Genomic DNA, 57,671 nt, shown 5'->3' with positions numbered 1-57,671 from the left:
CTGGGCAACCTGCCCTGGGGAGCTCTGACTGTTCAACTGCTGCCATATACTAGGCCCAGCCAGACCGATTCCTGCGGCGAGCACGACACTTGCCGCAATATAAACCGTCTTGCGCGGACGCTTCCGCTCCTGCCGCTGCTCTATTTTATTGAACAATTCTTTTTTCATCTCTTCACCTGGTTTCATCGAATCCACCGCTTTCTTATATGTTGTTCGAAACTGATCTTCCTTCACTGTGGTTCCGCTCCTTCCAGCTCCAGTTTTAACAGTTGCCGTCCCCGCTGAAGTCTCATCTTCACGGCAGACTGACTAATCTGCAGAATCTTGCTGATCTCCTGGATGGGATAGTCCTCGTAATAATAAAGATGGATTACGGTTTTATACTTCATGGGCATCGCCATAACTAACTGCAGCAGAGCCCAGTCCTCGGGGTTGTCTACCGCAATTGGCTCAGCGCTCTCCAGCTTAACCTCGCGCTTGCGCCAGCCTCTGCCCAGTAGTGTTTTACAATGGTTGGTGATTACCCGGATCAGCCATGCCTTCTGATGTTCGGCATCTTTGAACTCCGGCGCTTTTTCTATTAGCTTGATGAAGGTATCCTGAGTGGCTTCTTCGGCATCTTGCCGGCTGCCTAGATGGACCAAAGCGATCCGGAACAGCATATCTGCGTAGATTTCGTAACTCTTCATCACATGATTTCCCGGCCGGGTCATGGATCGCTGCATGATACTGTGCCCCCCTTTACCTATAACACCATTTAGGACGGCATTAGGTCACATTTTGTTCCTGAGAAAATTCCTTTGTGTTTGAGCGTAAAGAACGCCTATTCATAAATTATCTCCACAGGCTTACGGACTCAGAAGTCGTTATTTGCATATTTATAGGCTTTTGAGCAGGTTCGCGGACTCCAGTGACGCTATTCCTTAAAAAGGAGGTCTTATATGGTGTTTTTCATGCCAATAAAGGCTATGGGGTCCGCCACACTTTGAAATGGAGGGTTATACCGCGCATAAGATCAACTGTGTCCGATAGCTGCTAAGAACCACGCCAATGTTATCTGTAGTCAGTGGATCTAATGTATAAAAAGGGGCTTCGTTACAAGTTTCAAGTTGCTTATCCATACTCTCTTTAATCAAGTGCATCGGCACATGTCCTGAACCCTCTACCATCACCTGTCTACGCAAACGATGTTTACCTATTTAGAGCAGGGAAGATCAAAAAAACACGGTTGCCCAAGCAGCCAAGTGCTGACTGCTGGACAAACGCGTCTTTTTTATAGGGCAACTCCTTCACGGGAGATTCTCCTCGATATGTTTATATGTATAGCTAGGATCATTACCTTTAACAGGAGCCCTGCTGTATTGAAAGATCCTTCCATTTTCTTTTCGATAAAAGTATCTTGCGTAGGGTTCGTCTGCAAAAATCACCGTGGTACTTACGAGGGGAGCTTTGGCAATCTGGGTGTATACTTTATCAAAATCTTCTTTCTTATAATTTCTCGTCTCTACTAGATAATGAATGACTTCTCTGTTCATATGATTTTGGAAGTAGTGGAAGGCTAAGGATGTTATTCCATAGATTAAAAGGATTAGAACGATGAAGATTAGTTTTGTTTTTTTCTTCATTAATTCCCTCCATATAAATAATTTGTATATAGTATAAGATAATATACTGAGACTGGTATGTCATTCATAGATATATGACGCAGGAGGAAGAGAAAATACTGGAGCAGCGAATTAAGATGTTGGAGAACAAGGTAAGTCCAAGGCTGCCGGGGGTGGAAATCTTATGGTTTTTAATATGGGGTTTTGTCGGTGTATTCATTATTCTAGTTCTTATTGGTGATACAGTTTGTATCTGCATAACAGATTATACAAAAAGGCAGCAAATAACAATAGTAATCCAGGCGTAAGCGAACGAAGAATTGCCGGGACATACTAGATTTGCTGCCTTTTAACTTATGAAGAATAATGATTCTCTTTTAGTCCTCTTTGGGTTCTTGCAATAAAATGGAGAAGGTCCCCGTTTCGTGATCCACCTCAATCGTCTCAATGCCCACGAAATCCGGGATTTCGGGGTGTACTGCATCTACATTATAATCCGGATGAGTCAGTAATAATTCGATTACTTTAATGGCTTCCATGTCGTTCCCCCTCACGAGAAATTCCACCATAAATGAATATGCAGAGAACTATTGCAACTAAGCTTATTATCTCCGTGATCCGTTGCGAATATGTGTCAGTCGTTCTTCGTTTCTTCCCATCACGGCCAATAATTGCCCTTGGAACACACGTCGTTGGATCTGATCAATCCGCTGTAAGGCCAGCTCGGCAGGAACTTGAAATTCTGCTGCGAGATAGGAGATGGCATCCTCCCGTTGCTCAGGCAATGTCATGCGGGAGATCATGGAGTAAGGCATCGCCGCATACAAGATAAAACGCTCGGATTCATCCTCCTGTGCCCGCGTGAAATGCTCTGGCATCAAGGTCTGATTATCACTGCCATGGCGAAGGAGGTGACACAGTTCATGAAGAAACTCTAGCCGTTGAAGATTGGCTGGAAGGCGGTTGTCGATAAACAGGCTGTACATCCCTGCAGACGCTTCAATGCTCTTGCTTCTCACATCCAAATAATGAACCCAGATATTAAGCCGCTCTGCAATATACGATATTGAAATTTGTGAGGGCTGATGAAGATTTAATCGCTTGTATAAATCCTCCGTCCATTTCTCAAGCACAGTCATTTGATAATATGATTTCATGTTCTCCAACTTATTCACCTCGTTTAAAATCACTAATAAATCACTAATGGGATCGTATGTTCGCATAAATGCGCAAAAGAAAAGCCCGAAGGGCTATGTAGAGTAAAAAAATGCTAAGGATACACAGGAACATTCGTTCTCATGTATCCTTAGCATAAAGCAATTACACACTAATATCAAGTGTTTTTCCCAAATTAGGAGCAACGCTTTTGCCCAGCATTTCCACCATGGTTTGGCTCTGGGTTTCAGCCTGATTCTTGGCAATATTCATGATCTGTATCCCAACATTTTGAGCTAAGGATGCTTGGCTCATTGCCATTGATAATGCAGCTATATCCATATTGCACCTCCTTTGTGTATATCCTGTTTATCGACTGTCCACCTTCAATTCATTAGGTGATTGGCATTTGTTTGCCAATTCGCCCAAACGGCTTATCTCCTTTTTACATATCTTGTGCTGTAGTCATTAATCATTAGGAGGAATTGAAAATGGGAATGGAACATGGTTGTGGTTGTAACGTAGGTCCGGTAGTAAGTCCAGCATCAGTAGGTCCGGTGTGTAGTCCTTGGACTTCAACAGGAGCAATTCTGGTACTTTTCATCTTGCTGGTTATCATCACTAAAGCTTGCTTATTCTAAGTTAGCTGATGTGCAGTGTAGCCCCATCTGGCGAATGCCAGGTGGGGCTATTCTGTTGCCTGGGGCTGGTCAGACAGACCGTTATTTAAACATAAATTCTACCCGCGTTCCGTCTGCATAATCCTCCAGCTGATTGCCAACCCAGCTTCCTGCCCCGCGGTTATCGCTTGGCGTTATGTATTCAATGTCGGCACCAATGCCGCCTTCCTTACACATAGCCATTGGCCATTCATCCCGGTCATACCCCTTTTTAGTGGGGATCCCTTTTAAGGACTCTTTACGGTTCTCTTCAGCCTGCTCTCGGTTAATCGTACATGTGGCGGATTCACCTTTCGCAATGGCATCCTGAATATGTTTGGCGGTCTCAGGATAGCGGTCTGATGGGAAGGTTAGCTGAACAACACTCGAATCGGATGGAGACGAGGGGTCTGTAGGCTCTCCGTTTTGTTCAAACCAGTAACTAGCCAAAGCAAGTAATGCAACAATGATGAGACTGGAGATCCATTTTTTTACTTTCAATTCTGCTCCTCCTTTTTTGGCACTTAAAATAGTATATCTTATATCATAATTCAGTGCGATTTAATATAATTAGGTAAAATAAAGGAGGACGGAACTGGATATGGAGTACATAATTACCATTGAGGATCAGACGCTTATTACGGCTGCCGAAGATATAATTACCAGGCGTTATGAATGGGGACGGCACCATGTGGGTGCAGCGCTTCGTACTAAAACAGGAGAGATTTTTACAGCGGTACATGTGGAAGCCAGCATGGGGAGGATTACAGTCTGTGCAGAGGCGATGGTGATTGGCAAAGCGATATCCGAAGGTTATAAGGAATTTGATACGATTGTTGCGGTAAGGCATTCTGACCCAGACAGCGAGGAAAAAGAGATTAAAGTAGTCTCTCCCTGCGGCATGTGCCGAGAGTTAATTGCGGATTATGGAATAGATTGCAAGATAATTGTATCGGAGGATGACCGATTAGCTAAATATGAAATCACTGAACTATTGCCTTTAAGGTACACGAGATAAGAAAAAAAGTAATGAGGAGCCGCGGAGCTCCTTTTTTTGTTGAGCCGTGAATTTATTCAGCAGTTCCTTATATCGTCCCAACTTATTTTACAACTTCATGTCCATTCGCTGAGTTCATGTCATTATTGTCCCCATACTATAACTTAAAAAGATTTAAAAGGATGGTGAGAATAGATGGAGCAGCGGATTATTCGTCAGATGGTTGATTCAGCATCAAGGTTCGTGGGCGATGTGCAGTGGCAGATGGCTTTTCGCAGATTACAAATGGCTCCGGCGGATTCGGGGCTGTCGTCCTCGGCTCAGCTATTGCTGAATACCCTCTATTACTTGCAGGGAAAGGGTGTGATAAGCGGCCAACATGATTATTTGGAAAGTGCAGACGAGCTCATGGAGAAGCTTAAAAATACCAGCGGGCAATATGCTGCGCTGCATGGCTACGAGCTGGGCGCAATCAATAATCAGTCACAGGCTCTAATTGACAATCAACGGAATTGGGTCGTCAGCAGTGCGATACGCTGGTCTAGGGCCGGCGGGATCGTAACGATGTGTTATCACGCTGCATTACCGGGGACAGCGCCAACTTGGGGGAATGTAAATACGAGCCTAAGCAATGCTGATTTTGATAAATATATAACCCCAGGTACCACCCAGTATAATGCTCTGTTAGCTGATCTGGATAAGATAGCCTTGTCGCTGAAAAAGCTTAATGACGCAGGGGTTCCTGTACTTTGGCGGCCGTATCATGAAATGAATGGTGGATGGTTTTGGTGGGGGCAAAAGAGCAATTACGCTGCATTGTGGAGCCTTATGTTCGATCGTTTTACCAATTATCATAAGCTGCATAATTTATTGTGGGTTTGGAGTCCAAATGCAAAAAATCAGTGGTGTGATGAGCCGGCAGAATACTATCCGGGCAGTGATAAGGTAGATGTGCTGGCGCTCGACATTTATGACGCGGATTTCAAGATTAGTCATTATGATAATTTATGGGATCTGGGTCGTGGCAAGCTGATTGCGATTGGTGAGAATGGAGAGCTTCCGTCTGCTGAACTGTTGTCCAAAACACAGCCCAAATGGTCTTATCAGCTGACCTGGGGGAAACTCCTCTATGAGAAGAATACCGACGCTGTGATAAAAGCTTTTATGAACGACAAAATGGTATTCACACGAGAGGAGTATGCTGCTGAGGCCGCCGCTTTCGCTGCTATCGGGGATAGTGTGCTGGAGAGTGGACTATGTGGGCAATATTACAATAACATGACGCTCAGCGGCACGCCTGCACTGTTGCGTACGGATGCCAATATTAACTTTTCATGGAGACAAGGTTCGCCTGATCCTGCCATTCGTGTAGATGCATTCTCTGTGCGGTGGAGTGGGAAGCTGACGGCTGCTTTTAGCGAGGTGTATACCATTTATTCCTACTCTGATGATGGGATACGGGTATGGATTGATGGCGGGCTAGTCATTGATAGTTGGGTGAATCAGAGCGGCCAGGAACGAAAAGGGAGCATAAACCTGATTGCAGGAAAGCCGTATGAAATAAAGGTGGAGTATTATGAGAATGCGGGCGACGCCCGGGTTGTTTTGCAGTGGGAGAGTCCTAGCCAGACCAAGGGGGTTATCCCAGCGGGGGCATTTTATCTTCCTTAAAAAAGAGTACTTCAAGTGTGCAAGCGCAAGCAAAAAGCCCCGGTTTTCCGGGGCCTTTTTACGTATGAACGTCTTAAATTTGCTCGCGGTAGCTAATGTTGTTGGCGATCTTCTCGTCACGAACGGCTTTGCGCAGAACATCTTTGACGGTTTGGGCATCATGGATTTTTCGAAAAAGAAGCTGAGGCGCTGAGGCATCATCAGAAAATACAGTTAATGATCCAATGCCAAGCATCCGGTCCATTATAGACTGTTTTACGGATAAATCGCGTACGCGCAGCAATTCGATTTCTTCAACATTTTTACCGATAAGTCCGGTCTTTACCATAATACGCTGACTTGTAATGGTATATGAAGTTGTGTTAAGTCCTACGATTCCTTTGAGTCGATCCGAGATGCCGGCAGGTTTGCCTTTCCAGAGCACGACTTCTTGAATGACATGATTATCTACTGCGGGTCGATGAGCGGTTACTGGAGCGGTACCGTCAAGGCTGGTTCCACATTCTCCACAAAATTTAGCGCCCTGCTTGTATTCCGCTCCACAGGTGGTGCAATAAGGCATAAATACTCTCCTTTCCTGATCACAATTAAAATAATTATAACATAACAGTCATTTTACATATATTTCATTTGCGCTTTACACAAACCGACATTATCCTGTTAAGTGGAGGGATAAATAATGAAAAAAGCTTTACTAATAGGAATGCTGATGATGACTGTCATCCTTAGCGCCTGCAGCAATAATTCAACTTCATCGGCACCTGCCACGGAGGAAGAAGTGCAGGAGACCGTGCAAAACTTCTACAATGAAATGTCTAAACTTGAAGAGTCAGGAAAAACTTCTTTAGCGGAGTTCAACGAAGCCATTGCTGGTTATTCAGCAGGAGAACTCACGGACAAGCAGTTGGAGAAGAAAATTAAGCAATTCCAGAGTACCGCAACTGATTTATCGAATCAAGCCGAGAAAGTAAAAATTTCCTCCAGCTTGCCTGAAGACATTCGTAAGTTGCTTGAAGAGTCTAAAGTTTCCTTTGAAAGTGCTTATTCTTTAAAAAAAGAGGCTTCTCAGGGCGCAGATTCCGCAAATGTTACGGCTGAGCAATTTAATGAATTGAATCAAAAGGCTGATATAGCGATGTTATTCGGTATTTCCAAGCTTAACGAGGCAAGAGAAGCAACAGGACTTATAGATTCCGAAGGTCAGGCTACCTCAGAGTCTGGGGACGTTGTTCAAGAATAAATCAAATCAGGCGCTGCGCAGTTTATCTGTCAGCGTCTTTTTGCTGCGAATTTTATCTTGAATAGATATACATCTTTTGAATAAAGAGTGACCCTTAAAAAGGTATCTTTTTCCTGATTATTGATTAATATGCGAAGATGCGGATATAATACAAACATACGTTCGTGTTCAGAGGAATAGATATATAATTAAGGAGGGGTTACCATGGGCAAAAAGCTGGAGAAAAACGGGCTGTGGGAAAGCAGCCGCATGATGCTGCCGGAGCATAAGATACGAATTATAAGAGATGAACGGGAAACGCTGCGCCGCATCAAGCCTATTCTGGATGAGCAGAAGCTGGAGGAGATTGAATGTACACTGGCTTTGTCGTTGCGGAGTCATGTACGAGTGACAGTTGTTCTTTTTGACCCTTTTGAAAATACAATGTTAAGTGGTTTTGTGACTTCCATTCACACCCACTCGCGTGAGTTTAAGCTGCAGTGGGCGGAGGAATGGAAGTGGATCGATGTGGATGATATTGTCGAGGTCTACATCGTTTAATGCTGAGAACCGTTGCCTTCGCTTTTCTCATAAGCGATTAAGGTAACGGTAGGATTACCGGTCAGATGTGCAATGGAAGCTTCAGCATTCCGAATAATTTCCAGTGCTTCTTCCTGTTCACTAAGGGCTGCAACTTTATAGCTATCGCTATGAATATCCATATGTCTCCCACCTTTCGTTAAATATTTTGTCCTTTTTTGTGGAAATCATCCTAAAGGGGACAGGGGTACAGGCAAATAGGGCAGCGGCATCATTGAATATACCAAAGGGGTGATTCTATGCTGACTTTGGAGCAATTGAGGGAAAAATCCGCGGCGCGTCTGGTCGGGCTTCATCCTGTCTTGGCGGCAGGTGCGAATGTTTTGATTCAGCAAAGCCATGCGAGAGGAGTCCCTATCGTTATTACTCAGGGTCTACGGACCATTGCTGAGCAAAATGCTTTGTATGCGCAGGGTAGAAGCAAACCAGGACCGATAGTTACCAACGCTAAAGGCGGTACCAGCTATCATAATTATGGTCTTGCGTTTGATTTTGCGCTTTTGCTGCCGAATGGCACTAGCCTTTCTTGGGATATCAATCGTGATGGTGATAAGGATAAGACAGCAGATTGGCAAGAGGTTGTACAGGAGGCTAAGCGGCTTGGTTTAGAATGGGGCGGGGACTGGACCTCTTTTAAAGATTATTCACATCTGCAAATGACTTTCGGATTAACTATAGATCAACTTCGGGCAGGTAAACGTCCAACGACGGACCAAGCCAAAGAGGCTTTAAAAAAGATTACCGGAGGGGATGATCAGGTGAACAAAGACGTTACAGTGACCATTAACCTAAACGGCCGCAAGCTTACCGATGGGGTTCTTGATACAGGAATAACCTATGTACCCATACGTGCGCTGGCTGAGGCGCTTGGAGCAAAGGTTACTTATGATGCTGTGACTAAGACAGTTAATGTAGTAAAAGAGTAAAACCACCATGCATAGACAGTGCCGTCCAAGGGGAAATTATCAGTGATAACTAACCTTAAAGGGAGGCATAACACTGTGAACAAGCTGATAACAAGCCTTGCATGCGGTACTGTATTATCAATGAGTCTAATGGGAGCTAGCTATGCATCAAATGCCGTGGGATCAGCAGCATTGGGCGGTATCCCAGCCGCGAATACCGGGATGGATGGGACTGCGGAACACACTCGGATGATGAACACGGAAGGCAATCTAATGAACGGCACCACGGGAACGCTGAATCAGCATGAGAGCATTATGAAAGATAAGATCCGCATCGATGATAATTACAGACCTAACAACTACAACACCAATAACTACAATGACACCCGAAATAACTACAGAACCAACAGCACTGTCAACCCGGCAACCAACACCACACAGACCGGCAAATACCGTGCAACTAGTACAACAACGAATGCTGCAACTAACAAAGGATCTAACTGGGGCTGGCTCGGTCTGCTTGGACTTTTGGGTCTTGCCGGAATGAGAAGCAGAAGTGACGAGCGTAGATAATCCGCGTTTATAATAACCCGTATCGGTTCTGGCTGAACGGGTTATTTTTATTGTGAATAATTTTTTTTCGAAAAAGGATTGCGCGTTATCGATATTCATGATATTATATTTCTTGTCGCGTTATATGTGAACAACGTATGAAGCTTCAACACATAATATGCCGGGGTGGCGGAACAGGCAGACGCACAGGACTTAAAATCCTGCGGTACGTGAGTACCGTACGGGTTCGACCCCCGTCCTCGGCATCACAGTGAAAACCTTGAGAAATCAAGGTTTTTTTTGTTTTTCTTGAGTAAAACTTCCGTTAAAAGCTAAAGGTTCTGTGTGTCTAGGAATTGTTTTGTAACACACAGAACCCTGACGATAACACTCCTTTTCAGTGCTTGTCTAATCACAAGCTCTGGAGAGGAGTTTTTTTAATATGGAAGATTTCATGAACCGCCGTATATCAAACGGTAAGCAGAGTGGTATGAGAGATCCGAGCCTTTTGATTACTGTCGAATAACATCTTAATTTGTTGTATTATTAATTAATCTAGTTTTCAAGAACCAAGGAGGGTTAAAGTTTGCTTACACTGAGAAGAGCCGACCCGCGTCAAAGTAAAAAGCTCAGTCTTACATCGCTGCTTACGGGCTTGGTTACGCTGGTGGTTCTACTAACCTCAAGCATCCTTCTGATTGGCTCTTACGAGTCTAAAAAACAATCATTGATGGAGACTACACTCCATCTGAATTACTACAACGCTGACCGAATGACCAAAACAATGGATTCCTTATTTCAGTCCATGCGCAGCAGTTTGGAATACAGTGCTGACACACTCTCCGATGACGAAACCTCAACGCCGAAGCAAGTGGATGATAATTTGGAACTGATGCGTAATAGTAGCAATTACTTCAATTCTATCGCCGTGCTCGATGCCGACGGGCTGATCCGCAATGTAGTACCGACTAGTTTGGGGTCAGCAGGAAACCATATTACTTCTAAGGTCGGTTTGGAAGCTCTGGCGTTAAAAAAACCTTACATATCCTCCCCCTACATGACCCAAACCACAAAGAGACTAATCGTTTTTATGAGTCAGCCGATTTTTAGCAAGAATGGTACATATCGCGGTATTTTGAGCGGCACATTTTATCTGCAGGAGAACAATATTTTGTCTATGATTTTTGGCGACAATAACGTGGACGATTCTGGCTCCTATTATTATATTGTGGATTCAAGTGGGCATCTGTTGTACCACCCGGATAAGCAGCTCATTGGGGAGGATGTCAGCAATAACAAGGTTGTGCAGAAACTCATGAATGGGGAGAGTGGGGAACAGCAAGTGCGTAACACCCGTGACGTTGAAATGCTTGCCGGATACTCCAGCGTTCCAGCCAACGGATGGGGAATTGTGGTCGTTTCGCCGATTAGTGTCATCCATCATCAACTGATGGGGCACCTTCGGACCATTCTCTGCTATTCGTTGTTTCCGTTCATTATCCTCCTGATGGGCGTCATTCTCGTAGCACGCAAGCTGGCCCGGCCTTTTGTGTACCTGGCAAATCTGGTGAGCAGGATGGGCAAGGAAAAGATTGAATTGCCAGAAGCGAAGCCGCAATGGAGCCGAGAGGCAGATCTGCTGACCAAGGCTGTGTTGCTTGCCATGACGGATATTCAGAAGCAGACGGATCAACTGACCCAAGAGGCTACGACGGATGCTCTGACCGGTTTAATGAACCGGAGATCGTTAGAGTATACGATGAGTCAGTGGATTGACTCAGGACAACCGTTTTCGCTCATTGTACTGGATGTAGACAAATTCAAACTCGTGAACGACACTTACGGTCATCTCATCGGCGACGAAGTGCTGAAACATGTAGCCAAAGTTATAGTTACCTCGGTTCGTCCAGACGATGTTTGCTACCGCTACGGCGGTGAAGAGTTCATCATCTTGCTAGCCCACACAAGACCTGAGGAAGCTTTCATCATAGCTGAAAGAGTCCGGCGGGCAATGGAACAAAGCAGGGGGCCAATCGAGACACAGGTTACAATCTCTCTAGGAATCGCCCATTATCCTTTTCATACATTGGAGCGGGAGGGGCTGCTGGAGAAGGCGGATCAGGCGTTATACTTGGCCAAGAGCAGGGGAAGAAACCAGACGATGGTCGCTGATGTTTGAAACAATGGCTACGCAGACCTGCCATATGTGGGCTGACCGAATGCTGCATATCAGCACGGGTGGCACGAAGTCAGCGGGCAGCAAAGGACGAAAGTGTAACCATCCAAGCTGAACAAGGAAAATGTTATTCGCTATTATGAATGTTCGGAGCGGAAACAGTATTTCATCTTTGATGAAATACTGTTTTTTGTGCGGATGTTAATTATGTTCAACACGTTGCAATAATTCCTTTAAAGCCTTCATCTGCCGGCCTTGAAGTTCTCCCTCTACAATCGAATTCCGTATAGATTCTACATCCTGAGCCTTCACTTTACCCCCATGATGGAAACGATTGAATGCTTGATAATCTAGCGGCAGCATATCTTGTTCCATTTTGAGATGTATTTTTGCTGTCATGCGTGGCCCCATCACAAAACTCATAATCTTACCGATTAGACCATGCTTGGGCAGGGATGCTATTTCACCCTGAGCACGGCAAGCGAGCTGCCAAAGATCTTTATTTGCAATAACGGCTGAGAATTTAGGCCAACCTACGATATCACAAGCAGCGTATACAGGAAAACCTATACTTGAGTAAATATTGAACATCGCCGGACTTACTTGACCACAGCGTGAGACCCCAGAGTCATTGTACAGTGCGATAAATTGTTTGGCAGCTGATTTATTATTGTTCTCGACCTGGAAACCGACCTTGTTCGCCGGATGTTTGTAACAGACAATGGCTTGGTTAATGAGTTTGGGGTCTGTTGGTGCATGCACAGGCAAATCAGCCTTGGATTGATGACTTAACGTACCCAGTATTCCTCTTAACAGCTGGTCTTCCGGAATTCTCATATACTGAATGTAATGTTCACGAATACCGCTTCCAAAAGCACTCATAATCACCGTAGTTTTAGAATTACGAACGACATCTCCCAATTTGGATAACGTAGCTACGCCTTCTGGTGAACGGCTCACATTTCCGTCCAATGTAATAATAATAAATTGATACTGCTGAGGTTTTATTTCTTCTATATCTTCTATGACATTAAAGTTGCTAAAATCTTTCAATGTAGCATCGTCATAGCAATATAGTTTCTGAGGAGGAGCGAAGTCTGCTTTTCGTCCTTTTCGTACAAGAAAGGTAACATCGGTGCCTGATAAGTGTAGATGGTAACCTACAGAGAAACCTACTGCGCCTGCACCTACTATAAGAATGTTTGTTTTATCTGAAGTGATTGTCATTGTTAGTTCATCTCCTTGTATTATATAAAAATAGATTTTGGCTTATTAATTCCTCATTAAGTGGACATGTGTTGATTTAATGTCGTGTTGTCAGTATAATCTATACGTCTGAACAATCACAATAATCAATACCTTTGTAAATGTTATGAAGTAAACAGATTACATCTATTATGTTGAAAGGATAGAACAGGAGGAGCATATGGTTGGAACCAAGAATAACAGAAGAACTAAATATACGATTAATCTCATTAAAGAGAGCTTCCTGGTTTTATTAGAAACTAAAAAGTTACCTCAAATAACGGTCACTGAAATATGTAACTACGTTGATATCAACCGTGGCACCTTTTATTTGCACTACAAAGATCCTTTTGAATTATTTGAAGTGATGCAGAATGAATTTAATAAAGAATTGGTGGAAGCATTACAAGAAGGAGGCAGTCCTTGCACATCTGAAGAATCCATGGTCAAACTGTTAAACATCATTCAAGATAAGAAAACCATGTATCAGCTTCTAATTTCAGAGAGTGGAAAAAGTGAATTTTTAACACGAGTCTTACTTGAACAAAATTGGAACGAACCCTTTCTAAGGGACTATTCTTTCACTTACAAGGTTTATGGATCTATTGGAGTCATTAATCAGTGGCTCGAGTCCAATGGTGGAGAAAGTCCGCAAACCATTGCCAATATAATTTATTCTTTGGGTCATCAGAACAAATAGTTTGAAAAATACACACTAAGAGTGGCATTTTAGGAAGCTATATAATAATTACTGCAATAATGTACTATTTATCAACAACTTTAAGATGTAATATTATCGTTACATTATCGGACCAGCATAAATCCTGTACAAAAAATGAGTATACGTAGAGGGGAATTATGTGATCTATAGGAGTGTGTTACTATTTCAAAATTCGTCGAAATTGGTTACCCAATTTATGAAGGAATGCCTATTTTTCCAGGATTACCAGAAGTGAAATTAGATCCTAGAGAGCGCTTGATTAAAGGAGATGAATGGAACGGAAGTGTGTTAAGCATTTATCTTCATGCTGGTACCCATGTCGATGCACCATGGCATCATTTGAATAACGGTAAGGGGATAGATGCTGTTCCTATAGAAGACTTCATCTACAGAAACCCACTATTAATTGACTGCCCGCTTGGCCCAAACGGCTTTATCACAATCGACATGCTTGAGGAATATGAAGAACTTAATGAAGCGGATATTCTAATCTTCAACACGAGCTATTGGAAACACAGAGATACGGATTTCGAAAAATACGCCAATAATTTTCCTGCTGTCTCTTCGGTAGCTGCCGAATACATCCGGACGAAGCTCCCAAGCTGCAAAGCAGTAGCTATAGATACCTTGAGCATTGAAAATTTGGCAGAAGCAAAAAGAAACGGCTATTTTGTCCATCATGCCTTTTTAGATCATGAGAAATATAAAGAGCCGACAATGCTCATTTATGAAGATATTAACCCAGCTCCATTAGTTGGCAAAAAACTCATTTCTGCCTTCGCAGCACCACTTCGTATTAAAGACCATGATGCTTCTATCATTAATGTAATCGTTGAAATAGAAGATTAAAGGCTATTCAGTAATAATTGTTTCGCCTGTGATTATATCTGCAACATCATCTCGGACTGTTCCTGTACCGTAGGGGTTCTATCCCCGTCTTATCATCCTTGACCAGAAGATCGCATGACTCTCATGAAATATTGAGGTCATGCGATTTTTTTATTTTAAAAATCAGAGCATTACAGATCGTCGCTGCCGAAGATATTTTGGAGTTGAATTCTGAATAAATTAATAGTTGACAGCATTTTTGAAAGCGGTTATATTTATCTCGTAAACAATACGTTATATAACGTTATATCAAAGGAGAGAATCAAATGACTACAAATCAGGTTGTTCAAAGTATCCGTGAAAAAGTGGCAGAGGAGATTTCAGAGGTATATTTTGTAGCTTGTGGGGGTTCACTGGTTGATATGTATCCCGCGAAATATTTTCTGGATAGTGAAGCGAAGAAACTGGTAACGGGGCTCTATACGGCGAATGAGTTTGTTCATGCATTGCCTAAACGTCTGGGCACACAATCGGTAGTAATCGTTTGTTCCCATGGCGGAAATACACCGGAATCGGTAGCTGCGGCGCAAGTAGCCAAACAGCATGGAGCGCACACCATTGGCCTAACCCATAACAAGGAAGCTGCGCTGCTGAATTACTCTGATTATTCTTTCTTGTATGCATGGGGAGATGACAGCAATGTCAAAAATAACCCGATGGCTATCATTCTGGATCTCGCTACTCAATTGTTAGATGTGGCTGAAGGGTATGCGCATATTGAAGCTTTTCAAAAAGGATTGGAAGCCATCGACGGCATTATTAACCAGGGTAAAAAGCAGGTCGCTCCACGTGCCCGAGTGTTTGCCGACAAATACCGTAATGAGGAGCTTTATTATATCTTGACGAGTGGAGCTTCGTACGGACATGCTTATGGATTTGCAATCTGTTCTTTGATGGAAATGCAATGGCTGCATGCTGCGGCGATTCATTCCGGTGAATTCTTCCATGGTCCTTTTGAAGTGACGGATAAAGAAACCCCATTCATCCTAATGATTAATGAAGGGCGCACCCGTGAGCTGGATGAACGGGCACGGACTTTCCTGAATCAGTATGCAGAGAAAGTCGAAGTGATTGATGCTAAAGAGCTGGGAATTGGTACAATTGCTGATGAAGTTGTGGAATTCTTTAATCCGGTATTATTCTACAGTATCATTTGTGTCTATCGCGAGGCTCTTGCCGAGGTGAGAAATCATCCGCTAGAAACCCGCCGTTATATGGGGATAGTAGCCTACTAATCGGGAGGATAAAACCATGAAAGTGCTAGGTATTGGCGATAATGTGGTAGACAAGTATGTTCATCAGCGTACGATGTATCCCGGCGGCAATGCGCTCAACTTTAGTGTTTTCGCCAAAGGTGAAGGAGCTGACGCGGCTTTCCTCGGTGTTTTCGGCGATGATGACGAGGCACGTCTTGTGGAAAATATGCTGCAGCAGCTGGAAATCGATATCTCACATTGCAGACATCATAGCGGAGAGAACGGATGTGCACGGGTAACCTTAGAGAATGGGGAACGGGTATTTCTGGGCAGCAACGAAGGCGGGGTTACCAGACTGAATCCAATAGCGTTGAGTGAAGCTGACAGAGAATATATCCGCGGGTTTGATATCATCCATACAGGGCTTTATAGTCACACCGGACATTTGCTGGCGGAGCTGAATGAACTGGGGATTCCCCTCTCTTTTGATTTCTCCGATGACTTCGAGGATGTGCAGGTAGAACGGTATATTGGCAATGCGGATTTTGCTTTCTTTTCCTGCAGCCATATGACGGATGAAGAGACGCAGAATTTTATTGAGACTAAACGCAGAAGAGAAGGCCAAGTATTGGTGGCAACACGCGGGGGAGACAGATCCATTGCCTATGATGGAACAAGCTTTTATTATCAGACCCCGGAGCTTATTGAGGCTGTTGATACGATGGGAGCAGGCGACTCTTATATTACTGCCTTTTTAATGAGTATGATTAAGGATGGTGATATTCAAGCTGCTATGCGGGAAGGCTCCAGATTAGCGGCCAAGAGCTGTATGGTGGAAGGTTCCTTTGGATTCGGGGCTTCTTATTAACAACGGATGCGTACTTATCTTTGCTTGTGAAAAAGAGGATCGTTTGTTACTCTAACAATAGAGTAATATAACGTTATATAACAAGTGAGGGTAAATCATGTTAAATTCAGAGCAGGCAGAGCCATTATATATTCAATTGAAAAAAGCGGTCCAATCCGCCATTGCGAACGGTACCTTTAATTCAGGAGATAAAATTCCTACTGAAATTGAGCTTAGTGAAACCTATAATGTTAGCCGAATTACTGTTAGAAAAGCTATAGAGGAATTGGTGAATGAGGGATATCTGACGAAACGCCAGGGCAAGGGCACTTTTGTCAATGCACAAAAGATCGGCCGCAAAATTGAGCATATCATCAGTTTTACGGCGGCCTGCAAAGCCAATGGAGTTTCATCGCACAGCGTCGTTACAGAGAGAATTAAGCTTAAAGCCGATCAGGAAACCGCGGAGCGGCTGCAAATACAGCAGGGGGAACCGGTGTTATATATTCAACGTAAAAGATATGCCGGGGAGAGACCCCTAATGCTGGAAAATAACTATTATCCGTATGACCGGTTTTCTTTCTTAATGGATGAACAGCTTGAAGGATCGGTATATGAGCTGCTGCGGAGCCGCTATCATATTGATCCCAATCAGCCAGGCGAATCAATATTGCAAATCACCTTGGCTGATGAACAGCAAGCGAAGTTACTGGAGATTCCCATTGGTGACCCTTTATTCTATATGAACACTATTATTTATGATCAGGACAGTCAGCCGGTTCATGTAGGCAAGCAGTACATTATCGGTGACCGTTATCAATTTACTTTATAATTCATTCTGCTTCTTGCGGTAAGCGGGAAGCAGAAGCTTTGATATAACGTTATAAGTCGTATTATTAATCGGCAGAAAGGCGTTGAAATCATGGAAGCAGTTAAACATGGTTTTGCAGATCGGGTACTATTGTCTAATGCAGTATTTACAGGAATAGAAGATGGCGTTTCACCAGCATTTATTGCCCTGCAAGGGGAGCGCATCGTCGCGGTTGGTCACCCGGCAGAAGCAGAAGAATGGATAGGGCCGGCAACATTTGTTCATCATCTGAAGGATGCGTTCATTATGCCTGGTGTACATGATAACCATGTCTTTTTTACCGGTTACATGTCCATGCACCGTGGAGTGGATCTGACGAATGTCGCTACAATCCAAGAGGCTTTAGAGTTGCTAAAACAAGAGGCAGAAAAAACACCCTTAAAGCAAAATGTATACGCTTACGGGTGGAGTGAAGAGTGTTGGGGCGAGCTTCCGGGGCAAAGCTTATTAGACGAAGCTTTTACTGAAAGGGCTGTAATCGCCATTAATTTGACGAAAAGCTATTGTTGGATGAACAAGCTTGCCCAGGATAAGTATCAGTTTCTCCCTAACCAATGCAGCGCGGAATCACGCGCCCGTCTCCTTCATGACATGATGCAGGATCAGGAATTAGTCAGACAAGAGTTTTTGGACTTTGCCCGAATGCTTGCTAAGCGGGGTGTCACTTCGATAAAAGATATAGGCTTTGACAGGCATAGCGGTTTGCTGCCGGTCCTTGATGAGCTGGAAGCAGCGGGAGAGCTGCCGTTGCGGGTCCATTTTGCGCTTGAACCTGTATTGCAGCCGCTTGATATTTCCACGGGTTTGCAGTACAAAGAGCGTTATCAAGGAGAATTTCTTCGGTTTCAGGGATATAAGCTGATGTTGGATGGTGTGGTAGCTGATCATACGGGAGATATGCTGGAGCCTTATGCGGATATGCCAGGTGTTACAAACTTGCAGTCAGTTGACTACGAAGGGTTAGAAGAGGCATTTCGGGCAGCAGATAGCCATGGAATTAAATGTTGTCTAACAGCTGAGGGGGATGCAGCAATTCGTAAGGCAGTAGACATGATCGAAGATTGCAATCGTAACCGGGGAGCACAGCGGATTAGGCATTCAATCAGCGATTTGGAATATCCACATCCCGATGACATTCAGAGGATGGGGGAGAACGGGATTTTTGCCGAGGTATATGCCCAGATCTTGCTCTTAAATCCTTCTTATGAGGATGCTTATATGGCTGCTGTGGCCGGAAAAGAAAATGAAAGCCGGTTTTATAATTACAAGTCCATGCTTGAGGCCAATGTTCCGATTACGATAGGTACAGATTTGCCGCTTTTCCTCACCAGTGTTCCTGATTCGCTCTATGCGGCTTCTTTTCGGCTGTTCCCTGATGGATCCCCTCCGGGAGGCTGGAATTTCGAGCAGGGGATGCCGGCATCAGAAGTCTTAAAGGCCTGGACGATTAACGGGGCCAGACATTGCGGTATGGAAAGTACAGGAACCTTGGAAGTTGGAAAAGCTGCTGATATCGCTGTATTTGACCGTAATCTTCTGGATACAGCTGCAACCGAGATTAGAGATGCACGTGTGATTTTGACAATTACTGCCGGTCAAATCACCTATGATGCTGCCAGGAACGAGGGGTAGAAATGGAAACGGTTAAACGTAAAATTAAATGGTCCCTTCCTCATAGTTATACATTGATTTTTCTGATTATCGTGGCTATTGCCGGATTAACCTGGATTGTCCCGAGCGGCCAATTTGACCGTCAGGAAGTGCTGGTGGATGGTTCCTCCAGAACAGCCATCATCCCGGGAACCTATCATACCGTTCCCAAAATCAGTGAGCAAGGGGATTTGAGACAAGGATTTGCCCAAATTGCCAGTGCGCCGTTGGAGGGAATCATCAATGCTGCTGATGTCGTCGCCTTCGTCCTGATTGTAGGGGGAGCTTTTGGAATTATTCTACAGACTGGGGCGATTGACCGGGCACTGATGGCTTTAGCCGGAAGACTCAAAAGTAAAGGGATATTACTGATTCCGATAGCCATGGTGATTTTCAGCCTGGGGGGTTCCACCTTTGGGATGAGTGAAGAAATCATTCCGCTTTACGCTATTTTTATACCGTTAATGTTTGCCTTGGGCTTTGACTCCATGACGGCGATTCTAATTTTATTTCTCGGAACACAGATCGGCTATGTCGGATCAACCGTTAATCCTTTCTCTGTATTGATTGCGCAAGGCGTAGCAGGGGTGCAGGGAAATCCACAGCTATGGCTGAGATTTATTGAATGGGTTGTTTTTACTGCGATATCGATCGGTTTTACGATGTGGTATGCGCAACGGGTGAAGAAGAATCCGGAGAAATCAGCGGTATTCCAAAATGATATTCTAAACCGCCAACACTTCATCAAGGAGAACGATGGGATAGAAGTAAGTTTCTCGAATCGGGATAAATTAATTATTGGCGGCTTCATCTTTACCTTGGGGCTTATTGTCTGGGGAATACTGAGCAAAGGCTGGTATATGACCGAGATCGGAGCGCTTTTCTTTGCACTTGGTATTTTTTCGGGGATTGTAACCCGGATGAGTCAAAAGGAAATTGCCGAGAATTTTGTTAAAGGTTGCGGAGAATTTATCTACGCTGCTGTGATCATCGGTTTGGCCCGGGGGATCCTCGTCGTTGCAGAGAACGGGATGATTATCGATACCATTTTGAATGGCCTGGCTACTATGCTTAAGGGTTTGCCGAATTACTTGTTCACCACCATCATGCTGGTCGTGCATAATATTATTACGTTCTTGGTTCCTTCTTCATCAGGAGAGGCGGCCTTGACGATGCCTGTGCTTGCACCATTAGGCGATCTTGTGGGTGTTAACCGCGAAGCGGTAGTAACCGCATACCAATTTGGAAATGGATTAACGAATCTCATTTCGCCAACAGGCGGTGTGCTGCTGGCAGGTTTGGCCATCGCCCGGATCAATTTTGGACAATGGTTAAAGGTAATACTCAAGCTGTTTCCGATTCTTTGGCTGGTGGCGGCAATCTTTGCCGCAGTTTCCTCTGCTGTGGGCATGTAGTGGATAACATATTGCAAAGCCATGCGGGATTTCCCGCAGAAGATAATCAAAATCCCAAGGTCATACTGACCTTGGGATTTTTGACTCTACATATTTATCCTATTCCCCTCACATCACATCTGTAGAAGATGAATCAATCATTCTCCTAATCTATTATTGTTTATTTTAATAATTAATCGCAGTCTCCTCTTTGTTGTATATTTCCTCCTGATTTGTGGCCACAAATAATGTATGCTAAGAATTTAATCCGTTATTTACCTATCCGTCAGTTTCTGCCGTTCCAAACAGCAGAATACAAACTGTTCAGAAGATAACGCTTCCACGTATGATGTATTCATAACCAGCTGAGTGCTTCATCCGATACTAGTATCACAAATGAGGGAATTTAAGGTGAGAGAATATACGATTGTTAATATTTTATATACCCGCAAGAGTCCTGTGCGCATGAGTGAGCTGATTGCCGAAGTGGGGTTGTCCGAACGGACTCTCCGTGACGTGATCCGTGCACTCGACAAAACAGGAGAGGCGAATGGTTTCGGTATCCGTATGATCCGCGGCCAGGGTTATCTACTGGAGATTGGCGATGAAGCCAAATTCAGTAGCTACCAGGAAAAAGGAATGCTGCAGCTGGATCAGGTGGATCTCGATAATAAGCAATCACGCCAGCAGTATTTACTATTCTATCTCTTGCAGAACGATAACTATCAGTCTATGGATAACATGGCGGAAGAAATCGGCGTTAGCCGTTCTACTATTATTTCCGATCTGAAGGAAGTAGAGCAGCGACTTGCCGCTTTCCGGCTTAGCTTGAAACGCCGGGCTCATTATGGCATGAAAATCGAGGGGGAAGAGCAAGACTTCCGTAAAGCCTTTTCTTACTTTATCTTGCAATCGGGTCATACGCTGCAGCATACGGAGGATTTTCATGCTTTTAGTCAGGACTTCGATGCTGAGCAGCTTAAGGGATTTCTACTGCAAATCCTCAAGGAAAAAGAACTGAAGATCTCGGATGTGTTTCTGGATAATATCTTGACCCATCTGTTCATTCTTCTTTACAGAGTTTCCAAGCACAATTTCATTGTGGCTGGACAAGCCTTGCAGGGAACACCTGAGCCGCTGTATCAGGATATTGCCGGGAGTATTGCAGATTTCATCTCCTCTCAATACCAGATTAAGCTTCCGGCGGATGAGATTGATTATTTGGCGCTGCACATTTCTGGCAAGACCATTATGGAGCGGATGTCGGAAGAGACCAAATCGCATCTGCGGGAGGGAATCACGGCTATTCTGGAGCGCTTGGACCGCGAGTTCCTTACTGGATTCACTCAAGATCAAGAGCTGCGCGAAGCACTGCTATTGCATATGTTCCCGCTGCTGAACCGGTTGTATTACAATCTTCAGCTCGGCAACCCATTGGTGGAGGATGTTTACAGCCAGTATGCCAATGTGTTCGTCATTTCCTTCCGCTTCGCTGAGATTGTAGAGGAGCAGTACGGGTTTCGGATGTCGCGGGATGAGGCAGGGTATGTCGCGTTGCATTTTGCCACCCATCTGGAACGGATGCAGCAGCGCAATCTGGAGAAGTTCAAGCGGATTGCCGTGATCTGCTCGACAGGAGGGGGCAGTGCCCAGTTAATCCGGCTGAAGCTGGAAGCGGTATTCCCCAAAGCGTCGGTGATCACAGCCTCCATCACGGAGGTGGAGGAGATCAGCAGCAAGCCTGTGGATCTGATCCTCTCTACTGTGCCGCTGGCAACAGAGATTAAGGAAAAACCGGTGATCCATATCAAACAGCTGCTGGATGATCAAGAGATTCAGCGGATCAAAGAAATATTGTCTTTGCAGATTAATCGCACAGAACCGTCCTACAAGCTGATGGATTTCAAGGATTTGTTCCGCAGGGAGCTGTTTCATCTGTCTGGTTCGGACGAAGATTACATGGAGCTGTTAAAGCAGCGCTGCCGGGAGATCGTGGGCAATCATTATGCAGCTGACGATTTTCCCGAACAAGTGCTGCTCAGAGAGCAGAAATTCACCACCATTTACAAAAATGGGGTGGCCGGCCCGCATCCGATGCGGATGAGCGCGATCCGCGACTGTATCAGTGTAACCGTGTTGAAGAAACCGCTGATCTATGAGGGGAAGCCGGTCCAATTGATTTTTCTGATCAATCTGGGTCCGGGGCAGTTGTTCCTGCACAAAGAGATCAGCAAGCTGCTACTGGTTCTAATGGAGAAGGAAGACAGCCGTAACCGGCTACTAAACACGAATAGTTATGAGCAATTTATGAATGAGATAGAGAACCTACTATAAAAAATGACGATACGGAGTGGAGAACCCATGGATTATGAACAAACGATTATGCAGATTATTGCCAGCAGCGGAGAGGCAAGAAGCCTTAGCCTAAAAGCGGTAAGAACCGCGCGCGCCGGAAACCTGGAAGAAGCGGGCGAGATGATTAAGAACGCCAAGACCAGCTTGACCAAAGCACATAAAGTACAAACGGGGCTGATCCAGGCTGAAGGCCGGGGCGAAAAGACAGAAATTACGCTGCTGATGATTCACGCGCAGGATCATTTGATGAATGCCCTGACGGTTAGAGAACTGGCTGTGGAACTGATCGAAGAAATCAAAGAACGCAAGGCGCTCGAACTAGAATTGAAAGGATCGGTGAACTAAGATGAAAAAAATATTGCTCGCCTGTGCAGGCGGATTCTCGACAAGTATGCTGGTGGAACGGATGAAAGAATCGGCACGGACACAAGGGGTTGAAGTGGTTATTGATGCGGTGGCGGAGAGTGACATCGCCGATCAAAAGCCTTTTGACATCATTATGCTTGGACCACAAATGGGACACGCCGAAGGCGATCTGGCCGCAGAATATCCGAACATTCCAGTAACTACGATCGATATGATGGACTATGGCATGATGGATGGGGACAAGGTGCTGGCTACAGCACTTGAACTGATGGAGAAGGGGGCTTAAGTCATGGCAGGCGGCGCAGAATGGAGAGCCAAGATCCAGAAAGTCAGCACGAAAATCCAAAAAAACACCTATATCAGCGCTATTTCCAACGGTCTGATGGCCTTGATGCCAATTTTGATTCTGGGCGCTATTTTTTCCCTGATTAATGCACTCAAGCTTGATCCTTATCAGAATTTCCTGGAAAGCACTGGACTCAAAACTTATACTTCGATTCCGGCAACTGTAACCACCGATTTGATCGCACTCTACGCGGTGTTCTCCATCGCTTACAATTTCGCTACCCAACATAAGCAGCAAGGCTTTTCGGCAGGGATTTTGGCGCTGATGAGTTTCTTGCTAGTTACACCAAAAGGACTGCTGGATGATGGCGTGACCAAAGCATTTGGTTACTCCTGGTTAGGCGCCAAGGGATTGTTCGTGGCAATCATCCTGGCATTGCTGGTAGGTAAGATATATACCTTTGTATTGGAAAAGAAATTCTATATCAAAATGCCGAAGGGTGTTCCGCCCACGGTTGAGAAATCTTTTGCCGCGCTTACGCCTGGTTTTATCGTAGCGGTTCTGATGCTAGTGCTGACGGCGATTTTCGCCGCAACGAAATATGGCAATATGCACGAGTTTGTCTTCTCGATCATCCAACTGCCACTGACTAGTCTGGGGGGTACCTGGTGGGCGATGCTGATCTGCATCTTCGTAATTCACCTGCTGTGGTTCTTTGGAGTTCACGGCACCTTGGTAGTCTATTCCGTTGTCGGCCCGATTTGGGTGGCTTTGGGACTTGAGAATCTGGACGCTTACCAAAGAGGTGTGGAAGGTACGCATATCATTGGTTCACCGTTCTTCCCGGTTTATGTACTGATCGGTGGTGCGGGCGCAACGTTAGGTCTCATTATTGCGATGTTGTTCGCCAAATCTACACGTTATAAGACACTTGGTAAACTGGCAATTATCCCAAGTCTGATCGGTGTCAATGAGCCGGTGATTTTCGGGATGCCATTGGTGCTGAATGTTCGGTTTATGATTCCGTTTATCCTGACTCCGCTGGTGAGTAGTGGTCTGGCGATTCTTCTGACGACGCTGGGTATCCTTCCTGTGCTGCACGGGATTCAGGTACCGCTGGGCATTCCGGTGCTGGTTAATGGCTGGATGAACGGGGGCTGGCGCGTAAGTGCGTTCCAGCTGGTTATGATTGGCGCAAGCTTCATGATCTACTATCCATTCTTCAAAAAAGCCGATGCCGAAGCGCTGGAGCAAGAGCAGCAGGCTGAAGCTAAAGCGGCAGCAACCGCTGCCACCCATTAATAAAAGGAGGCTCAACCGATGACTTATCCATTTCCGGAAAACTTCCTGTGGGGCGGTGCGGTAGCCGCCAATCAGGTCGAAGGCGCGTATAATGAGGGCGGCAAGGGTTTGTCCACTGCTGATGTAGTCAAATATTGTCCTCCTAAGGAACGGCAGAGCCTGGAACAGCTATTGTCCATGTCCGGTCCACAGCTAGAAGAGGCCATACAGGATGATAATCAGGGGAATTACCCCAAACGCAGAGGGATTGATTTCTACCACCGCTACAAAGAAGATATCGCCTTGTTCGCTGAGATGGGTTTTAAGGTGTTCCGTATGTCCATCTCCTGGCCTCGTATTTATCCGAATGGCGATGAGCAGGTACCTAACGAGGCAGGACTGCGATTCTACGACGATGTTTTTGATGAGTTGCGTAAATATAATATCGAGCCGCTGGTCACCATTTCCCATTATGAAATGCCGGTGCACCTAGTCACCAAATACAACGGCTGGGAATCCAGAGAACTGGTTGAACTGTTTGTCCGTTATGCGGAGACTGTGTTCACCCGTTACCGGGATAAGGTGAAGTATTGGCTGACTTTCAACGAAATCAACTGTACACTCAAAGCGCCGTTTCTGGGCGCAGGGATTATTCTGGATGGCAAGTCAAATGAGAAGCAGGTTGCTTTTCAGGCTTTGCATCACCAGTTCGTAGCCAGTGCGCTTGCGATTAAGCGGGGCCGGGAGATCAATCCGCAGTTCCAGATCGGCTGCATGCTGGCCCGCAAGCTGCTCTACCCATATTCCTGTCATCCCGGTGATGTACTGAAAGCACAAGCTGAGAACCAAATGGCAATGTTCTGCTCCGATGTTCAGGTTAGAGGCTATTATCCTTCTTATATCCGCCGGCATTTGGAGCAGCATGGAGTGACAATAACCATGTTGCCGGGGGACGAAGCTTTGCTGCGGGACAATCTTGTAGATTTTCTTTCCTTTAGTTACTACATGTCCTCAGTAGTCAGTGTGGATGAGAGTATCACGGCTACGACGGAAGGTAACCTGTCCTCAGGGCTGAAGAATCCCTTCCTGAAAACTTCCGACTGGGGCTGGCAGATCGATCCAAAGGGGCTGCGGTTTGTGCTCAAGGAGATGCATGACCGCTACCAGCTTCCTTTGTTCGTAGTAGAGAATGGTCTGGGTGCTGCAGATGTGCTCGAACTGGATGGCACGATCCGTGATCCATACCGGATAGAGTATCTGGCACAGCATATTAAGCAGATGGCGGAAGCCATTGCCGATGGCGTGGAGCTGATGGGCTACACCAGCTGGGGCTGTATTGATCTGATCTCGGCTTCCACCTCAGAGATGCGCAAGCGGTACGGCTTCATTTATGTTGATCAGGATGATGCAGGCAATGGAACGCTGCTGCGTCTGCGTAAGGACAGCTTTTACTGGTACAAAAAGGTCATAACCTCTAACGGTGCAGATTTAAGCTATTAGTGCGGGGTTATAGTTCTTGTTCATTTTTTACGAAAACCTTGAGAAATCAAGGTTTTTTTGTTTTTTTAATAGGGAATAGAGATCGTGTGTGCTTCTTCTTATAACGAAGTTTTATCCGGGAAGGCACTTAACTTATGGGCAAGCTGCCTTTTAGCTGACTATTTCTTTAAATATTCCGAGAAATTCTCCTGAAAATCCAGTGAATGAATATCTTCCCGGAGATGGTGGTGGATTAGCGGGCCGATTTTGGCGGTTTCTTTTTGCACCATAAGCTCAAGAATGGATTGGTGTTCGTTCCAGATTTCTTCCAGCTTGTCGGTCTTAAGCATGTGCAGTCTGCGGTACCTGAGATAATGTACATTCGACTGCTGGATCAGAGTCCACAGATACTCACGTCCAGCAAGCCTGTACAAGGCCCGGTGAAACTCGTCGTCTAAATTAAGGAAAGAATCTACAGCATTCTCCTGCCCGATGACCTCTTTCTGTTTCTTAAGAATTTCTTTAAGCTCGTGCACTCCTGGTAGTAAAAGCTGTGCAGAAAGATCCTTGAGGATCTCCTTTTCCAGTGTGCAACGCAAGTATGTGATTTGTTCAACAGATTCAAGATCAATAAAGGAGACAATATTACCTTTTTTCGGATAGATATCGGTATAAGATTCCAGTGCAAGCTGTTTGAGAACATCACGCAACGGCGTACGTGAAATCTGAAACCGCTCAGACAAGGCTGTTTCACTCAGAATGGTGCCTGGCTTTAACGCCAGCGTGAGGATTTCTTGCTTCAGTGTGTTTAGAATTTCAGCTTTAATTGACATTTCTGTTCCTGCTTTCAATTGTTGATGACAGATACAGTACTAGTATACATGATAAGTTCGTTCATTAAAATCATTGGGATGAAAATAGGGTGGATATTCCTTGATTTCAGGATAAAATTCCTGATCAAATTGTGATTGACAAAGAATTGTTCTTATTCTATGATCAAGTAAATCTTGTATACAAGATAGTTGAAAACGAATTCACAGGAGGGTTTATCAATGAACATGACGTGGAGATGGTATGGCGAGGGCAATGACAATATCACGCTGGATCATATTCGGCAGATTCCGGGTGTTATGGGGATTGTCTGGTCTTTGCATGAGAAAGTAGCCGGAGAAGTGTGGGAAATGGAACGGATCCAAGAAGTGGCGGATCAAATCACCAGCAAGGGTTTCAGCACGGCTGTAGTAGAAAGCGTCAACGTTCATGATGATATCAAAATCGGCTTGCCGACCCGTGATAAATATATCGATATTTATATCGACACCATTCGTAAACTCGCCAAGGTTGGCGTTAAGGTGATCTGCTATAATTTTATGCCTGTTTTCGATTGGACCCGCACAGAGCTGTATAAAGAGTTGCCTGATGGCTCGAATGCTCTCTTTTATGAAAAGGCTGCCATTACCGATAATCCGCGTGAGATGGTGGACCGGATTCTGAAGGGAGCTGGAAAGTTCACGATGCCGGGCTGGGAGCCGGAGCGGCTGGCAAAGCTGGATGAGCTGTTTGCGGCTTATTCGGATGTGACAGAAGATAAACTGTTCGACAACCTCCAGTATTTCCTGGAACGCATTATTCCAGTATGCGAGGAAGTGGACATCAAGATGGCTATCCATCCCGATGATCCGGCTTGGCCGATCTTTGGACTGCCGCGTATTATCCGCAATCGGGATATGATCCGCCGCTTTCTGGATTTGGTGGACAGCCCGTACAACGGTTTGACGTTCTGCACAGGGTCACTCGGCACGAATCCGGATAACGATCTGCCAGCGATGATCCGCGAGTTCCATGATCGTATTCATTTTGCCCATATCCGCAATGTGAAGGTATTTGAGAACGGTGATTTCATTGAGGTGTCGCACCGTGGGCGTGACGGAAGTGTTGATGTGGCCGAGGTGGTCAAAGCCTATCATGAGAACGGATACATTGGTTATGTACGTCCGGATCACGGGCGGCATCTGTGGGGGGAAGAGAAGAACTGCCGACCGGGTTATGGCTTGTATGATAGAGCTATGGGCATCATGTATTTGCTTGGTGTTTGGGATAGCTTGGATAATGTCAAGGAGGCAAAATAAATGCTGCATCTGACCAGAAGCAGTATCCAAGGGGAAAAAGCAGCTTGGAAAGCTGCTGGTGTGGAGCTTCCACAGTTCGACTATGAGCAGGTAGCAAACAATACACAGCTTAAACCGGAATGGATTCATTTCGGTGCAGGTAATATTTTCAGGGGATTCGTGGCAAATGCTCATCAGAAGCTGCTGGATAGCAGGAAGTCGGATACAGGTATTATTGCGGTGGAAACCTTTGATTTCGAAATGATTGATAAAGTCTACAAGCCCTACGACAATCTGACCCTTTTAGTGCTGATGAATGCTCGTGGTGATTTCCAGAAAAGAGTAGTGAGTAGTATTGTGGAGGGAATCGCAGCGGACAAAAACCGAGAAGCGGAGTACCGTAGATTGATCGAGGTGTTCGAGAATCCCAGCCTGCAAATGGCTAGTTTCACCATCACGGAGAAGGGTTACTCGTTGACGGATCCGTATGATAAATATTTTGGCATTGTGGAAAAGGATATTGAGAGCGGACCGGAGCATCCTGTTCATGTCATGAGCATTGTAGCTTCGCTTGCTTATCGAAGATATCTGAAAGGCCAATATCCGATGACCTTTGTCAGCATGGACAACTGCTCACACAATGGCGACAAGCTGAAGAACGGTGTTGTGTCCATCGCTAAGGAATGGGCCCAAAGAGGACTAGTTGTGGAAGACTATGTGCGCTATCTGGAAGATGAACGAGTAATAACCTTTCCATTGTCCATGATCGATAAAATCACACCACGTCCTTCGGAGAGTGTACAGGCAGCGCTTCTGGAACAGGGAATTGGTGATATGGATGTGATCATTACCTCCAAAAACACATATACCGCTCCTTTCGTAAATGCTGAGATCAGCGAATATCTTGTAGTGGAGGATAACTTTACGAACGGACGTCCACCACTAGAGGAAGCCGGAATTATTTTTACGGACCGGGAGACAGTCAACAAGGTGGAGACGATGAAAGTAACGACCTGCCTTAATCCGCTGCATACGGCGCTTGCTGTTTCCGGTTGTCTGCTTGGCTACACCTTGATCGCGGATGAGATGAAGGACGATACTTTGCGGAGGTTTGTGGAGATAATCGGTTACAAAGAAGGTCTGCCCGTCGTAGTGGACCCGGGGATTCTCAGTCCAAAGCAGTTCCTGGACGAAGTCCTTACGGAGCGTTTTGCCAATCCATTTATCCCCGATACTCCGCAGCGGATTGCTACAGACACTTCGCAGAAGGTAGGTATACGGTTTGGTGAAACTATTAAATCCTATATTCGACGGGAGGATCTCGATCCAGCGCAGCTAACGGCGATTCCACTGGCTATCGCTGTGTGGTGTCGTTACTTACTTGGAGTGAATGATGCTGGAGAAGTCTTCACATTGAGTTCAGATCCGTTACTAGAAACACTGCAAGGTTACCTGCAGGGAGTTTCGCTTGGAGACCAAACTGCAAGTGTGCGCCCCATTCTTGAAGATGAGCGACTTTTTGGGGTTCCGTTGTACGAGATTGGTCTAGGTGATAAGATTGAGCTTATGTTCCAGGAAATGATGGCAGGCCCAGGAGCGGTACGGAGAACATTAGAGAACTATTTAAAGTGAAAGCTAGGCAGTTAAGTAGATTTGAATTAATATAGGAGAAAATAAAGCTAAAAAAGTCCCGAGGCAATCAATCGGGGCTTTTTTTTGTATGATTTTAAAAAATCCAAACAAAGTGTGAAAAGAATCTTATGTAAAATGAGAAGGACGAAAGTTAAACTAAACACATGACGAATAACCGGTGTTCGTCAACTGAGCGACGAATTTTGAGGGGGTTCAACACCATGTTGTGGGGCGGGCAGAAAGGCCGGCTGGAGTGGAAGTGGCGAAAAGAACGGTATAAATCCCGCAGAATGCAGCTGATTGGGTGAATACGGAGAAAAGAACGGTATAAATCCCGCAGAATGCAGCTGATCGGGCGAATACGGAGAAAAGAACGGTATAAATCCCGCAGAATGCAGCTGATCGGGCGAATACGGAGAAATCTACGGTATAAATCCCGCAGAATGTAGCTGATCGAGCGAATGTGGCGAAAAGAACGGTATAAATCCCGCAGAATGCAGCTGATCGAGCGGAGGCGGGGAAATGAACGGGATAAATCCCGCAGAATGCAGCGGATCGAGCGAATGTGGCGAAAGGAACGGGATAAATCCCGTAGAATGCAGCTGATCGAGCGGATGTGGCGAAAGGAACGGTATAAATCCCGCAGAATGTAGCTGATCGAGTGAAGGTGGTGAAAAGAGAGGCATAAATGCCTTAGAATGTGGCGGATCGAGCGAATGTGGCGAAATGAACGGGATAAATCCCGTAGAATGTACCGGATCGGGCGAATACGGTGAAATAAACGGTATAAATCCCGCAGAATGCAGCTGATCGAGCGAATGTGGCGAAATAAACGGTATAAATCCCGCAGAATGCACCGTATGGACCGGGACCAATACACCCTAAATGAGTGATTCCCCCCATTAACCGGAGAACCACTCCTTTTTTATAACCAACTTTATAATCCAATCAACGATCTCCGTGATGCTTAACTGTGTATTTTGCTGAACTCGATTCGCGAGCTGAAGGACCTGGTAAACTCTTTTTCAATTATTGTTTTCATGATATTGTGATGCACTTTGAGTTGTGATTGATCGGCGTGGTCTCTAAGGAGTTCAAAGAGCGCTGCTGATTTTTTGAAGCCTGTATCATCGTCTAGCTTGATGCTTAATAACAAGATTTCTAGAATAGTGTTGATTGTATCGTACATATTCTCTTGTTTATAGTAATACATCGCCAGCAAATAAATGTAATCCTCATGGTATTTGATATTCACAATAGTCTCATGTTCTCCTATGTCATCAACATTGATTTTGAATTCCTTCAGAATCCAATCAACGGAATAATCATGTATTATCGAAGATTCTAAGATGGTAATGAGTCCCGGCAATAATTCTTCATCATCACTTTTTCTAATAAACTCAACGTATTTATGTAGCACTCCCATTTTGCCTTCCAGCAGATCGATAACGTATGAATTGGCTTTTGCTATATTGCGGTAATATTCGACTTCATAAATGGCCTCTTCATCTAAACCTCCTATCCAGCCAAGGTCAGCATACTTCTGAATACATAGTTTTGCCTCGTCAAACTTACCGGACTTTTGTAGTGCTATACCTTTTGCGCATGAGCTATATCCAAAATAATAGGGGATACTCCGCTTCAGTTTAGGACCTCTTATGAGGTTACTATTGTTTTCATATATGATGGAAATTTGTTCATGTAGCTTGTCTGCAATTTCAATCATGGCATCCCAATTCTCAAATGAAAATGATGCCTTAAGCATCTGAATCAAGGAATCCACATTCAACTCTTCCAAATCCAACTTCAATCCTATCTCCCTTTCTAGAGCATATCATGCATCGATTAAGATAATTGTATTTCATTTCTAAATTATTCATTTATTTTACATTAAATCATGTGATTTCCATCACGTTACATAAGGTCAAAAGGGTCTTTATTAATAATTTTCAAAATACATCCAGCTCACATTATCTTCCTTAAGTTTCTAGTGTTGAAGGAATAATGTTTGTTCCGTTGTTCATTTGTCCCCTTGTTTTTGGGTTATTTGTACGTAAAATGCGGAAATGTACCTATCGTGGAACTCGTTCTTCCTTTATGATCATCCCGTAAAGAAAGCGCTATCAAAGAAATTTTAACCACATTTCATGAGGGGGTAAGGATAATTTGAAGCGAATGGGAAAAAAGCTGGGAATGAGCCTGTTGGTATTTATAATTGCAGCAGCGCAGTTCGGTTTCACAGGAACGCAGGGCAATGTGGCACTAGCAGCTGAGAAAAGTATGGCGCAAAAGCCGTATATGGGCTGGAGCAGTTACAGCATGCAGGTGTACGACGGTGCAGGTAACTGGACTTCGGCCGAAAGCATTAAGAAACAATCGGATGTTATGCATGAGAAGTTGCAAGCCCATGGATATGAATACATCAATATTGATGCGGGCTGGAATGGCGACATGGATGAATACGGCAGACCGATTCCAAGTGAGACCTTATATCCTAACGGATTTCAAGAGGTCATCGACTATGTTCATAATAATGGACAGAAAATTGGAATCTATATGATTCCGGGGGTATCCATCGATGCCTTTAATCGGAATCTTGAGATTTACGGGACTGGTGGCCAATGCCGCATACAGGACATTACAGCCAAGCCGCTTACCATTATGGATTATTGGAATTCCTACACTTATAAAATTGATTTCACGAATCCATTGCCCAGAAGTATGTGGATTCTATTGCCGATATGATTGGCGAGTGGGGCATTGATTTCGTCAAATTTGACAGCGTGACTCCTGGCTCGGGGATTGATAACTTGAGCCGTGATGCGCGCGGCGATGTTGAGGCATGGTCTAAGGCTTTTGACAGAAATAACATCTGGTTTGAGCTGTCCTGGGCGCTCGATCACAATTACGTGGATTTCTGGAAAAAGTATGCCAACGGTTGGCGAATTGACTGGGATGTGGAAGCTTACGATGGCAGTGGGCTGACAGCCTGGCCGAGTATTTCCCGCTTGTTCCCCAAAGCAGCACTTTGGTGGAGGGATGCAGGTCCTGGGGGTTGGAATGATTTTGATTCCCTGAACGTTGGTAACGGTTCTATGGATGGTCTGACCAAAGACGAGCGGAAATCCGCGATGACATTCTGGTCAATCTCTTCCGTACCACTGTATACAGGGAATGACATGACTAGGCTGGACAGCTATGGTCTAGAATTGCTTACCAATGATGAGGTAATTGCCGTAAATCAGGCAGGACGTCCAGGCCATCCAGTATCCATGGATACCCAGCAGCAGGTTTGGTATGCCAATAATGGAGATGGTACTTACAGCGTAGCTCTGTTCAATCTGGGCAGTCGGAGTGCGGAGGTGAAAGTCAAATGGAGTGATCTCGGCCTTGAAGGCCCGGCTTCCGTTCGCGATTTATGGAGTCACACTGAGCTGGGAGACTTTGAGAAGGAATTTAGCGGAGGGATACTTGAACCTCATGCGTCACGGATGCTTAAAGTTACAGCATTAGGTGGCACTTCTACAGTCAATGATGATGATACAGGTATGCGCTACAGCGGGGATTGGAAGCGTAATGGCGGCAAAGAGCTGCTAGAAGGAAAGCAAGATTTGAGCATTACGATCAAGGATTCCTCGTCTGCTCCGTCGATAGCTTCACAATCGGATGTTACGTACTATGGGACTGACCCGTCTGAGAATTCGTCTGCTGCGAACAAGGCAACGGTCACCAATGTAGTTTACATTAATGATAATGACAGCGGCATTAAATATAATGGCGCATGGCAGGTAAGCTCATCTCGAGGATTGGGTGATTATAGAGACGATGTGCATTATGCCGAGAAGAACGGGGATTCCTTTGAGTACACCTTTACGGGCTCTGGCATTGACCTGCTGACCGAAAAGCATGAATCTCAGGGAGATATGATTATTACGCTGGACAATGAGGCTGCACAGACCGTTAGTGCTTATAAAACTGGATCAAGAGAGGTACAGCAAAATCTGTACAGTGTCTCAGGACTGGCTAACGGCTCTCACAGGCTTAAAGTGGTCAAAAGCTCAGGTGATTTTATGCTGCTTGACGCATTTAAGGTGACTACAGAAACTCCAGCAGGAGAACAGAATAGTACCATTACTCCGACATCTGCTCGATTCGACCAAGCAATAGAACAACAAGAGGATGTTACTGTCACTCTGAATTTGAAAGGTAATACACTGAGCGGTATTGAAAATAATGGCGAGGCACTTTCGGAAGACGATTTTACGGTGACGAATGATAAATTGACCATTCTTAAGCAATACCTTGCGCAGCAGCCGGCAGGCACAACCGACTTGATTTTCATTTTTAACACTGGTGATCCACAGACCCTGTCGATACAAATTAGTGATTCTACAGGCATTCGTTATGTGATGATTAATAACGATGATTCGACAGTTAAGTACAATGGCACTTGGAACCGCAGCAGTGGCAGAGGATTGGGTGACTATAAAGACGATGTGCAATATACGGAGCAGAATGGTGATTCTTTTGAATATACCTTCAGAGGAACGGGGATTCAGCTGTTCACAGAGGTAGATGAGTCACAGGGTGATATGGATATATATGTTAACGATCAATTTAAGGAAACCGTCAGTGCCTATCATCATGGACAAATGTCACTTCAGAACCTTTACAGCATTTCTGGCTTACCGGATGGAATGCACACGCTCAAGGTTGTGAAGAAATCAGGCAGATTTATGCTCCTTGATATGCTTAAGGTAGAAATTCCGAATATGATTAATCCGATCGCTGCCAGCTTTGATAAAGCTGCTTCCGCTCAGGAAGATATTGAGGTGACATTGCTGCAGCAAGCGGAAAGCTTTGCCGGTATTACTAACGGATTATATGATCTGGTTCTCGGGACTGATTATTCAGTAGCAGGTAACCGTGTTACACTGAATAAATCTTATCTTGCTGCACAGCCAGTGGGGACGCTGAACCTTAAGTTTACTGTGGAGGGAGATTATCTTAACGATGTTCACTCCACATCAGTGGACGGTGATTTCTTTGAATATACCTTCAAGGGTACCGGAATCAGCCTGATCACACCTATGGGTCCAGAGCAAGGTGATATGGATATTTATGTGGATGGACAACGGGTCCAAACCGTAAATGCGTATAGTCAGAGCCGCCTGACCCGTCAGGAAATTTATAGTATTTCGGGATTGGAAGGCGGGATACACACGCTTAAAGCTGTGAAGAAATCTGGTGATTTCATGCTGACGGATCAATTGAAATTCACAGTTTCAACGAGTCCTGCTGTATCTCCGACACCAACGCCAAGTCCAACACCAACACCAACGCCAAGTCCGACACCGACACCAACACCAACATCAACGGACTCAGGTGGCTCGTACATTCCAGCTCAGCCATCTTCTACACCACCTGCCCTGACACCGACGCCAACTCCGGCAACTGGAAACGAGGATGGATCTGCAGGGAATGGCGGGTCTAATCCGATCCGTCATACCGCATATATCAAAGGTTATCCGGGTGGGTTCTTCCAGCCGGAGCACGAAATTACGCGTGCTGAGATGGCAACGATTCTTGCCAATGTTGCTGAGAAGGGAGCTACTGGAGCAGGGGTTGTGTTCAGTGATGTGCCTTCTGGTTACTGGGGTGCTGATGCCATAACTAAAGCAGCGAAGATGGGACTAATGAAGGGTTACAGCGATGGCACCTTTAAACCTAATCAACCATTGACGCGTGCAGAAATGGCCAGTCTGGTGACCCTGGTTAGAACGGTTTCGACGCAGAAGGGCTCCGGTTTCTCTGACATCAATGGACATTGGGCACAGGCGGCGATTTTGCAAGCCCAAGGTACGGGCATTTTGACTGGTTATAATGACGGGACTTTCCGTCCTAATGCCAAGCTTACTCGTGCCGAAGCTGTTGTGGTTATGAATAGGGCTTTGGGCAGAGGTCCTCTAACCAATGTAACAAATCCACAGTGGGCAGATGTTCCGGCAACGCATTGGGCCTTCGGCGACATTGAAGAAGCTTCGACGGATCATGTCTTTACATCTGGATCAGAGGCCAGAGATCAGAAGAAGAACTGATTGTCTAGCCAAAGCATTGAAGAAGGGGGGCCGTTACTGGCCCCTTTTTTCTAAATGACAGGAGGGTCACGCACTATAGATAAAATATCGGAATTGCCGATAAAAGGCAGTGATAACGGCGTAGATCGCTGTTTTTTTTCCATTTCTGAAGAGGTGCAGGAGGGTGAAGTGAGTTCAAACCCTTGACTATGAAGCAAAATGTTTTAATCTATGGTAATGATAGCGCTATCGAAATGTCATATTGAGGGAGGCTAACTACGCTGAAATATTCCAATATCTTTCGTAAATTTCTAATCTCTTATGTGGTCATTTTGGTCATACCCAGCATTGGCGGGTACATGTCCTATCTAACCTCGATCTCCGTGACACAGTCCATCTCGATTGAGAATGGAGTCACTCAGCTTCAGAAAAGTCAGGAGATATTGGAGCGCCGTATGGCGGAGGTTGAAGGCTTTACCAGGCAATTGGCGGTCAACCAGGAGCTAAATGTTCTTATGAATGAAAGTGAAAATGAGACGAATGTGTATGGGATTTGGAAAACGATGCGGAATGTTTTGACCTTCGGCCAGACTAATGATTTTTTGCAAAACTATTATATTTACCTCGCCAACTATAATCTTATCCTAACCCCAGGTTCGACCTATCGTCCGGAGCATTACTATTCTAATTTCAACTATAAGGATCTTTCGTTACAGGATTGGAGAAAAGATGTGCTTGAGACAACCCACCGCAGCGAGATCAAGCCACTTAGTGATTTTGTCAGCAGGGGGATGCAAACCTCGGTCATTACCTATATGCAGTCACTCCCCTTGGATAGCTTTAATGATTCCTCGCCGGCTGTCGCAGTAGTGATTATTGATGAAAAAAATATCTCCAGCCTGCTTTCAGGCCTGACCGAGCGATATGGGGGTTGGGTGCATATTAGTGATGCTAAAGGGAATACGATTGTTCTGCAAGGAAGTGATGAGCAGAAAATGGTCAAAATGCTCGACGATCCAGCTTTTGATAAGAACAAGGTCAGTCAGTTTTATAAGGATGATCTGGTGATTACTACCCGTTCCGATTCCAATGGCTGGGTGTATCAGACCGGGATTCCTCAAGATATTTTGATGGAGAATGCTAACAAAATCAAGAGAATCTCCATACAAATTACGGGAGGCACTCTAATTATCGGTTTGATTGCCGGACTGATATTAGCTTACCGTAACAGCGCGCCAATCAACCGTATGCTCAGTGTCATGAAGGAGCAATTCGGCAAAGAAGAAGCCTCGGAGAGAAATGAATTTGACTTTTTGAGCGGCAATATAGCCGATATGATTACCAAAAATAAGCTGCTCGAGTCCGAGCTTAACCGCCAGCTTCCTCTGGTCCGAGATGCCTTCCTGAAACGGCTGATTGCCGGTGAATTCAAAACGCGGGATGAAATTATCTCTGCCGCCAAACAGGCGGATATCAGCATGAAACAGAATACTGGCTACGTAGGAATTGTTCAGATTAACGGTTATGCGGGTATGGACAGTGTTGAAATTCTGAACGAGCTGAGTGCTTCCCGGCTGCTGCTGAAACAGACCTTGGCTGAGCTTGGCGTGGATGTCCTGATGACGGATATGGGCTCTGATAAAGTTGTAACGCTGTTCTTTTCTAGGGAAGAAGGAGCTGACAAGGAACAGGAAGCAGCGAATATCACCCAGACGATGGAGGAGCTCGCTACAAATGTCTTTAATGAGTACCGCATTACCATTCTGGCGGGCTTCGGGGATCTATTCACAGAGGTAACAGAGGTTAGCCTTTCGTATGATCAAGCGAAGCAGGCACTGGAATATGCTGTTTATATGAATAAAAAAGGGATTATCTGGAGCAGTGAAGCTCAAATTGAGAATACAACTTATTATTATCCGCTGGATTCGGAGCAACGGTTAATCAGCACGATTCGAGCCGGAGAGCTTGAGGAAGCCAAACGGATTGTGCGTGCGATTATTGTGCAGAATATGGAGCAGCGAGAATTATCCATCGAAATGAAGCACCAGCTTGTCGGGGAAATGAAGGGGACTTTTCTCAAGCTATTGGATCAAAAGGCATTTACCGAATATTCAGATATCGAGAGTGTCAAACGGCGGGTCATAGACATTGGCTCATCAGAGTCGCTTGAGACGATCCAGAACGAATTTTTTGACATTATGGAAGAGCTGTGCGGACTCATTGCGAATAAAAAGAAAGATATTCATATTCAAATCATCAAGCAGATTAAGGACTACACAGCAAAAAACTACTCGGATACGGAACTAACCCTCTACCGGGTGGCGGAACAGGTGGAGCGGCCGGAAAAATATATTTCCCAGCTGTTTAAAGAGGTCACGGGTGTTAATTTCTCCGACCATTTGATAAAAGTCAGAATGGATCAGGCCATCATCCTGCTCAAAGAGAGCGGATTAACGGTGGATGAGATTGCCGTTCGGGTGGGCTACAACAGTTCACATTCCTTCAGACGCGCATTCAAAAGGTTGATGGGTGTTTCCCCGAGTGCCTACAGACAATCTGTGGATGAATAAAAAAATATGCCATAACATAAGGCTGCACTGTCCACTTTGGACGATGCAGTCTTTTTTCTGATTTCAACCCTACAATTCGGAAAAATGGCCGTTCTACTGCTATTTTGTGCTCCTCAGATAGGGCGATTTGTACGCTGAAGCACCCAAGTGTACCTTTCTTTTGGAGATAAAAGTCATCTATGATCAATCCGTAGAAAGCGCTATCACAAATCACAGACATCTGCTTAGGGGGAATTGTTCTGGAGAAAGAATTAGTATTACATCGCAAGTCGTTGCCGAAAAGCAAAGGCCCCGTATTCTTACAAAATGCTCGCAAAAGCATAAAAAAGCACTGGCAGTTACATCTGCTTGTGATTCCGCCTTTGCTGTTTTTTATCATCTTCAAGTATTATCCGATGCTGAACACTGTCCTAGCCTTTAAGGACTATAACGTCATAAAAGGGATATGGGGAAGTCCATGGGTCGGATTTAAAAACTTTCAGCTCTTCTTTGAGAATCCGCAGTTTTGGACACTGCTCAAGAATACTATTATGCTTAGTGGCTATCAGCTGCTGGCGGGTTTTCCAATCCCGATTATTCTTGCGCTCATGATTAATGAGGTACGGGGAGGAAGGTTTAAGAAATTCGTTCAGCTTGTATCGTTTGCCCCTTATTTCATCTCGACGGTTGTCATGGTGTCAATCGTTATGCTCTTTCTGGCCCCTCGGCTCGGTTTTGCCAACATTGCACTCAACTTCTTCGGACTGGATTCTATTAACTTCCTAGGTGAACCCGGCATGTTCCGTTCGATTTATGTGTGGTCTGATATTTGGCAGACAGCGGGCTACAGTGCAGTCGTATATTTGGCAGCGCTTGCAGGGATAGACCCAACACTTTATGAAGCTGCCAAAGTTGATGGAGCCTCGCGGTTTCAAAAAATCCGCCACGTCGATTTGCCAGGGATTGTGCCAACCATCGTTATCATTTTGATTCTGAATGTAGGGAATGTAATGGCGATTGGCTTTGAAAAAGTCTACCTGCTACAGAACCCGCTTAACCTCGTTAATTCTGAGATCATTGCCACCTATGTCTATCGGGTCGGCCTGTTGAATGCCAATTACAGCTTTGCAACTGCGGTGGGCCTGTTCAACTCCATCATCAACTTGGTTCTCTTATTTACAGTAAACGGTCTGGCGAAAAGAATCACTAAGAACAGCATCTGGTAGGAAAGGAGCTCATCTATGGCAGCAGCAGTTCAAAAAAAGATTAAAGAATCCGTCGGCGACAAAGCGTTCCTGATCACAATCTATATCGTGCTTACTCTTGTGGTAATCGCTGTACTTTATCCGCTTATTTTTATCATCAGCAGCTCAATCAGTAGTCCGGCAGCCGTGACCTCTGGTCGTGTCTGGCTCTGGCCTGTAGATATATCCTTCAAGGGTTTCAAAGTATTGCTGAATACGCCTGAGATTATCACTGGTTATGGAAACTCAATTTTCTACACCGCAGCGGGAACGCTGATTAGTATAACTTTAACGGTCATGATCGCTTACCCGCTGTCTCGAAAAGGTTTTTTCGGACGAAATACACTGATGATGATCATTACCTTCACCATGATCTTCAGTGGGGGGCTAATTCCCACCTATTTGGTAGTGAAGGAGATGCATCTGATCGATACTCGCTGGGCGCTGCTGATTCCGAACGCCATTTGGGTCTGGCAGGTCATTATTGCCCGCTCCTTCTTTCAATCCTCGATTCCGGAGGAGCTTTTGGAAGCTAGTGAAATCGACGGCTGTAGTGATATGAGATTCATCTGGAGCGTGGTACTCCCGTTATCCAAACCGATTCTCGCAGTGTTGGTGCTTATGTACGCGGTAGGTCAATGGAATGCCTATTTCGATGCGCTGATATATCTGAAATCAGCAGATTTGTTCCCCTTACAGCTTGTCCTGCGAAGCATCATCATTCAGAACAACACCGCTGGTGGAGCCATGGACGTGGGGAAACTGGTCGAGAAACAACAGCTTTCCGAGCTGCTGAAGTATTCCTTAATTGTGATTGCCACTTTGCCGGTACTTGTTATCTATCCTTTCGTACAGCGTTATTTTGTACAGGGGATGCTTGTTGGTTCCGTCAAGGGTTGATCTTAGGAGTCTCTTTTTTGGAAAGGAGGTATGCCCGGAGTACACACTTAAGGTATCATCGTATCACCTGCTAAATTACAAAAGGGAGTGATAATATTTGAAGAAGCAAAGCTTGATTACTTTACTAATTCTGGTCATGGCATTTACGGTTGTAATTAGCGGATGTGCAAATAAAAATACAGATAACGCATCCAGCACGCAGCAGGGTTCTGGTTCGGGTTCGTCTGGCAAGCCGGTTGAGATCAGCGTGTTCTCAGTTCAGGAATCCGGCATCGACCTTCCGACCAATAAATTCACAAAACATGTAGAAGAGAAATTTAATTTCAAATTCAACTGGCAGATCAACCCATCGGATGGTGCTCAGGAAAAACGCCAGATCTCACTGGCGAGTGGTGACTATCCGGATGCTTACCTGCTTACTCACTATATTGATCAATTCTCACAGGCCGATCTACTGAAATACGGCAAGCAAGGTGTACTCATTCCTCTAAATGATCTGATTGATAAATATGCTCCAAATATTAAAGCAGCCATGGAAAAGAACTCTGACCTAAGAACGCTTAATACTGCACCTGATGGCAACATTTACGGACTTGTAGCTTATACAGAATGTTTCCACTGTTCCTATCCTAGCAAAATGTGGCTGAATACTGAGTGGATGAAAAAGCTTAACTTGGAGATGCCGAAGACCACTGAGGATTTCAAAAATGTACTGAAAGCCTTTAAAACGCAAGACCCGAACGGCAATGGCAAAGCCGATGAAGTGCCGCTAAGCGGTTCCATCGAGGAGTTCGGCGTACGGATCGTACCTTTCTTGATGAACGCATTTGTTTATGATGATGATCGTAATTACCTGAACATGAAGGATGGAAAGGTGCAATCTGCTGCCATTACTCCGGAGTGGAAAGAAGGATTGACCTATATTAAATCCCTGTTTGACGAAGGGTTGATTGATCCGGGTGCCTTTACACAAAACGCGGAAGCTTTTAAGAAAATCGGTGAAAATGCTGATGCAGAAATTCTAGGTGCAGGTGCAGGTATGCACCCAGCGATCTTCGTAAACATCGACCCGGGGAATACCCGTTCAGCACATTACAACCCGCTGCCTCCGATTTCGGGACCTCAAGGAATTTCCTATGCGACTCATGATGGAGGCGGCGTAGTCCCGGGTGCAAAATTCGTGATCACAAACAAAGCAAGTGAAGAAGCACAAATTACACTGATCAAGATGGTGGATTATATGTTCACACCAGAAGGCCAAACGAATGGCGCAGCTGGCCTGAAGGGAACCGATTGGACAGATCCGGTCGAAGGTGATGTGGCGTTGGGTAAAGATGTTAAACCGATGATCAAACTAATTCCAGGTGAAGAAGGCGCAGCACCACGTAATGCAGGCTGGAGTGGTATGGCTCACTTCTATGAGCCTAAAGAATACCGTGATACTTACGTTCAAGGTACCGACATCTTTGCTTCTGATGGTTATGAACGTAGACTGTATGATGCGACTCTGCTATACGAAGGTCATGAGCCTAAAGAGTTATTCCCCATCTGGTCGATCTGGATTGATCCAAGTGAGATTGATGAAGCCAGCTTGCTGCAGACAAATTTGAAAAATTACATCGAACAAAATGAGCTGCAATTCATCACAGGCAACAAGGATCTGAACAAGGACTGGGACGCTTATGTAAAGGGATTGCAGAACTTGAAGCTTGACCGTTATCTCGAAATTTTACAAAAGGCTTATGATACTTCAAAAAAATAAATATTGAAATCAGAATCAGGTGCTGTATGATAGACCCCGCACCTGATTTCTTGATTTCAGGGGAAAATATGGGTTTTTGTGGATGGAGGTTGAGTTATGACAGACGAGAATCATTGCAATCATTCATTTGTAGTTCCGCGCCGTGGACTACCTCAAATTAACGGCAGGCTTACGGAAAAAGGGACTGTAACCGTTGCCTTTTTAGGCGGCTCAATTACGGAGGGGGCAGGTGCTTCCGAAGCAGACACATATAGCTGGAGAGCACTCACTGGTAAGTATCTTCAGGAGCGGTTTGCGGATCAGGAGTTCCGCTTCATCAACGCGGGAGTGGGGGGGACGAACTCAACTTTAGGTGCTCATCGATTACAGGAGCATGTCCTGCAGCAGGGCACAATTGATTTGTTATTCGTTGAATTTAGCGTCAATGACGGCAATGACCGGGAAGAATCCATTAGAGGGATGGAGGGCATTGTCCGCCAATGCAGGCGGTTGTCACCGGGCACTGATATTTGCTTTTTGTATACAGCAGCAGAGAAGAATCTCTCCGGGAGTAATCCCTTTAATATTGCTGTCCATGAAGAAGTAGCTGAACATTATCAGCTTCCCTCTGTTAATTTTGCAGCTAGAGTCTATGCGCAGCTAGAGGCGGAACAAATGGAGTGGACTAAGCTGGCACCGGATGGATATCATCCCAATGATGAAGGTCATGCGCTGTATGCCTCTTTTTTGCGAGAGTATCTGGAGACAGCGCTTGTTCCTAACAAGACGAATTTGAGTAGCGAAAGCTCTTTAGATATTCCACCTTTGGCGGAGCAAAATTATGAATACGGCAGCCTGCTTGATTTCCGTGCGGCTGATCTTGTGAACGGTTACGAACTTCGCGAACTGGCTGCAGGAGATCCGCTGATGAACTGGCGTTTTGGAACAGAGCATCTGTATACCCATAGCAAGGAGGCTGTTTTTTCTTTTACAGTGACCGGGCAAAGCGCAGGCTTGATGCTGCTCTACGGACCGGATAGCGGGATTTTTGAATATTCGCTAAATGGCAGTTCTTATAAAGCTGTGAACTTATTCGATGAATGGTGTCCGCTTGCCTTTCGGCCTATTATCGCCATGTTTCCGATCCAGGAACAACGTCAAGAATTGCATGTTTCAGTACGCATTACGGGGCTGAAGGATGAACAGAGTAAAGGCACCAGTCTGCGTATTCTGAAACTGCTGCACAATTGATTATTTTAAGCGGAGAGATTATACTGCCAAATATTAAGCGTTTACAAAAAAAGAAAGGCGGTGCCGATGATTACTTCTGCTGAGAATAACGCCTTAACTACTCCTGCTGTAATCCGCCTGACGGATTTTGGAGTACTGCCGGATTCTGGTTTAGACGCGCAGCCAGCCATGGTTCGGGCTATACAGGCTGTCGCTGAAATTCCCGGTCCGGTACTACTGGATTGCCCGAAGGGCTGCTATCATTTCTATCCGGACGAGGCCATCCGCAAACCTTATTTTATCTCAAATACTGCCAGTGAAGAAGAGAACAGGGATGTCACTAAGACCATCGGTATTTTGCTGAAGGGACAATATAATTTAACGTTGGAAGGCAATGGTTCATTATTTATTTTTCACGGCAAGCAAACGATGCTCCTGCTGGATGGCTGCAAGAATGTGGAGATCCGTAATTTACATACCGACTATGCCTGGCCAACTGTGACGGAGATGACGATTACCGAAAGCGGTGACCATTCGTTCGATGTCCAAGTACATCCCGATTCACGTTATGAGATTAGGGAGGATAAGTTGGTCTGGATCGGTGAGGGCTGGAGCTTTTCTGAAGGCCCAATGCAGACTTATGATCCGCAGCGCAATACGACTTGGCGGATGGATAACTGGCTGGAGCAGGCAGACACTGTCGAGGAACTGGAGCCGATGAAGCTCCGTCTGCATTATAATTTTCAGCCTGAGGTTATTCCGGGGCATGTTCTACAAAGCCGTGACGGCATCCGTGATCAGGTGGGCGTATTCATTACGGAAAGCTCGAACATCACCTTGAGCGATATTGGGCTACATTTTCTGCATGGACTTGGCATCGTTGGCCAGTTCAGCGAGAATCTCAGCTTCCGTCGTATGGATCTCTCACCGCGTCCGGAAACGGGACGAACGGTCACAGGCTTTGCGGACTTTATTCACATGTCTAGCTGCCGGGGAAAGGTGATCATTGCCGATAGTAATTTTTCCGGTTCACATGACGATCCCGTTAATGTCCATGGTACTTATCTGCGGATCGTAGAGCAGCCATCGGCGAATGTAGTAAAGGTCCGGTTCATGCATCATCAGACCTACGGATTTATGGCTTTCTATCCGGGGGACGAAATTGAATTTGTTCGCTCCGGTTCATTGACCACTTATGCGGCTAATGAAGTGGTCGAAGTGAAGCGGCTAAATCCACGCGAGCTTTTGTTGACATTGGCTCATCCGGCTCCTGATGATATAGGCAGCCATGATGTTATTGAGAATGTTACCTGGACTCCAGAGGTTGAAGTCACTAATAATCACTTCGCGAGAGTACCCACCCGCGGTATTCTTGTGACAACCCGGCGCAAAGTGGAAATTAAGGGTAACATTTTTGAACGGATGCATATGAATGCCATTCTGATTGCAGTGGATGCTGAGTCCTGGTATGAATCCGGCAAGGTGGAGGATGTGATCATCAGGGGCAATCATTTTCTGGAATGTGGAAGTCAAAAGCATCCGGTTATCTTTATTTCGCCGGAGAATGTGGAGATAGATAAGCGTGCTCCCGTTCACCAGAGAATTGTCATCACGAATAACAAGTTTGAAAGTATTGATGTGTTGGCCCTTAGTGCCAAGAGCACCTGCGGACTGGTCTTTAAGTGCAATGGAATTCTGGCAGGCAGTGGTGAGGCGAGTCTTTCGAATCTTGATGATGCGATTGAATTAAATGCCTGCAGTGAGGTTGAAATTGCTGATAATTTATTAAATGACAGATGGTGAGGAGAGCGCGTATGAAACTTCAATATGACAAGCCAGCAAATGTATGGACGGAAGGACTTCCAATTGGGAATGGACGTCTGGGCGGTATGATCTTCGGTGGTGTGGAACAGGAGAAAATTAGTCTAAACGAGGATACGCTTTGGTCAGGATACCCAAAAGAGGGTAACAATCCCGGTGCTAAGAACGTTCTGCCAAAGGTGCGACAGCTGATTCAAGAAGGCCGTTATGTTGAGGCGGACACGCTGACCAGAGAAATGATGGGGCCGTATACTCAATCTTATTTACCTTTTGGTGATCTATTGCTTCGTTTTGAACATGGCAACGTCTATCATTCTTATCAGCGTACACTGGATGTGGAAAATGCGCTGCATCGCATTGAATATCAGATTGGCAATGTTACTTATACCCGTGAGATGTTCACTTCTCATCCTGATCAGTTGCTTGTTCTTCGTTTGACCGCAAGTGTGCCAGGCGCATTGAATGTGCATGCCACGCTGGAAAGTCCACTCCGTCACAACCTTTATCCGCAAGGTGACAGCTATGTTCTATCGGGAACGGCACCGGAGCATGTAGATCCAAGCTATTTCGGGAGCGACAATCCCATCCGATACGGTGAATCAGGCAGCAGCAAGGGAATGGCTTTCGAAGGACAACTCTCCGTGACGGCGGATGACGGCCAAGTAACGGTTGATGGCAGTGGGATTCATTTGCTGGGTGCGACATCGGCAACCTTTTATTTCAGTGCGGCTACAGGTTTTAACGGGTATGACCTAATCCCGGGAATTGAAGGAAAAGATGCCTCCACCATTGCAGCCTCCTTCTTGGCAAGTGCTCAAGGCAAGTCTTACACCAGCCTGCTTCAAGCGCATATCACTGATTACCGGGCACTTTTCGATCGGGTGAAACTTCGGCTGGGCAAGCCGCTGGCACCGGAAGGAATGTCAACCGAGCAGCGGATTACGACTTACTCCGCGCAAGATCCGGGTCTAGTTGAGCTGCTGTTTCATTTCGGACGTTATTTGCTGATCGCAAGCTCGCGTCCCGGAACGCAGGCCGCCAATCTTCAGGGAATATGGAATGCCTCTACTCGTCCGCCTTGGAGCAGTAACTATACACTGAATATCAATACAGAAATGAACTATTGGCCCGCTGAGATTTGCAATCTGGCAGAATGTCATGAGCCACTTTTGGATTTCGTCGGCAATCTGGCGAAGAGAGGGGCGGATACCGCTCGGACCAACTATGGCACCCGGGGCTGGGTAGCTCATCATAACTCGGATCTTTGGGCACACACTGCACCGGTAGGTGATTATGGCGATGGAGATCCAAGCTGGGCCTATTGGCCAATGGGCGGCATCTGGCTGACCCAGCATCTTTGGGAACATTTTGCTTTTGGCGGAGATACTGAATACTTGCGGACTTCGGCTTATCCTGTCATGAAGGAGGCGGCTCTGTTCGCATTGGATTGGCTGATTGACGACGGCAAGGGTAATCTTGTGACCTCCCCGTCCACTTCACCAGAGCATAAATTCCGGACAGCGGAGGGTGTGGCTGCGGTCAGTCCGGGTGCCACAATGGATATATCACTGATCTGGGAGTTGTTCACGAACTGTATCGAGGCATCAGTGATTCTTGGAACGGATGAAGCTTTGCGTGAAGAGCTGAAAAGTACCCGTGAGCGTCTATTGCCACTGCAGGTTGGCAAGTACGGGCAACTGCAGGAATGGTCCTCTGATTTTGAGGATGAGGACATGTACCACAGACATACCTCGCATCTGGTTGGAATTTATCCGGGCCGCCAGTTGTCAGAAGAAGAGACCCCTGAGCTATTTGCTGCGGCAAGAACCTCGCTGGAGCGGCGCGGGGATGAAAGCACAGGCTGGAGTCTGGGCTGGAGAGTCGCTTTATGGAGCCGCTTCCGGGATGGAAACCGTTCCTTGCGTCTGCTCTCTAACATGTTGCGGCTGGTGAAGGACGGGGAGTCGGAGCAATATAATCACGGCGGAGTTTATGCCAATCTGCTCGGTGCGCATCCGCCTTTCCAGATTGATGGCAACTTTGCAGCCTCCGCCGGGATTGCCGAAATGCTGCTGCAGTCTCACCGCGGCTATCTCGAACTACTGCCTGCATTGCCGAATGAATGGCAGGAGGGAAGCGTTGCAGGTTTACGTGCCCGCGGTGGCTTTGAAGTCAGCATTCAGTGGGACAACGGCAAGCTAGTGGAAGCGCAGATCACTTCCCTGCTGGGCACAGAATGTGTGATCCGCATGGACACCCCACTTAAGGTAACCTGTGGCAGTCAGGATATACAGTGTGAACGTTCCGCCGAAGGAAGGGTAAGTTTCGCTACAACCGCGGGACAATCCTACAAGCTTATCATTGGTGATCAGCAATAATCCGTTTTATAAGCGTATGAACAGCAGTAGGACCTGAACGTTTGGTCCTGCTGCTGTTTTTTGCATTTTCAGCATGAAGCTTCAGGACCAGCAGAGTTTAGGTAAGATGTGTTAGATCGCGGTATGGATCGGAAGATCGTTGTATAGAAAACGCTTTATCCGCTCTTTATAATGAGGTCATACTTGGGGGATACAGCTACTGAGACTGCGGCCTTCAAGGTCCAAAATGCAGCAACAAGGAGGCAAATTATGCTAACTGACAGTAATACAACCGTAAACGTGAATACAGACACAACGTCTCTTATCCGTGTAACCAATGGCCTGGTGAATCTGGAGATTGATCTCGGAACGGGTGAGTCATCCGTTGTCGGCGGGACTTCTGCACATGTAAAGGGGATTCGCAGCGCCTTTCGCTGGCAGGGCCGGGAATATAATACTGAACACTATCAGAGCCACGTGCTGAAGTTGCAGGAAGAGGTCGTTCGTGAAGGTTTTGGCAAAGGTGTTCATCTAGTGATTGTACATGAAACATCCCTGCTGCCACAGCTGGAGCAGCATTTTTATATTTATGAGTCCTCCTCATATGTGTTGATGCAAAGTGTGATCGCAAGCGATGAGGATATCAAAGCGAACCGCATGGCGGTCATTCAGAGCAAATCGGTATCCCTCGGCGGCGAGTCAGGTCAACCGGATGAACCAAGCATCCTGCGTGTGCCTTACGACAACGATAAATGGGTCAGATATACAGTGGTGAAGCCACCTATGGATACAGAGAGCTACGAGGTAACGGCAGTGTTCGCACCGGATAGCCGGCGAGGAATTATCATGGGTTCCATAACTCACAAGGTGTGGAAAACGGGTATTCGTATCAAAAGCGAGCGAAGCGGCCAGATCGAGGAGCTGGATCTTTACGGTGGGGCTGTGAGTGAATTAACCCGCGACTTTCAGCCGCATGGTTATGTAAAAGGCAAAAGAGTGGAGTCACCGCTCGTATTCGTAGGTTTTTATGATGATTACAGAGAAGGTCTTGAAGCTTACGGCCGGGCCAATACATGGATTGAAGCTCCGCTGGCTTGGGAGGGTGGCGTTCCTGTTGGCTGGAATAGCTGGTCTGCTGCAATGGCTGATCTGGATTATGATTTGTATACGTCGACCAGTGAGTTTTTGAAAAAAGAAGTGCAGCCGTTAGGATTCCAGAATGAGGATACGCTGTACATCAACTTTGACGCTTTTTGGGATAATTTCACAGCAGAAGAAATGAAAAATGCACTTGAGCTAGTGCGGAAGAATGGTCATAGACCGGGAACTTACTGGACCCCTTTCGCTTTCTGGGGAAGTCCTACTCAGTTCGGAGATGTCGTGGAGGGTACGAACGGTAAATACACCTATGGCGATATCCTGCTTCGGGACAGCGAAGGAGAGATTCTGCCGGATGTTGATGGAGGGCTAGCCATTGACCCCACACATCCGGGGAACCTGCAAAGAATAGATTGGTATACAAAAAAATTCATCTCGGAAGGATTCGAGTATATCAAGCTGGATTTCCTGACACATGGCGCACTGGAAGGCCAGCATCACAATCCGGAGATTACGACGGGCATTGCGGCGTATCACTACGGTATGTCCTACTTGCAGAATAAGCTGTCTCCAGAGGTTATTGGTCGACCGTTCTTTATTAATCTGTCCATCGCACCGTTGTTCCCTTATGCATTTGCACATAGCCGGCGTGTCTCTTGTGATGTTTTTGGCACGCTGCAGGACACAGAATATATGCTCAACTCTTTGACCCATGGCTGGTGGATGAGCGATTCATTGTACCGTTTCAATGATCCCGACCATTCCGTACTGTACAAGAGCCATAACCAGGAAGCCACGGGCTGGCATGAAGGCCGGAGCCGGCTAACCGCTTCGGTGATCGCGGGAACGGTGCTGCTGCTAGGGGATGACTTCCGAAAAGAGGAAGCCGCCGCCCGGGCTAAAGCTTGGCTGAGCAATAAGGAAATTATGGATGTTGCTCGTCTTGGCAAAACCTTCAGACCGATAGAAGGGGACCTCGGCAAGCAATCCTGTGATACTTTTGTGCTCGAATCTGCAGAAGAAAATGCCTTTTATATAGCTGTCTTCAATTACGATGTCACGAAATCTGCTCCTAAATCCCTCTCATTAGAACGGGCAGGGCTGAATGCTCAAGCTGCTTACCAGCTGCTGGACCTATGGGAAGGTGTAGAAGGGGAAACCTCAGGAAAGCTGGAAGTTACGCTTGAACCCGCAGAATCTAAAATCTTCAAATTGACGGCAAAATAACAAAAGAATACGCGCCCTCTGCTTCTTGCGGATAGCGCGTATTCTTTTTTACAACCTATATTTGTTTTCGGCTTTGCGGATTAAGGCGGTATTGTGTGGGTTTTATGCCGTAGCAGGCACTGAAATGTCTGGAAAAGGGATGGATCGAAGGATAGCCTAATTTCTCAGCAATGGCAGTAACACTTAGCTCGCTCTCCAGAAGCAGACCTGCCGCCCGCCGCATAACGAGATTATGATGATAAGCGCGCGGCGTCATTCCGGTTTCTCGCAGAAACAGCTCATGAAAATAAGTTCGCTTGAGTCCGCAGAGCTGTGCCCAGTCTTCGATAGATTTACCACGTTCGGGATGAGTGTTCAAATACTCCAACAGGCGCACAATCCGATAATCGCTTGGCTGATGCTGATGGAGGGCATTATACCAGCTTAATATCCAACCGTATAACAAGCTATGAACCGCTTCATTCCGGTAGAATATCGCTTCATTGTATATTTTGGCAATCATCACAAGACTATCGTATAGCTGTGGATATTTAGCTAGCGGGAAAACGCAGGGCAATTCTTTCAGCTCGGCACAGGGGACTTCGGTGGCCTTTTTCTCAAGCCTAAAGGGTTCAGGCGCATGGATAAAAGAAAGATTAGTAGACATAGGCGACTGCTTGTCCCACAAATCAAAATAGACATTGTAGGACGAGAGTGGATGAGAAGGGGAAATATGAAAGGCATGTGGCTGGCCGGGGCGCAGAAACACCAGTGTTCTACGCTCAATCGGATAACGAACTCCGTCGATTTCCATCTCACCGGGGCCATCGGTAAACAGATGAAAGGCGTAGGCATTGCCGACGCGCAGATGCTCATTGCTGCTTCCGTCGTACAGATAAGGCATGATTGCTCCAACATACGGTGTGATTTCAGATAGTTTGTTCATACTATACCCCTTTGCTAGCAGCATTTCTTAATTTTGGCCTGTAGTTAAATATTTGGGATAACGGATAAATTGTCAAATGAATGAACGAGTCAACAAAGACTAGTAGTACTGATGATGTTACGATAAATGCGATAAATACACAATGTTAATAACAGAGAAAGCGGATTAATTAACAACAACTTTTGAAGGTCTATTACAGACAGGAGACGATCAAATGAGCGATTTTAAATTGTGGTATTCAACCCCTGCAACAAGCTGGTCGCAAGGGTTGCCGTTGGGTAACGGAAGAATAGGTGCTGTTGTAATGGCGGCGCCGCATCGTGAAGTGTGGAGCATGAGCGAGGTGACCTATTGGTCTGGGCAAACGGATCCCGAGTCTGCTCCTGCCGGAGGTAGAACTGCGCTGGAAGAGATGCGAAGTCACTTTTTTGCCGGCGATTATGACAGCGGTGATCGTTTAGCCAAACAGTATTTACAGCCTAAAAAACAAAATTTCGGTACGAACCTGGGATTATGCGAGGTGGTTATTGATTTTGCCCAGGATGCGGATGTTAAATCAGGCGGTGTGTTTCGGCGGGAGCTGGAATTGACAAGTGCAGTGTCTGGGGCGGTCTATGAGAGCGGCGAAACAACAATCCGTCGAGAGGTCTTCGCTTCACATGCCGATGATCTGGTAGTTTCAAGAATTTGGAGCGATAAGCCTGGAGGGGTATCCTTTACGCTTGCCATCGAAGGTGGGACAGAATCGTTTACGACTGAGGTTGTGGATGGCGACACTATTGAATTCAAGGGGCAAGCTACAGAAAAGGTGCATAGTAATGGTAAATGCGGGGTATGGGCAAAAGGGCAGCTCAAAATAAGTCTATCCGGCGGTACGATCTACAGGGGGGATGGCCGATTAAGAGTTTCCGGAGCTAATGAGGCCCGGATTTATTTTGGGGTCAGTACTGATTATCGCCGGAGCAATCAGGAATGGGAGACGGAGAGCTACAGCAACCTAAGGCAGGCATTAACCAAAGGTTATGCACAGTTAAAAGAAGATCATATTCAAGATTACCGTCAGGATTATGCAAAGGTGGATATTCAATTGGGTAGCTCCGGGAAAGAAGGTCTGCCTACCGATCAGCGGATTAGGTTACTGGCACAGGATCAGGCTGAGGACCCTCAGTTGTTCGCATTGTTCCTCCAGTATGGCCGCTACCTAACCATTGCCGGATCACGGGAAGATTCACCTCTTCCACTGCACTTGCAGGGAATCTGGAATGACGGTGAGGCTTGCCGTATGGGCTGGAGCTGCGACTATCATCTCGATATTAATACACAGATGAATTATTATCCGACAGAAGTCGTGAACCTTGCAGACAGCCACCTTCCATTGATGCGATATATTGAAGATTTATCTCAGGCGGGAAAATCAACTGCACGCGATTTATATGGCAGCAAAGGATGGGTAGCGCATGTATTCTCTAACGTCTGGGGGTTTACAGCTCCGGGCTGGGAAACCTCATGGGGGCTCAATGTCACAGGCGGATTATGGATTGCAATCCATCTGATGGAGCATTATGAATATAGTCAGGATCGTGTATTTCTAGAGCGCCAGGCATATCCTGTGCTAAAAGAAGCCGCAGAATTCTTCCTCGACTATATGACGATTCATCCGAAATATGGCTGGCTGGTGACGGGTCCTTCTAACTCGCCAGAGAACAGCTTCTATCCCGCAGATAGCAGCGAGGGTGCACAGCAGCTGTCTATGGGCTCGACCATGGATCAAGTGCTCGTGCAAGATCTTTTCGAGTTCTGCCTGAAGTCTGCGGTGTTGCTCGATACAGATGTGGAGCTTCAGCTGAAGCTTAAGGAAGCTATGGCTAAGTTACCCCCGCTACAGATTGGTAAAAGAGGTCAGCTGCAGGAGTGGCTTGAAGATTATGAAGAAGCGCAACCTGAGCATCGACACTTGGCTCATTTGTTCGCTTTGTATCCAAGCAACCAGATTACACCGGACAGAACACCGGAGTTAAGCGCGGCAGCAAGGGTAACGCTGGAGAACCGGATGGCTCAGGAAGAACTGGAGGATGTAGAGTTCACCGCCGCCTTATTCGGTCTTAGTTTTGCCAGACTATATGACGGGGAGAAGGCGTATAAGCATATCTCTCATTTAATTAGCGGACTGTGCTTCGATAATCTGTTCAGTTTCTCCAAATCAGGGATTGGTGGGGCAGAGTGCAATATCTTTGTCGTGGATGGCAACTTTGGCGGGACGGCTACCATTGCAGAGATGCTGCTGCAAAGCCACGCGGATGAAATTCATCTGTTGCCAGCGCTTCCGCAAGCCTGGAATACAGGATCGGTGTCTGGATTACGAGCCAAAGGAAAGGTAGAGGTAGACGTAGTTTGGGAGAAGGGGCAGTTGACGGAAGCTACGCTTCGCACCTACGCACCGGGAACGGTGACCCTTCGATGGGGAGATCAGAGAACTACCTTCCAAGCAGAAACAGGAGGAAGCTACTATTTCAACAGCCAATTGGAGCTGTTATAATGATTCGGCGGGGGCGATGAGCCTCCGTTTTCATTATGCGTCCGAATAATGATGAGTAGGTATCGAAGGGCTATCTGGTCTGCTTAGGACCCGATAGCCTTTTTACGAGCACGTTGGGATTAGATCTTACAAAGTAACGATTCATGCCTGAAAATGACTTACATTTATTTGGTCGATGATCGACTAAGGGGAAAAGAATATAATAGGAGCAAATACAGACAACAAGAAGGAGGGAACCTCAGGTGTATAGTATTTTTTTGGTAGATGATGAAGAAATGGGTCTTGAGATGATGAGAGATTATATCCGCTGGGAAGAGATGGGCATCTATGTAGTCGGAACAGCGAGCAATGGTAGAGAAGCTTTGGAGAAAATAGAGGCTTTTCAACCGGATATTATTCTTACAGATGTTCAGATGCCGATAATGAATGGAATTGAGTTGGCTAAAAAAATACATGAATGTTATGACCAGATGCAAATTATGTTCCTCACCGGACATGATGAATTCCACTATGTTAAATCGGCCCTTAATGTAGGAGCTGTTGGATATTTACTGAAGCCGCTAGATTTGACTGAAATTGAAAGCGTTATCGAAAAGGTTAAAGCACGCTGCGAAGAGGTTCAGATGAAACAACGTTCTATGGAGGCTGCTAAAACTAAGATTCTTAAGGAGCTTTCTTTTGAAAAAAATGCGGAGCAAGCCGCAGAGCTGGCAAATAACTTCAATAGGCTGACACGTCTCCCAGAGAGTAATCATTATACCATGGCACTGTTCAGCATCGATCCCAAAGAGGCGGAGGGTGAGCAGCAGAGTCTGGAAGAGTGTATGAGCCGGTTGATTTCTTATCTGGATCACTTTTTTAAGGCGAAAAATATAGAGGTTGTTTTTGTTCCTTACAAGGATGGCGAGACAGGTGTATTCATGGAAGCGACTCAACAGCCTGGCTATTATGCTTGGGAGGATTTAGCTGTGGCTATTCGTAGTGCGCTGGATTTTACGGTGACGGCAGCAGTCGGAGCGCAGGCCGCAGAATTAGCGCTGGTCCATAATCTGTATAAGCAGACGCGTGTGATTTTAAATGAACGTTTTTATAAAGGCACGGGCTTAATTATTCATGCCGCGGCTATTTCGAATCAGTTCGACAGTGAACATATGCCACCTTTTGAGAGAAAAGAGTGGTTTGAAGCTATCCATCAGCTGGACTTCGAGCAGGCCGCACAAAAGCTGCATCAATATTTCGTGGGATTGGCCACACTGAGAATCAAGAAAAAAATCATCTGTGATTGGGCGATTGATCTTGTTGATGAACTGCTAGAGCAGCTGCATCAGTCTGTTCCCGAGGGTTTTAAGCGGGCGGAGCTCTATCATTCCATCTATAATGCGCTGACTTTACATGAGATCGAGGATTTAATCCTGGGCACTGCGGGTGATGCCGTGAGCATGCTAGGTGAGCGACTTATGGATAAAAATACAAAGCTCGTCCACAAGGTTCGCACCGTGATTGAACAAAATTACGATCAGCCGATTACGATTAATAGTCTGTCTGATCAGGTTTATCTGTCACCGAACTACTTAAGATCTATTTTTAAGGATAAAACAGGCATCACGATCCACGATTATTTAACCCGTATTCGGCTTGATAAGGCCAAGGAGCTGCTCACAGACGGGTCACTGAAGATTCAAGATATTGCCCAGAGAGTGGGGTACGAAAGCACGTCTTATTTTATTTCTCTATTTCTGAAGAACCTTGGGGTCACACCTAACGAGTACAGGAAAAATATTTAACCTTCCGCACTTCTGCTTACTGAATAGAAAGAAAAGTCGCTTTCCTTTATGAATTGTAAACTTGCGATATGGAAAGATGCCCCTTTGCTTTTTACAATAAGCATGTATTACAACTCAGCACATGTGAGGGGCTTGATTCATTATTGCGATTAAAGGAAGCTTTTTTACACATCTAATTGCGATAGCGCTTTCAAGAAATCCAGACGGCAATAGTTGGATACAGCATTCTTGAGAGAGTAATCGGTACGGGCCGTACATTCCTTACATGACGTTACTTACAACAAGGAGAGGAGTTCTGAAGACGTTATTTGGAAAGAGGAACAACTGATGAATTGCAACCGGAAGGCTTTTCTTATATCAGAAAGTTAAATGGAGGGATTAAATGTTTGGACGTGTAATGAAAAGAGGGGTCTTGTTCTTTCTTATGATCAGCTTAGTGTTAGGCAGCGGTGTTCAGTTTGCCGGCAAGGTCTACGCCGAGGATACAAATAGCTATGAAGCTGAAGCGGATGGGAATATTCTGACGGGTAATGCGTCAATTTCTGACCACCCAGCGGCTTCCGGAGGGAAAAAAGTTGGCGGCATGTATCAAGGCAGCTCCTTGTTGTTCAATAATGTGACCGTGAGCGAGCCGGGGAATTATAAAATTACAGTGTATTATATTTCTGGCGATTCACGCCCGTTTAATATCAGTGCCAATGGCGGTGACAAGCAATTTGAAGAACCGTCCAAGACTGTGGACTGGGATACGGTAGGCACTTATGATGTGACGCTTCCGCTGAACGCGGGTGCTAATACCATCTTGATCGATGACAACAACTGGTATTCTCCGGACATCGATAAGATCGTAATCCGTGGACTGGACGACAGCGATCCAGGTGAAGGACCCGGGGGTGACTGGAAGGAGAAGCTGCATGGTGTGATCCTGGAAGCCGAGGCTACTGAGAATATGCTTACAGGCAACGCCAAAGTGGCGGACAGCAGTGTGGGCTCTGGCGGTAAAATCGTAACGGATCTGAACAAAAACAGTTCCTTACAGTTCACAAATGTTGCAGTACCAGCAGCGGGAACGTACTTAATCCGCATCTCCTATATTTCCGGCGATCAACGTCCTGTCTATATGCAGGTTAACGATGGACTGGATGAAATGATTGACATGCCAAAGACGGCAAGCTGGAGCACCGTGGGAACCTATGATGTGGAGGCCTCTTTGGTAGAGGGTTTGAATACTATTACCTTCTCAGATCATGATTGGTATTCTCCAGATTTCGACCGGCTAGAAATTATTCCTTATACCCTCAGCTATGAAGCAGAATCTCCACTCAATGATTTGACAGGCGAGGCCCAAGTTTCCGCTAGCCCGAATGCTTCGGGTGGTCAGAAGGTAGGGTACTTGAATAACGGCAGTTCCATAACCTTCAACAAGATTACAGCCCCTATGACTGGTGATTACCGAATCACAGTCGCCTATATTTCAGGTGACCCACGCAGCTTCTACGTTAGTGCGAATGGTGGAGCAGAGCAGTATTATGAGCTGCCCAAGACACCGGACTGGGATACGGTTGGAATGTATGAACTTACACTGCCACTGAACGAAGGCGAGAATACAATCAAATTTACAGATGGCAACGGGTATGCGCCAGATCTGGACCGGATTATAGTTGAGCCAGCTATGGGTGTGGATCCTAATCCCCCAGTGGAGGAAGACGGTGATTTAGGAACACCGGGCGCTTCTAAGATCTACGGAGCTATCACAGTTACCGAATATACTTACGGACTGCTTGTATCAAATGGCCAATATGAAGTGTCCTATAATACCAAGTCCGGATATGTAAGCTATAACTGGGCTGACGGACAGAAGCTGCAAGGGATCTATAGCAGTATCAAAATCGGCGATACGCTCGTTGAGACTACAAGCTATGAGAGTCATACAAGTGTTGGTGCTCCGGTAGACATTCAGGATGGTTTCGGCAAAGGCGTGGAGCTAACTTTTGTCCACACTTCCACAGGAAAACCGACGTTAAAGCAGGTCTACAAGTTTTATGACGACCAAAAGTATTTTCTGACCCGTCTGGATGCGGCCAGCGATACAGCAGTCAAGACCAACTATATGTCACCTATTACCGTAAAACGTACAGGTGGTGTGGATATCGGAGATAGTGCGGATAATCGTGTGCTTACGGTTCCTTTTGACAACGATGCTTGGATTCGTTATAAATCTCAATCTATGAATCGTGCAGATACCAGCTATGAGATGACGACTGTGTTTAACAACTCGACACGCAGCGGCCTTGTGCTTGGCTCTGTAACTCATGATACCTGGAA

The 57,671-nt window shown here is 45.8% G+C and carries 50 protein-coding genes, 1 tRNA gene and 1 pseudogene (2 of these 52 running past the window's edge); 37 read left to right on the top strand and 15 right to left on the bottom strand.

Translation table 11 applies throughout. The features are described 5' to 3' along the window. From MHI25_RS23495 to MHI25_RS23465, 7 genes and pseudogenes are all read right to left on the bottom strand, one after another. Positions 1-234, bottom strand: the 5' end (the start) of a protein-coding gene (locus tag MHI25_RS23495; RefSeq protein ID WP_339281312.1) for a hypothetical protein. 756 nt of this gene lie to the left of the window's left edge; only the first 234 of its 990 coding nucleotides appear in the window; it begins with the start codon at positions 232-234; the stop codon falls past the left edge of the window. Next, entirely contained in the window at positions 231-725 is a 495-nt protein-coding gene (locus tag MHI25_RS23490) for a sigma-70 family RNA polymerase sigma factor (protein ID WP_248549356.1), read from the bottom strand. Before MHI25_RS23490 ends, MHI25_RS23495 begins: the two co-directional genes overlap by 4 nt. Before the next feature lie 330 nt (positions 726-1,055). Beyond that, a pseudogene (locus MHI25_RS23485) lies at positions 1,056-1,193 on the bottom strand (phosphomethylpyrimidine synthase ThiC); the annotation flags it as partial. A 96-nt stretch (positions 1,194-1,289) separates the two neighbouring features. Next, entirely contained in the window at positions 1,290-1,625 is a 336-nt protein-coding gene (locus MHI25_RS23480; protein ID WP_076192025.1) for a DUF3139 domain-containing protein, read from the bottom strand. A 356-nt stretch (positions 1,626-1,981) separates the two neighbouring features. Beyond that, entirely contained in the window at positions 1,982-2,143 is a 162-nt protein-coding gene (locus MHI25_RS23475; protein ID WP_155288176.1) for a hypothetical protein, read from the bottom strand. Positions 2,144-2,209: 66 nt separating this feature from the next. Further along, positions 2,210-2,827: an ImmA/IrrE family metallo-endopeptidase gene (locus MHI25_RS23470; protein ID WP_256716659.1), complete on the bottom strand. Its 618-nt coding sequence runs from the start codon at positions 2,825-2,827 to the stop codon at positions 2,210-2,212. Between the two features lie 97 nt (positions 2,828-2,924). Beyond that, positions 2,925-3,101 carry a YjfB family protein gene (locus tag MHI25_RS23465; RefSeq protein WP_340394468.1) on the bottom strand — a complete coding sequence of 59 codons (177 nt, stop codon included), beginning with the start codon at positions 3,099-3,101 and terminating at the stop codon, positions 2,925-2,927. A 149-nt stretch (positions 3,102-3,250) separates the two neighbouring features. Between MHI25_RS23465 and MHI25_RS23460 the strand changes: the two genes are divergently transcribed. After that, on the top strand, positions 3,251-3,400 hold the full coding sequence (locus MHI25_RS23460) for a hypothetical protein (protein ID WP_155288175.1): 150 nt from the start codon (positions 3,251-3,253) through the stop codon (positions 3,398-3,400). Positions 3,401-3,481: 81 nt separating this feature from the next. Here MHI25_RS23460 and MHI25_RS23455 read toward each other — a convergent pair whose 3' ends face one another. Next, positions 3,482-3,919: a NucA/NucB deoxyribonuclease domain-containing protein gene (locus tag MHI25_RS23455; RefSeq protein WP_076302541.1), complete on the bottom strand. Its 438-nt coding sequence runs from the start codon at positions 3,917-3,919 to the stop codon at positions 3,482-3,484. A 100-nt stretch (positions 3,920-4,019) separates the two neighbouring features. Between MHI25_RS23455 and MHI25_RS23450 the strand changes: the two genes are divergently transcribed. Together MHI25_RS23450 and MHI25_RS23445 are read left to right on the top strand one after the other, a co-directional pair. Beyond that, positions 4,020-4,436 (top strand): cytidine deaminase, encoded by a 417-nt coding sequence (locus MHI25_RS23450; RefSeq protein ID WP_038572821.1) that lies wholly within the window; start codon positions 4,020-4,022, stop codon positions 4,434-4,436. Between the two features lie 174 nt (positions 4,437-4,610). Further along, positions 4,611-6,086, top strand: coding sequence for a glycosyl hydrolase (locus MHI25_RS23445; protein ID WP_076185235.1), 1,476 nt, complete (start codon positions 4,611-4,613; stop codon positions 6,084-6,086). A gap of 73 nt (positions 6,087-6,159) precedes the next feature. Here MHI25_RS23445 and MHI25_RS23440 read toward each other — a convergent pair whose 3' ends face one another. Then, positions 6,160-6,648 (bottom strand): PH domain-containing protein, encoded by a 489-nt coding sequence (locus MHI25_RS23440; protein WP_076128858.1) that lies wholly within the window; start codon positions 6,646-6,648, stop codon positions 6,160-6,162. Positions 6,649-6,765: 117 nt separating this feature from the next. On the opposite strand from MHI25_RS23440, the gene MHI25_RS23435 reads away from it, so the two are divergent. Beyond that, positions 6,766-7,326, top strand: coding sequence for a hypothetical protein (locus MHI25_RS23435; RefSeq protein WP_340394465.1), 561 nt, complete (start codon positions 6,766-6,768; stop codon positions 7,324-7,326). 204 nt (positions 7,327-7,530) lie between these two features. Further along, positions 7,531-7,866, top strand: coding sequence for a YolD-like family protein (locus MHI25_RS23430; protein ID WP_076128863.1), 336 nt, complete (start codon positions 7,531-7,533; stop codon positions 7,864-7,866). Here MHI25_RS23430 and MHI25_RS23425 read toward each other — a convergent pair. Further along, complete coding sequence (locus tag MHI25_RS23425; protein WP_169744799.1) at positions 7,863-8,027, bottom strand: hypothetical protein; 165 nt, start codon at positions 8,025-8,027, stop codon at positions 7,863-7,865. The two genes, MHI25_RS23430 and MHI25_RS23425, sit on opposite strands and share 4 nt — an antisense overlap. Positions 8,028-8,144: 117 nt before the next feature. Between MHI25_RS23425 and MHI25_RS23420 the strand changes: the two genes are divergently transcribed. From MHI25_RS23420 to MHI25_RS23405, 4 genes are all read left to right on the top strand, one after another. After that, complete coding sequence (locus tag MHI25_RS23420) at positions 8,145-8,831, top strand: M15 family metallopeptidase (RefSeq protein ID WP_036683338.1); 687 nt, start codon at positions 8,145-8,147, stop codon at positions 8,829-8,831. Positions 8,832-8,906: 75 nt separating this feature from the next. Then, positions 8,907-9,383, top strand: coding sequence for a WGxxGxxG-CTERM domain-containing protein (locus MHI25_RS23415; RefSeq protein ID WP_076136668.1), 477 nt, complete (start codon positions 8,907-8,909; stop codon positions 9,381-9,383). 159 nt (positions 9,384-9,542) lie between these two features. Next, positions 9,543-9,628 (top strand) — tRNA-Leu (locus tag MHI25_RS23410). Positions 9,629-9,948: 320 nt separating this feature from the next. Beyond that, positions 9,949-11,541, top strand: coding sequence for a sensor domain-containing diguanylate cyclase (locus tag MHI25_RS23405; protein WP_340394463.1), 1,593 nt, complete (start codon positions 9,949-9,951; stop codon positions 11,539-11,541). 198 nt (positions 11,542-11,739) lie between these two features. Here MHI25_RS23405 and MHI25_RS23400 read toward each other — a convergent pair whose 3' ends face one another. Next, a complete protein-coding gene (locus MHI25_RS23400; RefSeq protein WP_340394461.1) occupies positions 11,740-12,765 on the bottom strand; it encodes a 2-dehydropantoate 2-reductase N-terminal domain-containing protein in 1,026 nt (341 codons plus the stop codon). 199 nt (positions 12,766-12,964) lie between these two features. On the opposite strand from MHI25_RS23400, the gene MHI25_RS23395 reads away from it, so the two are divergent. From MHI25_RS23395 to ascB, 12 genes are all read left to right on the top strand, one after another. Then, positions 12,965-13,483: a TetR/AcrR family transcriptional regulator gene (locus MHI25_RS23395; protein ID WP_340394459.1), complete on the top strand. Its 519-nt coding sequence runs from the start codon at positions 12,965-12,967 to the stop codon at positions 13,481-13,483. Between the two features lie 183 nt (positions 13,484-13,666). Next, positions 13,667-14,353: a cyclase family protein gene (locus MHI25_RS23390; protein ID WP_340395703.1), complete on the top strand. Its 687-nt coding sequence runs from the start codon at positions 13,667-13,669 to the stop codon at positions 14,351-14,353. Positions 14,354-14,658: 305 nt separating this feature from the next. Then, positions 14,659-15,627 (top strand): SIS domain-containing protein, encoded by a 969-nt coding sequence (locus MHI25_RS23385; protein WP_340394458.1) that lies wholly within the window; start codon positions 14,659-14,661, stop codon positions 15,625-15,627. Positions 15,628-15,643: 16 nt separating this feature from the next. Beyond that, positions 15,644-16,456 carry a fructoselysine 6-kinase gene (locus tag MHI25_RS23380; RefSeq protein ID WP_340394457.1) on the top strand — a complete coding sequence of 271 codons (813 nt, stop codon included), beginning with the start codon at positions 15,644-15,646 and terminating at the stop codon, positions 16,454-16,456. Between the two features lie 97 nt (positions 16,457-16,553). Continuing rightward, positions 16,554-17,267, top strand: coding sequence for a GntR family transcriptional regulator (locus MHI25_RS23375; protein WP_340394456.1), 714 nt, complete (start codon positions 16,554-16,556; stop codon positions 17,265-17,267). A 90-nt stretch (positions 17,268-17,357) separates the two neighbouring features. After that, complete coding sequence (locus MHI25_RS23370; RefSeq protein ID WP_340394454.1) at positions 17,358-18,938, top strand: amidohydrolase family protein; 1,581 nt, start codon at positions 17,358-17,360, stop codon at positions 18,936-18,938. A 2-nt stretch (positions 18,939-18,940) separates the two neighbouring features. Next, on the top strand, positions 18,941-20,371 hold the full coding sequence (locus MHI25_RS23365) for a YfcC family protein (RefSeq protein ID WP_076276785.1): 1,431 nt from the start codon (positions 18,941-18,943) through the stop codon (positions 20,369-20,371). 390 nt (positions 20,372-20,761) lie between these two features. Next, positions 20,762-22,684 (top strand): BglG family transcription antiterminator, encoded by a 1,923-nt coding sequence (locus MHI25_RS23360; protein WP_076128885.1) that lies wholly within the window; start codon positions 20,762-20,764, stop codon positions 22,682-22,684. 27 nt (positions 22,685-22,711) lie between these two features. Then, positions 22,712-23,050: a PTS lactose/cellobiose transporter subunit IIA gene (locus MHI25_RS23355; protein WP_038572728.1), complete on the top strand. Its 339-nt coding sequence runs from the start codon at positions 22,712-22,714 to the stop codon at positions 23,048-23,050. 1 nt (position 23,051) lies between these two features. Next, a complete protein-coding gene (locus MHI25_RS23350; protein ID WP_036683292.1) occupies positions 23,052-23,357 on the top strand; it encodes a PTS sugar transporter subunit IIB in 306 nt (101 codons plus the stop codon). A gap of 3 nt (positions 23,358-23,360) precedes the next feature. Continuing rightward, positions 23,361-24,659, top strand: coding sequence for a PTS transporter subunit EIIC (locus tag MHI25_RS23345; protein ID WP_076128887.1), 1,299 nt, complete (start codon positions 23,361-23,363; stop codon positions 24,657-24,659). Positions 24,660-24,677: 18 nt separating this feature from the next. Further along, a complete protein-coding gene (gene ascB, locus MHI25_RS23340; protein ID WP_340394451.1) occupies positions 24,678-26,138 on the top strand; it encodes a 6-phospho-beta-glucosidase in 1,461 nt (486 codons plus the stop codon). Positions 26,139-26,296: 158 nt separating this feature from the next. On the opposite strand, the gene MHI25_RS23335 is transcribed toward ascB, so the two are convergent. After that, entirely contained in the window at positions 26,297-26,950 is a 654-nt protein-coding gene (locus tag MHI25_RS23335) for a GntR family transcriptional regulator (protein WP_076128891.1), read from the bottom strand. A gap of 219 nt (positions 26,951-27,169) precedes the next feature. On the opposite strand from MHI25_RS23335, the gene uxuA reads away from it, so the two are divergent. From uxuA to MHI25_RS23320, 3 genes are all read left to right on the top strand, one after another. Further along, on the top strand, positions 27,170-28,246 hold the full coding sequence (gene uxuA, locus MHI25_RS23330; RefSeq protein WP_340394449.1) for a mannonate dehydratase: 1,077 nt from the start codon (positions 27,170-27,172) through the stop codon (positions 28,244-28,246). Further along, positions 28,247-29,857 carry a mannitol dehydrogenase family protein gene (locus MHI25_RS23325; RefSeq protein ID WP_340394447.1) on the top strand — a complete coding sequence of 537 codons (1,611 nt, stop codon included), beginning with the start codon at positions 28,247-28,249 and terminating at the stop codon, positions 29,855-29,857. It abuts the gene before it with no gap. 461 nt (positions 29,858-30,318) lie between these two features. Continuing rightward, entirely contained in the window at positions 30,319-30,510 is a 192-nt protein-coding gene (locus tag MHI25_RS23320) for a hypothetical protein (RefSeq protein ID WP_340394446.1), read from the top strand. Between the two features lie 40 nt (positions 30,511-30,550). Here the strand turns inward: MHI25_RS23320 and MHI25_RS23315 are convergent, their stop codons facing one another. Together MHI25_RS23315 and MHI25_RS23310 are read right to left on the bottom strand one after the other, a co-directional pair. Continuing rightward, positions 30,551-30,805: a hypothetical protein gene (locus MHI25_RS23315; RefSeq protein ID WP_340394444.1), complete on the bottom strand. Its 255-nt coding sequence runs from the start codon at positions 30,803-30,805 to the stop codon at positions 30,551-30,553. A gap of 19 nt (positions 30,806-30,824) precedes the next feature. Then, positions 30,825-31,661, bottom strand: a complete 837-nt coding sequence (locus MHI25_RS23310) for a DNA-binding protein (RefSeq protein ID WP_143762733.1) — start codon at positions 31,659-31,661, stop codon at positions 30,825-30,827. A gap of 371 nt (positions 31,662-32,032) precedes the next feature. Between MHI25_RS23310 and MHI25_RS23305 the strand changes: the two genes are divergently transcribed. The 10 genes from MHI25_RS23305 (at position 32,033) to MHI25_RS23260 (ending at position 50,101) form a co-directional block, all read left to right on the top strand. Next, positions 32,033-32,602, top strand: a complete 570-nt coding sequence (locus MHI25_RS23305) for a hypothetical protein (RefSeq protein WP_340395702.1) — start codon at positions 32,033-32,035, stop codon at positions 32,600-32,602. Beyond that, positions 32,581-35,955 carry a X2-like carbohydrate binding domain-containing protein gene (locus tag MHI25_RS23300; RefSeq protein WP_340394442.1) on the top strand — a complete coding sequence of 1,125 codons (3,375 nt, stop codon included), beginning with the start codon at positions 32,581-32,583 and terminating at the stop codon, positions 35,953-35,955. Before MHI25_RS23305 ends, MHI25_RS23300 begins: the two co-directional genes overlap by 22 nt. Before the next feature lie 338 nt (positions 35,956-36,293). Continuing rightward, positions 36,294-38,504 (top strand): helix-turn-helix domain-containing protein, encoded by a 2,211-nt coding sequence (locus MHI25_RS23295; protein WP_340394440.1) that lies wholly within the window; start codon positions 36,294-36,296, stop codon positions 38,502-38,504. 272 nt (positions 38,505-38,776) lie between these two features. Next, positions 38,777-39,709, top strand: coding sequence for an ABC transporter permease subunit (locus MHI25_RS23290; RefSeq protein WP_248548341.1), 933 nt, complete (start codon positions 38,777-38,779; stop codon positions 39,707-39,709). A 15-nt stretch (positions 39,710-39,724) separates the two neighbouring features. Next, positions 39,725-40,627, top strand: coding sequence for a carbohydrate ABC transporter permease (locus MHI25_RS23285; RefSeq protein WP_340394439.1), 903 nt, complete (start codon positions 39,725-39,727; stop codon positions 40,625-40,627). 136 nt (positions 40,628-40,763) lie between these two features. Further along, positions 40,764-42,389 (top strand): extracellular solute-binding protein, encoded by a 1,626-nt coding sequence (locus MHI25_RS23280; protein WP_076128949.1) that lies wholly within the window; start codon positions 40,764-40,766, stop codon positions 42,387-42,389. Positions 42,390-42,485: 96 nt separating this feature from the next. After that, the gene (locus MHI25_RS23275; protein ID WP_076128927.1) at positions 42,486-43,619 is read left to right on the top strand and encodes an SGNH/GDSL hydrolase family protein; all 1,134 of its coding nucleotides are present in this window, start codon (positions 42,486-42,488) and stop codon (positions 43,617-43,619) included. Between the two features lie 66 nt (positions 43,620-43,685). Next, complete coding sequence (locus MHI25_RS23270; RefSeq protein WP_340394437.1) at positions 43,686-45,401, top strand: right-handed parallel beta-helix repeat-containing protein; 1,716 nt, start codon at positions 43,686-43,688, stop codon at positions 45,399-45,401. Between the two features lie 11 nt (positions 45,402-45,412). Beyond that, a complete protein-coding gene (locus tag MHI25_RS23265; RefSeq protein WP_340394436.1) occupies positions 45,413-47,797 on the top strand; it encodes a glycoside hydrolase family 95 protein in 2,385 nt (794 codons plus the stop codon). A gap of 249 nt (positions 47,798-48,046) precedes the next feature. After that, complete coding sequence (locus tag MHI25_RS23260; protein WP_340394434.1) at positions 48,047-50,101, top strand: alpha-galactosidase; 2,055 nt, start codon at positions 48,047-48,049, stop codon at positions 50,099-50,101. A gap of 55 nt (positions 50,102-50,156) precedes the next feature. Here MHI25_RS23260 and MHI25_RS23255 read toward each other — a convergent pair whose 3' ends face one another. Further along, entirely contained in the window at positions 50,157-51,026 is an 870-nt protein-coding gene (locus MHI25_RS23255; protein ID WP_339244423.1) for an AraC family transcriptional regulator, read from the bottom strand. Between the two features lie 214 nt (positions 51,027-51,240). On the opposite strand from MHI25_RS23255, the gene MHI25_RS23250 reads away from it, so the two are divergent. The 3 genes from MHI25_RS23250 to MHI25_RS23240 form a co-directional block, all read left to right on the top strand. Continuing rightward, on the top strand, positions 51,241-53,562 hold the full coding sequence (locus tag MHI25_RS23250) for a glycoside hydrolase family 95 protein (protein WP_339244421.1): 2,322 nt from the start codon (positions 51,241-51,243) through the stop codon (positions 53,560-53,562). A gap of 242 nt (positions 53,563-53,804) precedes the next feature. Next, a complete protein-coding gene (locus MHI25_RS23245) occupies positions 53,805-55,346 on the top strand; it encodes a response regulator (protein ID WP_076128937.1) in 1,542 nt (513 codons plus the stop codon). A gap of 382 nt (positions 55,347-55,728) precedes the next feature. Next, positions 55,729-57,671: the beginning of an S-layer homology domain-containing protein gene (locus MHI25_RS23240; protein ID WP_340394432.1), read on the top strand. It continues 2,953 nt past the right edge of the window; only the first 1,943 of its 4,896 coding nucleotides appear in the window; the start codon lies at positions 55,729-55,731; the stop codon falls past the right edge of the window.

The sequence above is a fragment of the Paenibacillus sp. FSL E2-0177 genome (assembly GCF_037992975.1).
GTDB classification, from domain to species: domain Bacteria; phylum Bacillota; class Bacilli; order Paenibacillales; family Paenibacillaceae; genus Paenibacillus_AQ; species Paenibacillus_AQ odorifer.
The sequence above is the reverse complement of the archived record's forward strand: the minus strand, read 5'-3'. Positions and strand labels throughout refer to the sequence as shown.

Excerpts from the sequence above, each read along its gene's own strand:
- MHI25_RS23430 (WP_076128863.1), top strand. The coding sequence starts at position 7,531 with ATGGGCAAAAAGCTGGAGAAAAACGGGCTGTGGGAAAGCAGCCGCATG.
- MHI25_RS23285 (WP_340394439.1), top strand. The coding sequence starts at position 39,725 with ATGGCAGCAGCAGTTCAAAAAAAGATTAAAGAATCCGTCGGCGACAAA.
- MHI25_RS23450 (WP_038572821.1), top strand. The coding sequence starts at position 4,020 with ATGGAGTACATAATTACCATTGAGGATCAGACGCTTATTACGGCTGCC.
- MHI25_RS23305 (WP_340395702.1), top strand. The coding sequence starts at position 32,033 with ATGGGAAAAAAGCTGGGAATGAGCCTGTTGGTATTTATAATTGCAGCA.
- MHI25_RS23470 (WP_256716659.1), bottom strand. The coding sequence starts at position 2,827 with ATGCGAACATACGATCCCATTAGTGATTTATTAGTGATTTTAAACGAG.
- MHI25_RS23275 (WP_076128927.1), top strand. The coding sequence starts at position 42,486 with ATGACAGACGAGAATCATTGCAATCATTCATTTGTAGTTCCGCGCCGT.
- MHI25_RS23250 (WP_339244421.1), top strand. The coding sequence starts at position 51,241 with ATGAGCGATTTTAAATTGTGGTATTCAACCCCTGCAACAAGCTGGTCG.
- MHI25_RS23365 (WP_076276785.1), top strand. The coding sequence starts at position 18,941 with ATGGAAACGGTTAAACGTAAAATTAAATGGTCCCTTCCTCATAGTTAT.
- MHI25_RS23465 (WP_340394468.1), bottom strand. The coding sequence starts at position 3,101 with ATGGATATAGCTGCATTATCAATGGCAATGAGCCAAGCATCCTTAGCT.
- MHI25_RS23260 (WP_340394434.1), top strand. The coding sequence starts at position 48,047 with ATGCTAACTGACAGTAATACAACCGTAAACGTGAATACAGACACAACG.
- MHI25_RS23460 (WP_155288175.1), top strand. The coding sequence starts at position 3,251 with ATGGGAATGGAACATGGTTGTGGTTGTAACGTAGGTCCGGTAGTAAGT.
- ascB (WP_340394451.1), top strand. The coding sequence starts at position 24,678 with ATGACTTATCCATTTCCGGAAAACTTCCTGTGGGGCGGTGCGGTAGCC.
- MHI25_RS23325 (WP_340394447.1), top strand. The coding sequence starts at position 28,247 with ATGCTGCATCTGACCAGAAGCAGTATCCAAGGGGAAAAAGCAGCTTGG.
- MHI25_RS23320 (WP_340394446.1), top strand. The coding sequence starts at position 30,319 with ATGTGGCGAAAAGAACGGTATAAATCCCGCAGAATGCAGCTGATCGAG.
- MHI25_RS23380 (WP_340394457.1), top strand. The coding sequence starts at position 15,644 with ATGAAAGTGCTAGGTATTGGCGATAATGTGGTAGACAAGTATGTTCAT.
- MHI25_RS23280 (WP_076128949.1), top strand. The coding sequence starts at position 40,764 with ATGGCATTTACGGTTGTAATTAGCGGATGTGCAAATAAAAATACAGAT.
- MHI25_RS23345 (WP_076128887.1), top strand. The coding sequence starts at position 23,361 with ATGGCAGGCGGCGCAGAATGGAGAGCCAAGATCCAGAAAGTCAGCACG.
- MHI25_RS23400 (WP_340394461.1), bottom strand. The coding sequence starts at position 12,765 with ATGACAATCACTTCAGATAAAACAAACATTCTTATAGTAGGTGCAGGC.
- MHI25_RS23445 (WP_076185235.1), top strand. The coding sequence starts at position 4,611 with ATGGAGCAGCGGATTATTCGTCAGATGGTTGATTCAGCATCAAGGTTC.
- MHI25_RS23385 (WP_340394458.1), top strand. The coding sequence starts at position 14,659 with ATGACTACAAATCAGGTTGTTCAAAGTATCCGTGAAAAAGTGGCAGAG.
- MHI25_RS23420 (WP_036683338.1), top strand. The coding sequence starts at position 8,145 with ATGCTGACTTTGGAGCAATTGAGGGAAAAATCCGCGGCGCGTCTGGTC.
- MHI25_RS23375 (WP_340394456.1), top strand. The coding sequence starts at position 16,554 with ATGTTAAATTCAGAGCAGGCAGAGCCATTATATATTCAATTGAAAAAA.
- MHI25_RS23295 (WP_340394440.1), top strand. The coding sequence starts at position 36,294 with ATGTCCTATCTAACCTCGATCTCCGTGACACAGTCCATCTCGATTGAG.
- MHI25_RS23255 (WP_339244423.1), bottom strand. The coding sequence starts at position 51,026 with ATGAACAAACTATCTGAAATCACACCGTATGTTGGAGCAATCATGCCT.
- MHI25_RS23425 (WP_169744799.1), bottom strand. The coding sequence starts at position 8,027 with ATGGATATTCATAGCGATAGCTATAAAGTTGCAGCCCTTAGTGAACAG.
- MHI25_RS23480 (WP_076192025.1), bottom strand. The coding sequence starts at position 1,625 with ATGAAGAAAAAAACAAAACTAATCTTCATCGTTCTAATCCTTTTAATC.
- MHI25_RS23370 (WP_340394454.1), top strand. The coding sequence starts at position 17,358 with ATGGAAGCAGTTAAACATGGTTTTGCAGATCGGGTACTATTGTCTAAT.
- MHI25_RS23440 (WP_076128858.1), bottom strand. The coding sequence starts at position 6,648 with ATGCCTTATTGCACCACCTGTGGAGCGGAATACAAGCAGGGCGCTAAA.
- MHI25_RS23395 (WP_340394459.1), top strand. The coding sequence starts at position 12,965 with ATGGTTGGAACCAAGAATAACAGAAGAACTAAATATACGATTAATCTC.
- MHI25_RS23350 (WP_036683292.1), top strand. The coding sequence starts at position 23,052 with ATGAAAAAAATATTGCTCGCCTGTGCAGGCGGATTCTCGACAAGTATG.
- MHI25_RS23355 (WP_038572728.1), top strand. The coding sequence starts at position 22,712 with ATGGATTATGAACAAACGATTATGCAGATTATTGCCAGCAGCGGAGAG.
- MHI25_RS23265 (WP_340394436.1), top strand. The coding sequence starts at position 45,413 with ATGAAACTTCAATATGACAAGCCAGCAAATGTATGGACGGAAGGACTT.
- MHI25_RS23335 (WP_076128891.1), bottom strand. The coding sequence starts at position 26,950 with ATGTCAATTAAAGCTGAAATTCTAAACACACTGAAGCAAGAAATCCTC.
- MHI25_RS23435 (WP_340394465.1), top strand. The coding sequence starts at position 6,766 with ATGAAAAAAGCTTTACTAATAGGAATGCTGATGATGACTGTCATCCTT.
- MHI25_RS23270 (WP_340394437.1), top strand. The coding sequence starts at position 43,686 with ATGATTACTTCTGCTGAGAATAACGCCTTAACTACTCCTGCTGTAATC.
- uxuA (WP_340394449.1), top strand. The coding sequence starts at position 27,170 with ATGAACATGACGTGGAGATGGTATGGCGAGGGCAATGACAATATCACG.
- MHI25_RS23490 (WP_248549356.1), bottom strand. The coding sequence starts at position 725 with ATGCAGCGATCCATGACCCGGCCGGGAAATCATGTGATGAAGAGTTAC.
- MHI25_RS23475 (WP_155288176.1), bottom strand. The coding sequence starts at position 2,143 with ATGGAAGCCATTAAAGTAATCGAATTATTACTGACTCATCCGGATTAT.